This window comes from Lentzea sp. NPDC092896, assembly GCF_044754905.1.
Classification (GTDB): Bacteria; Actinomycetota; Actinomycetes; order Mycobacteriales; family Pseudonocardiaceae; genus Lentzea.
In genome coordinates, this window is record NZ_JBIVPX010000011.1 from 281,995 (window position 1) to 337,419 (window position 55,425).

Here is a 55,425-nt window from a genome sequence, read left to right on the forward strand (position 1 = left end):
CTCCGACAACCCGTGCTCGTCCTGCGTGCCAGGTCGATGTTCCTGCGACGCGTCAAGTACTCGTTCACCGCTAGCCCCCAACGCCGGCGTTGGGGGCAGTCTTCCTCGATCGGGTGAACTGTGACCAGCGTCTACCAGAGTGTGGACACGGAAACACCCACCTGGCCGAGGAGCCTTCGGGTGAGGGGCAGGCTGATCCCGATGACCGACGTGTGGTCGCCGTCGATGCCGTCGATGAACCAGCCGCCGCGTCCGTCGATCGTGAAGCCGCCCGCGACGTGCAACGGCTCGCCCGTCGCGATGTAGGCCTCGAGCTCCTCGTCCGACGGCGTGCCGAACCGCACGGTGGTCGACTCCGCGGCCGAGGCGCGGCCCGTGATCTCTCCCGCGACGACCCGCAGCACGGTGTGCCCGGTGATCAGCACGCCGCTCTTGCCCGCCACCCGCCGCCACCGCTCGAGCGCGACCTCCGGCGTGCCGGGCTTGCCGACGAGTTCGCCCTCGAACAGCAGCATCGAGTCGCAGCCGACGACCACGCAGTCGTCGTCGTGCTCGATCGCCTCGGCCTTGGCCGCCGACAGCACGACGACGGTCTCCTCGGGCGTCGGGTTGTCCAGCGAGGCGATCAGCGCGTCCTCGTCGACACCGGAGACGCGGACGACGGGTTCGATGCCCGCGGACCGCAGGACGCTAAGACGGGCGGGTGACTGGGAGGCCAGGATCAGACGCACGGACCGAGTCTGTCACGCCTGGCGCGGCGACCTGCCGAAAGGCGAACGCGGCCGTGATCCCGATCGCGGTGACCGCCAGCAGCAGGTAGAACGTCGCTCGCACGGCCGTGGTGAAGTCGCCGGTCGCCGCGAGCACGATCTGCAGCACCGCACCCGTCACCGCGCTGCCGAGCACGTTCCCGAACTGCCGCGAGGTGTTGTAGATGCCGGATCCCGCACCCAGCAGCGACCGGTCGAGCGTGCGCGTGGAGATGTTCGTCAGCGGCGAGAACACGAGCCCCATGCCGATGCCCAGCGCGACCATCGACGGCAGCAGCACCCACTGGGAGCCGTCGCCGAGCAGGAACGTCATCGCGAAGATGCCTGCGGCCATCAGCGCGAACCCGGTGATCGGCAGGTACTTGGCGTCCGCCCGGTTCGACAGCCGCCCGGCGAACACGGCCACCACGCCGGACATCAGCGACGCCGGCGCCGTGACCAGGCCGGTCATCAGCGGCGACAGCTTCGGCACGGTCTGCAGGAACAGCGCCAGCGGCACGAACACGCCGGTCACCGTGATGCCGATCATGATGTTCGCGACGTTGCCGAGCGAGAAGTTGCGGTTGCGGAAGATCTTGAGCGGCATCAGCGGCTCCGGGTTGCGCGCCGACGCCTGCCACAGCACGAACGCCACCAGGAACAGCACACCGGCCGCGATGATCTCGGCGACGGTGATCGGTCCCGCCACCCGGCCCCACTGGTAGTGCTCGCCGTTCTGGATCCCGAACACGAGCAGGCCAAGACCGAGGCAGCACAGCACGACCCCGAGCACGTCGAACCTCGGTGCCCGGTTCGGCTGCAGGTCCGGCACCCACAGGAACAGCAGCACCAGCGCGAGCACGCCGATCGGGAGGTTCACGAAGAAGATCCACTCCCAGCCCAGGTGCGTGACCAGCACACCACCGAGCAACGGCCCGGAGACCGTCGCGAGCCCGGCCACCGACCCCCACATGCCGAGCGCCGCGCCGCGCTTGGCGGCCGGGAACAGGTGCGTGATGAACGCCATCGTCTGCGGGGTCATGGCCGCGGCGCCCAGTCCCTGGAAGACGCGCGCGGCGATCAGCGCCTCGGAACTCGTGGCGAGACCGCAGGCCAGCGAGGCCCCGAGGAAGAGGACGAGACCGATCCCGTAGAGCCGCTTGGGCCCGAACCGGTCACCGAGCCGCCCGGTGAGCAGCAACGGCACCGCGAACGCGAGCAGGTAGGCGCTGACGACCCAGATGACGTCGTTCAGGGAGGCGTTCAGGTCGGTGATCATCGACGGCAGCGCGACGTTGACGATGGTCGTGTCCAGCAGCGTCATGAAGAAGCCGATGCACAGCGCGTACACGGTCCGCCAGTTCTCACGGTCCGTCCGAGTAGTACTACTGATGCGCGATCACCTCTTCTATCGGCACTCTCGGCAGAGTGAAGCGCTGGGTGCTTGTCCTCACCGAACGCGGTTCCGATCGCGAAGGCAAGCGCAGACGGATCGCGGCACTGCTCGTCGTGCTCGGCGGCCTCATTGGATCGTGGGGCGTTGGAAGCGTGCTCGCGAGTGACCCGATCGGCTATGGAGTGCCCATCTGGCCGTTCGCCGACACCGCAGACCGCGCCGAGAACGCGCTGCTCAGCCAGATCGTGCCCGCGGTGCGTTCCGGCTCGCCGCTCAACCACGCCGGCGTGCAGGTGCTGCGGCAGACCTCCGCGTACGGCAGCGCGTTCTGGACGCTGAAGATGCAGGTCGACGGCGAGACCCGCTGTCGCGAGGTCGCCGTCGGCCTGAACGTCACCAGTCGTCGGGTGGACTGCTAACCGGGGAAACCGGAGGCGCGCCACGCGCCCGGTCCGTGCTGCGACGGCCGGCGGACCCGGCGAGCCGGGTTCGCCCACTCCGAGCGTTGCTTCGGCTTCTCCTCGGCGGGCGCGGCCGAGGCCAGCCCGGCGACGACCGCGGTCAGCGCGGCCAGTTGGTAGTCGTCCGGCGTGCCCTTGACGACCCTGAGCAGAGGCTTCTCCTCGGGCGCGGTCACAGCGGGATGTTCCCGTGCTTCTTGGGCGGCAGCGTCTCCCGCTTGTCCCGCAGCATCGACAACGCCCGCGCCACGTAACCGCGGGTGTACGACGGCGGGATCACCGAGTCGACGTACCCGCGCTCAGCGGCGACGTACGGGTTGCACAGCGCGTCCTCGTACTCCTGCTGGAGCTTCGCGCGCAGGGCGTCGACGTCCTCGCCGTTGGCGGCCGCCGCCGCGAGAGTCTTGCGGTGCACGATGTTCGCCGCACCCGACGCGCCCATGACGGCGATCTGCGCGGTCGGCCACGCGAGGTTGATGTCGGCGCCGAGGTGCTTGGAGCCCATGACGTCGTACGCGCCGCCGTACGCCTTGCGCGTGATCACGGTGACCAGCGGAACGGTGGCCTCGGCGTAGGCGTAGATCAGCTTGGCGCCGCGCCGGATGATGCCGTTCCACTCCTGGTCGGTGCCGGGCAGGAAGCCGGGCACGTCGACGAACGTCAGCACCGGGATGTTGAACGCGTCGCAGGTGCGCACGAACCGTGCGGCCTTCTCGGAGGCGTCGATGTCGAGACAGCCGGCGAACTGCGTGGGCTGGTTCGCGACGACGCCGACGCTGTGGCCGTCCACGCGGCCGAAGCCGACGAGGATGTTCGGCGCGAACAGCGGCTGCACCTCGAGGAAGTCGCCCTCGTCGAGCACGCGGTTGATGACCTCGTGCATGTCGTACGGCTGGTTCGCCGAGTCCGGGATGAGCGTGTCGAGCTCGCGGTCCTCGTCGGTGATCGAGTCGGTGATCGACCCCTCGGCCAGCGTGCCCTCGAACGCGGGCGAGTCCGAGAGGTTGTTCGACGGCAGGTAGCTCAGGAGCTCCTTGACGTACGCGATCGCGTCTTCCTCGTCGTTGCCGAGGTAGTGCGCGTTGCCCGACTTGGTGTTGTGCGTGCGACCGCCACCAAGCTCCTCCATCGTCACGTCCTCGCCGGTGACGGTCTTGATGACGTCCGGGCCGGTGATGAACATGTGCGAGGTCTGGTCGACCATCACGACGAAGTCGGTCAGCGCGGGGGAGTAGACGTGCCCGCCCGCGTTCGAGCCCATGATCAGCGAGATCTGCGGGATCACGCCGGAGGCCTTGACGTTGCGGGAGAAGATCTCGCCGTAGAGGCCCAGCGAGACGACGCCCTCCTGGATGCGCGCGCCGCCGCCCTCGTTGATGCCGACGATCGGCCGGCCGGTCTTGATCGCCAGATCCATGATCTTGACGATCTTCTCGCCGTACACCTCGCCGAGCGAGCCGCCGAAGACCGTGACGTCCTGGGAGAACACGCACACCGGACGGCCGTCGACGGTGCCGTAGCCCGTCACGACGCCGTCGCCGTACGGGCGGTTCTTCTCCTGGCCGAAGTTCGTCGAGCGGTGCCGTGCCAGCTCGTCCAGTTCGACGAACGAACCGGGGTCGAGCAGGAGGTCGATGCGCTCGCGGGCTGTCTTCTTGCCCTTCGCGTGCTGTTTTTCGACCGCGCGTTCCGAGCCGGCGTGAACCGCCTCGTCGTTGCGCCGGTAGAGGTCAACGAGCTTGCCCGCGGTGGTGTGGACGTCCGGGACGCCTGAAGCGTCGGTGGGGACGTGCCCGATCGGCTCGGTCGCACTGCTCATGAGCTCGCAGCCTAACGAGACCATTGCTGAACTGCCCCGTGCAGTTGTCCAGGTCACGGCAACCTGTTGGCAATCTCTGATCGCACGTACTCTCTTCCGTTCCAATAGCCTGGCGCGATGACCACCGCACTCGACGCCGAAGAGCTGCGCTCGCGGCTTGTCGCACCCAACGGTCCGTACGCAGCTCTCGACGTCGTGGAGACCACGGCGTCCACGAACGCCGATCTGGCCGGTTCCGGTGCCGCCGACCGCACCGTGCTGATCGCGCTGGAGCAGAGCGCGGGGCAGGGCCGTCGCGGCCGCTCCTGGTCGTCGCCCGAGGGCGGGCTCTACGTGAGCGTGCTGTTCCGGCCCGCCGGCGTGCCCGCCGCGAAGCTTCCGTGGCTGAACCTGATCGCCGGGCTGGCGTTGGTCCGGGTCGCCCAGTCGGTCGACGTCGAGGCGACGTTGAAGTGGCCGAACGACCTGCTGCTCGGCCCGGACGGCGGCAAGGGCGCCGGGATCCTGTCCGAGATCACCGCCGACGGCGCGGTCGTCGTCGGCATCGGCCTCAACGTGGCGAAGCTGCCCGCCGACGTCGAGCCCGCGCCGGGCGGCCTCGCGCCGACGTCGCTGGAGGACCTGGGCGCCGCCGAACTGGACCGCGGCGAGCTGGCGTTCCGGCTGCTGGTCGAACTTGCCGGCCTGGAAGGCGTGTGGCGCAAGAACGGCGGCGACGCGGTCGAGTCCGGCGTGCTGGAGGAGTACGAGGAGCACTCGTCGACCGTGGGCGCGCAGGTGCGCGTCGAACTTTCGGACGGTGTTCAGCTTCTCGGGGTGGCGCAGCGCATCGAGACCGACGGCACGCTGGTCGTGCGCGGCGCCGACGGTGCCGACCACGGCGTGTCCGCTGGTGACGTGGTGCATTTGCGCCCGGCGTAGTTAGGGTTGCGCCATGGCCTATCCCGACGACCTGCTGAGCTCCGGCGAGCACGTCGTGATCCACAAGCACCCCCACTGGAAGATGCTGATCTTCCCGGTGTTCTGGCTGCTGGTGGTGGTCGCGCTCGGCACCTACCTGGCCGGGCTGGTCGGCGACCAGTCGTGGGCCGCCATCGCGTGGATCGCGCTCGCCGTCGTCGGCGTCGTGCTGATCCTGTGGCTGACGCTGGCGCCGGTCGCGCGCTGGCGGACGACGCACTTCATCATCACGTCGGACCGCGTGATGTACCGCGAGGGCGTGTTCAAGCGCACAGGCCTGGACATCCCTTTGGCTCGTGTGAACAGCGTCCGCTTCGAGCACAGTCTGTTGGACAGGGTGCTCGGCTGCGGCACGCTGATCATCGAGTCGGCCTCGGACGAGCCGCTCGAGTTCGACGACATCCCGTCCGTGGAGAAGGTGCACACCATGCTGTACCGCGAGGTCAACGACAACCCGGACGACGACTTCCACCCTGGAGTGGTCGATGGGCGCGCGTGAGGTCGGTCTGCCCGACGTCGTCGGCTCCGGGTCGCTGCCTTCCGCGGTGACCATCTGGGAGGTCGGGGCTCGGGACGGGCTGCAGAACGAGTCCGTCGTCGTGCCGGTCTCGGTGAAGCTGGAGTTCCTGTCGCGGCTGGCCGACGCAGGACTGTCCGTTTTGGAGGCCACGTCCTTCGTGCACCCCAAGTGGGTGCCGCAGCTGGCCGACGCCGCCGAGTTGCTGGCCGGGCTGGATCAACGCCCCGGTGTCGTCTACCCCGTGCTGGTGCCGAACGAGCGCGGGCTGGACCGCGCCCTGGAGGCCGGTGTCACGCACATCGCGATCTTCGCGTCGGCCACGGAGACGTTCGCGTCCAAGAATCTGAACCGGACGCTGGACTCGCAGTTCGAGATGTTCGAGCCGACGGTTTCCCGTGCGCTGGCAGCGGGTCTGGACGTGCGCGGGTACGTGTCGATGTGCTTCGGCGACCCGTGGGAAGGGGCCGTGGCGCGCTCCCAGGTCGTGGCCGTGGGCGAGCGGCTGCTGGAGATGGGGTGCTCGCAGCTGTCGCTGGGGGACACCATCGGCGTGGCGACCCCCGGTCAGGTCGAGTCGTTGCTGGAGGGCTTCCGCGACGTTTCCCGGCTGGCCGTGCACTTCCACGACACCTACGGGCAGGCGCTGTCCAACACTCTGGCCGCTTTGCGTTGCGGCGTGACGACTGTGGACTCGTCCGCCGGTGGGCTGGGCGGATGTCCGTACGCGGAGTCGGCGACCGGCAACCTCGCCACCGAGGACCTGGTGTGGATGCTCGACGGGCTGGGCGTCGAGACCGGGGTCGACCTGGACAAGCTGGTCGAGACCTCGGCGTGGATGGCGGAACAGCTGGGCCGGCCGTCCCCGTCCCGCGTGGTGCGCGCGCTGACGAAGTAGCGGTCAGCCGCGCGCGGTGAACATGCCCGTCGCGACGAGCCGGAAGGCCACCTCGTCGCCGCGCCTCGCCGTTCCCTCGAACTCCACCAGGCCGAGTTCCGGGCGCTTCTTCGACAGCCGCGCGCTCAGCACCTCTGCGGCGAACGTCAGCGTGTCGCCGGGGTAGACCGGGGTCAGCCACGAGAGTTCGCGGCCTCCCGGCGAGCCCTGGGAGGTGGAGTCGCCGAGGACCGCGTCCACCCAGGCGCGCATCCAGAGTGAGGCCGTGTACCACCCGGAGGCGGACAAACCGCCGAAAATCGAGTTCTTGCCCGCTTGCTCGTCCAGGTGGAACGGTTGCGGGTCGAACTTCTTCGCGAAATCCAGCATGTCGTCCCGGTCGACGGTTACCTCGCCAAGCGGGATGATGCGGCCTGCGGGCAGATCCTCGAAGGCGATCACGTCGTTGACTCTAGTAACTGAATCCGCTGGGAACCGATCTATGGGCGACGGCGTCCTAGAGCCCGAGCCCAGGGCTATGCGTGTGAGGGGGACTCGGTGGACGACCACCGTGCGCAGGTCGAGGAGCTGCTGGCCGACTACCGGCGCAGCCGCGAGCAGCTGACTTCGGTTCAGCGCGAGCTCGCTGCCGTGTCCGCGACGGCTTCCAGTCCTGACGGGACGGTCGAGGCGACCGTGGGTCCCGGAGGCAAGCTCGTCGGGCTTGAGCTCTCTGAACTCGCCTATCGCAGGCATCGGCCCGAGCAGCTGGCCGAGTTGATCGTGCGGACCGTCGCCGCGGCCGCGGCCAGTGCGGCCGAGGACACCTATCAGGCGCTGAGCACGGTGCTGCCCGCTGCCGCGGATCCTGCCGCGGTGGTCGCCGGTACCGCTGATCTGCGGCCTTCGGAGTACGCGTCCGACGAGTACGAGACCGTCGATCTGGGGCGGCAACCCGTTCGCCGTCGCGCTGACGACGACGAGGACAACGAGCAACGGGAGAGCTGGCTCGACTCCGAGCTCATCAACAGGAGGGTCCGATGACCGGGTACTCGGCCGACCTCGAGCGCTTGGACGCCGGGGCACGCGATCTGAAGGGGTTCGCCGGGCAGGCGACCGAGATCGCGGGGACGCTCGACAAGGCGCTGGCCGCGTTCGGCGCCTGCTGGGGCGACGACGCGGTCGGGCGCAGTTTCGCCGCCTCGCACGAGAAGCCTTCCGGGGACGCCAGCGGTGCGTTGTCCGGCCTTGCGACCGTGCTGGGGGACGTGGGCGACAAGCTCGCCGCGACGGCCGAGACGTACCGGCACGCCGAGCAGAGCAACGCGTCCGCGATGAGAAGGTTGGAGGGCTGACATGGGCATCGAGCTTCCCGCCGAACTCACCGCCATCGCCGCCAAGGCCGGTGTCTCCTGGCCCAAGGCCGACGAGGACGCCATGCGTTCCAGCGCCACCGCGTGGCGCGAGGCGGGCGACAAGATCAAGAACCTCGGAACGTCCTCCGACGGTGCCGCAGGCCGTGCCCTGGGCGGCATGTCCGGCGGAACCGCTGACGCCGCGCGGGGCCGTTGGGCGAAGGTCGTGGCACCGGACGGCGACTTCCACCGCGCGGCCCGAGGGTGTCACGCCGCCGCCGACCGTCTCGACCACGCCGCCCAGCAGGTCGGTGCCGCGAAGGTCGAGATCGTCCGCGAGCTCGTGACGCTCGCCAAGAACAACGATGCCGCGACGGCCTCGGCCAACGCCGGCAACCCCAACGCGCTGCTCGGCCTCGACACGCTGACCAAGGGCGCCGCGGCCAACGTCGCGAACCTCCAGAACACGCTGAGCTCCGCCATCCGGCTGGACAGCGGCATCGACATGAGCCAGGGCTCGCAGCCCGTCAACACCGCACCCGGCGCCCACGGGCCCGGCGGTGGCGGTGGTGGTGGCCTGCTGTCGCCCGTCACGAACATCGTCGGTGGCGTGGTGGCCCCGGTGGCGGGCGTCGTCGCTCCCATCGTCGAGCCCGTCGCCGCCGTGGTCGCTCCGGTGACCGAAGCCGTGGCCCCGGCCGTCGGCGCGGTGACCGCTCCGGTCGCGCCCGTCGTCGGTGCGGTGACGGCACCTCTCGCACCTGTCGTCGGTGCGGTGACCGACGCGGCCGGGCCGATCCTCGACGCCGCCGGTCCCGTCACCGCGCCCGCCGCCGCAGTCGTGCACCCGGTGCTCGACGCGGTACCCGGTGGCCGTGACGCCGCCGGTCCGGTGTTCGACAACGGCGCCGGTGAGGGCCCGCGCGGCGAGACCCCCGGCCGCGGTGAGGGCAAGGGGCTGCTGCCCGGCATCGTGGCCGACGCGGGACAGGCGGCCGGCCCGGCCGTGGCGCCCGTCGCGCACGCGGTGGCGGACGTGATCCCGAGCGTGCACGGCAGCCTCGGCCCGATCGCCGAAGGCACGACCCAGGCCTCCGGTGCCGTGCTCGACCCGACTTTGGTCCGCGGCTCCGACGCGCACGGCCCGGTTTCCTCCGCGCCCCAGGCAGCGGCACCCGCTGCCCAGGCCGCTCCCGCTGCCCCGGCGATGGGCGCGGCCCCGGCCGGTGGCCCGATCGGTGGCGCCGTGGGTGCTGTCGGCGGTGCTGTGAGTGGTGCTGTCGGTGGTGCTCCGGCGGCGGCCTCGCAGGTCGGTGCCGTCGTGGGCCAGCAGAGCGGCGCGCAGGTCCCAGCGCAGCAGGGACAGGCGGGTCAGCAGAGCCAGGCCGCCCAGCAGGCCGCCAAGGCCACCGACGCCAAGGCAGCGGACGCGAAGGCCGCCGAGCTCAAGTCCGGTGAAGCCAAGGCCGGCGAGGCCAAGACGGGCGCGCCGCAGGGCGTGGCCAAGACCGGTGCGCCGGGCGGAGCTCAGGCGCTGAGCGGCCAGGTCGGCAACCAGCCCGGCCAGGCGCAGAGCCAGATCGCCACTCAGCAGGGGCCTCAGTCCGGCAACCAGGGACCTGGCCAGAGCCAGTCCAACCAGCCGAGCCAGGCCTCCGCGATCACCAAGGACGCGCTGGCCAAGGACCAGGCGGCCAAGGACGCGCTGCACCACGACTCGGAGTCCGTCGACTTCGATCCCGAGACGGGATTCGGCCCGCAGAAGGTCGGCGACACCATCGCCACCCCGGCCGCTCCTGGCGCGGACGTCGACCTCGGGGCCACCGGCGCCGGAACCGACACCCGCGAGATCACCACCTCGGGACCGCTGGCGACCGTCGACCCCGGCGGCCACCCGGCGTCGCACGCGCTGAGCGACCGCCTCGAGAACCGGGAGAACCAGGCGCTGGTCACCGGCGTCGCCGGCGAGATCATCGGCCACACCTACACCGCCGCGGCCGCCGGCAGCTGGTTCATGGCCATCTTCCTGAGCGCGGGCCGAGCTCCGCGCCTGGCCCGCAAGCCGGCCCGCCAGCTCCCGCCGCCCCCGCAGGCCGACGAGCAGGTCGTCCCGAGGTTCGCCCCGGACGACCACCCGCAGCGGGTCGACACGTCCGCCCCGCGGCCGTCCACGCAGTCCGGCGGTCTCGGCAAAGATCACCCGATCGTGCAGGAGCTCCTGGAGGGCCACGACCCGCTCGCGGGCATGCACGAACGCGACTGGGAAAGCCTGTTCCAGCACGAGGACGGCACCCCGCGCTGGCCGCTCGAACGTGAGGGTGGCTACGAGGACAGCCAGGCCGAGATCCTGAAGGAGGGCGCCGAACTGGACAGGTTCGGCACTCCGGAAGGCCGCGTCCTGAGCGCGGCGGGCACCCCGTTCGCCCAGCGCTCCCTGCCGCCCCTGGCAGCGGAGGAGGGCTACCGGAAGTACCGCGTCACCAAGGACCTGCCCGTGCACCGCACGATCAGCGCGCCCTGGTTCGGCCAGCCCGGCGGGGCGAGCCGGTACCGCACCACCTACCCCGTCGCGGACCTCGTCGCGCTCGGCTACCTCACGGAGATCACCGCATGAACGTCGAGTCGCTGCCCGAGTGGCTGACCAGGATCGGCGTTCCGGACGACGTCGTCAGCATCGGTGAGGAGACGGACCAGCGCTGGTGCCTCCTCAGCGACGAGACCGGTCACGAGGTGTTCTGGCAGGAGCAGGGCAACCGCTACGACTGGGCCCGGTTCGACGACGAGAGCGTGGCGTGCCACTACCTCTTCGGCCGTCTCGCCTGGGCCCAGGTCGCGCGCGGAGGTCTTACCGTTCCAACAGCTTGAGCGCCGCCTCGTGCAGGTGGCCGTTCGACGTCAGCACACTGCCGCCGTCGTAGCGCTCCTCACCGTCCAGTGAGGTGAAACGGCCACCCGCCTCGGTCACCAGGACCTGGAACGGCGCGATGTCCCACGGGTTCGCGACGCACTCGGGCGCGAGGTCGATCGCGCCCTCGGCCACCAGGCAGTGCTGGTAGAAGTCGCCGAACGCACGGCTCTCCCAGGTCGCGTCGACCAAACGCAGGTACGCCTCGCGAGAGTGGTACTCGACCCACGACTTGATGTCCGTCGTGGAGACGTAGGCGTCCTCGAGAGAACGCACGCCGGACACGGAGATCGCGCGCTCACCGGACGCCTCCGAAGCGAACGCGCCCCCACCGGCGGCGGCCCACCAGCGGCGGCTCATGGCGGGCGCGGACACGACGCCGACGACCGGGACGCCGTCCTCGACCAGGGCGATCAGCGTCGCCCAGATCGGCACGCCGCGCAGGAAGTTCTTGGTGCCGTCGATCGGGTCGAGCACCCAGACGCGCTTCGCGTCCAGCGTGCCGCCGCGTTCCTCGCCCATGACGACGTCGTCGGGACGCTCGGAGGCCAGCACGGCACGGACCGCGTCCTCCACCGCGACGTCGGCATCGGTGACGGGCGTGCGGTCCGGCTTGCGCTCCACGGCGAGGTCGTGAGCGCGGAATCGGGTCGCGGTGATCGCGTCGGCGGCGTCGGCGAGGCGGAGGGCCAGTTCGAGATCAGCATCGTGGCGTGACACGCGGCGATCGTTCCACGAATACGCTGGGCCCCGTGAGCGTGGTGTTGCTGGCCGAGGACGATCCGGCCATCGCGGAACCTCTCTCCCGCGCGTTGACGCGGGAGGGCTATTCGGTGCAGGTCGTGGGCGACGGGCCAAAGGCCTTCGAAGCCGCCATCGCCGGGGGTATCGACCTCCTGGTGCTGGACCTCGGCCTGCCGGGCATGGACGGGTTGGAGGTGTGCCGCAGGCTGCGCCAGAGCGGCAGAGGCGTACCCGTGCTGATGCTCACCGCCCGAGCCGACGAGGTCGACTTCGTCGTCGGCCTCGACGCCGGCGCGGACGACTACGTCGCCAAGCCGTTCCGCCTGGCCGAGCTGATGGCCCGCATCCGGGCCCTGCTGCGCCGTCGCGCGCCGGGAACGCTGGAGGTCAACGGCGTCCGCGTCGACCTGGCCGCCCGCCGAGTCACGGTCGACGGCGGCGAGATCCAGCTGGCGAACAAGGAGTTCGAGCTGCTCAAGGTGCTGATCCAGCGCGCGGGGCAGGTCGTGAGCCGCGACGAGATCCTGTCCGAGGTCTGGAACGACCCCGACCTCAAGGGCAGCAAGACGCTCGACATGCACATGTCGTGGCTGCGCAGGAAGCTCAGCGACGGCACCCCGAACTCCGCCGAGAAGCGCATCGCGACCGTGCGGGGCCGTGGCTTCCGCTTCAACGCCGACTAGTGCGCCGCCGGATCCTGCGGGCGATCCTGCTCGCCGTCGCCGTCACGGGCTTCGTGCTCGGCCTGCCGCTCGGCTACACCGCGCTGCAACTCGTCGAGGACACCGCCCGCGGCAGCCTCACCGAGCGAGCCCAGCAGATCGCGACGACGCTCGACGACCAGCTCGCCAAGCAGCAGAGCATCGACATCGAGGCCGTACGGGTCGCGATACCGACCGACGGCCGCCTCACGGTGATCTCGGCGGGCACCACCAAGGTCACGGGACCCTCGCCGGGCGACGACCCGCTGGCCGTCGAACTGACGATCGCCCAGCAGGGCACCGTCCGGCTGGAGATCCCCTCCGGACCGATGCACACGCAGCAGGCCCAGGTCGCGGGCCTGGTGCTGCTCCTGCTGGCGCTCTCGGTGGGCACCGGCACCGTCGTGGCCCTGGTGACGGCGCAAACGCTTGCCCGCCCGTTGGGGCACGTGGCCGCCCGCGCGTCCCGGCTGGGTGCGGGCGACTTCCGCGCCGACGACCAGCGCTACAACATCGAGGAACTCGACGCGGTCTCCGAAGCCCTCGACACCTCCGCCACCGCCCTCGCTCGCCTGGTCCAGCGCGAACGCGAGCTGGTCGGCGACGTCTCCCACCAGCTCCGCAGCCGTCTCACGGCCCTGCAACTGCGCCTGGAGGCGCTGGCGGAGCACCCGGAACCTGACACGGCCGCCGAGGCCCGTGCCGCCCTCGAACAGGCCGAACGCCTCGCCGCCGTGCTGGACGAACTCCTCGCCGCCGCCCGTGCGGCCCGGGCCGTCGGCGCCGAACCGCTGGAGCTGCGGCCCGCGCTGAACCTGATCGCCGAGGAGTGGCGCGAGCAGGTCAGGGGCCAGGGCAGGGCGTTGCGCGTCCGCGTCCCGGACGGCCTGCTCGCCCGCGCCACCCCCGCCCGCCTGCGCGAGGCCATCGGAGTGCTGCTGGACAACGCCCTGCGCCACGGCGAGGGGTCCGTCGTCATCACCGCGCGCAGCGAGGAGGGCACGGTCGTGGTCGAGGTCAGCGACGGCGGCTCAGGTGTGCCGGACGACCTGGCTGCGCACATCTTCGAGCGCGGCGTCTCCGGCGGCGGCTCGACCGGGGTGGGGCTGGCGCTCGCACGGGCGCTGGTCGACGCGGACGGCGGCCGGTTGGAGCTGTCCACGGCGCGGCCGGCGACGTTCGCCGTGTTCCTGCCGGTGCCGAAGGCTCAGGACGTGGTGGGCATCTCCTGGAAGACGCCGGGCACACCCCGTTAGGAGTGGCCGAGTTCCTTCTCGTCCTCGATCGACCGGCTCCTGCGGGCGTTCTCCTCGGGGAAGACCCAGTTCTTGTAGCCGTACCAGCGGAAGGCCATCGCGATGAGCGTGCCGATGATCTGCGCGCTCAGGAAGTCCGAGATCTCCTCCGTGAGTCGCGACACGTGCGGCTCCTGCAGGTGGAACGCGTACCGCGCGATGTACAGCGGCGCCGAGTTCAGCACGATGCCGATGCCGTTGACCAGGAAGAACAGCAGCGCCTCGTGGTGACGCTCGCGGCCGCCGCGGGTGCGGAACGACCACTCCCTGTTCAGGATGTACGACACGATCGTGGCGACCAGGGTCGCGATGATCTTCGCGGTCACCGGGTTGTTCGGCAGGACGACCGTCTTGATCCCGAAGAACAGGACGGTGTCGATCACGAAGCAGGTGCCCCCGACCAGGGCGAACTTGACTAGTTCACGATGCTTCAGCGCGATCGACCGGATCGGCTCCGGAAACCGCGAGATCACTGTTTCGCCTAGGGACACGCGACGAGTCTACGGAGATCGGGTGAACGCGCCGGTCCGGCCGCGCGTCGGCGTCCGGGAACACCCAGCGCCGCATCGCCCAGAACTTGAAGCCGGTGGCGAGCAGCATGCCGATGATCGAGCCGGAGACGAAGTCCGCGATCTCCTCGGTGAACACCGAGACGAACGGTGCCTGGAGGCCGAACAGGTGCCGCGACAGCCACAGAGGCAGGATGTTGATCCCCACGCCCAGGCCGCTGACCAGGAAGAACAGTGCGGCTTCGTGGTGACGCTCGCGGCCACCGCGGGTGTGGAACGACCACTCGCGGGACAGCACGTACGAGGCGATGATCGCCACCAGCACGCCGATGACCTTCGCCGTGACGACCTTGTCGGTCAGCACGGTGAGCTTGAGCGCGTACCAGACACCGTTGTCGATCAGGAACGTCGTGCCGCCGACCAGGGCGAACCTGATCATCTCGCGGTGCTTGTGCAGCAGGAACTGGAGTGGTTCTGGCAACCGGCTCATGGCACGGCGAACGACTGGCAGCACCTGCCCAGCTTACGGATCAAGGTAACGGCCACTGCCTCCGGGTGTTACTTTCCGCCACCCAGAGGCACGTGAGCTGCACGTTCAGTGACGACCAAAGATCAACTTTTGATCAACTTCGCGGCGCGGGACACGGCCTGCCGAACAGGTCCGGGATCAGCGACGGCAGCAGTCCCGGCCACGGGTCGCACGGCTCCGAGGTCGGCGGTGGTGTGGTCGACGACGGTGGCGGCGTCGTCTCGGACGGCTCCGGCAGCGTCGGCACGGTCACCGTCGGCGAGGTCACCGTCGGCTCGGTCGGCTTGGTGGGGACCGTGGGCTCCGTCGGCTTGGTCACCGTCGGTTCGGTCGGCCGCGTCGGCTCGGTCGGCTTCGTGGGTTGCGTCGTCGTGGTCGTCGGAGGAGTCGTCGTCGTGGACGTCGGCGGGTTCGGCGGTTCCTCGCCAGGAGGCTCCGGCCAGGCCTTGATCGGCACGGTCACGGACTTCGTCGCGTTGCCCAGCGTGGCGGTGACGGTGATGTTGCCGCCGCGGTGCCCGAACGCCCAGAGGGACATCCGGTACCGGCCGCCCTTGTCCAGGTCGGTGACGCAGCGCAGCGTCGTCTTGCCGGACGACGTGCACTCGCGGTACGGCGTGTAGAGCACGAGGTTCTCCGACGTCGACACGTCCAGCTTCAACGTGCCCGCGCGTGGGCCCGTGTTGCGCACCTCGACGTCCGCGCGCGGGTCCCAGAACACCTCGTCCTGCCACGTCTTCACGAAGAGTTCGAGGTCGTCGTTCACCGGCGGCACGTTGACCGCGACGCTGACGTTGACGGAGATGGCCGCACCCGCGCTGATGACGCCGGTGATGGTGCCGGGCACCGCGGTGTCGGTCGCGCGCAGCAGGAAGTGGAACGTCGCCTGCCCGCCGGGTGCGATGCCCTGCGGCGTCACGCACGTGATCGTGCCGGTGCCGGCGGGGCAGTTCACCGTCTGGTCGGCCGAGCCGTCCGGTTGCAGCAGGCGCGCGGCGCCGAACGACGCGGGCCCGCCGGTCGAGACGACGCCGGGCGGCAGGTTCAGCACCATGCTCGCGGGCGGCGCCGTGGTGCCACCGGTGTTGCGGATGGAGATCGGGAAGTCCTTGGGCTCCTCGCCGGGCGTCAGCGTGAACCCGCTCGGCGTGGTCGGCGTGAGCGACGGCGGCGCGGGAGCGGGAGGTTCGGGGGCAGGGGGCTCAGGCGCTGGTGGTGCCGGCGGCGCGGGCGGAGTCACCACGGGCGGCGGTTCCGTCGTGGGCTGCGGAGGCTGGGGCGTGGGAGCGGGCGGAACGGGTGCCGGCGGCACCGGTCGCGGCGGCTGGACCTGCGTCTGCGCAGGAGGCGGTTCGACGGCCTGGACCACAGGCGCCTGCTGCTCGCCACCGGCCGCGGCCAGCGCGATCGCCACGGCCGCGGCCACGGCGGCAGCGGAACCACCGACCGTGACGAGCTGACGGGGGATCGCGGCACCGACGGCGCCCGCACCACCCGCGGCCGCGCCGGCACCGACGACGGCCGTCGTGGTTCCGGCGGCGATCAGGTACGTCGTGGCACCGATGCCCAGCACCAGCGGGGCGACGAAGATCCGCAGCGCGCCGTTGACGTCCGCGAGTTCGGCGGCCAGCGCGCGGCACCGGCCGCACTCGTCGAGGTGCGCCTCGACCTGGGTCGCCTCGCGCTTGGACAGGCCGGCGCGGGTCCAGGCACCGAGCCGGTCGACGGTCGCCCGGCAGCGCTCCGCCTCCGTGTCGGTCAGGTGCATCTGCAGGTACTGCTGCTTGAGGCCCTCACGGGCGCGGTAGGCGAGCGCGGACACGCCGTTGGCCGTCAGCCCGAGCAGCGGGGCGACCTCGGCGGGCGACTGGCCCTCGATCTCGGTGTGCCAGAGCACCATCTGCCAGCGCTCGGGCAGCGCGGCGAACGCGCGGGCGGCCATCGACTTCTCGAGGCCGGCCACCGCGGTGTCGCTGAACTGCACGGCGGGCGCGACGTCGGTCATGTCCTCGGTGAGGTCGACCTTCTTGTCGCGGCGCGTCTTGTCGTACGCGGTGTGCCGCAGCGCCGTGAGCAGGTACGCGCGGAACGCCGAGTCGGGTCCGCGCCCAGCACGGAGCGTGTCCAGCACCTTCGCGAACGCCTCGGAGACGAGGTCGTCGGCCTCGGCCTGAGAACGGGCCAACTGGCGGGCGAGGTTGTAGGCCGCCGAGACGTGGCGTTCGTACAACTGGCCGTAGGCGTCGATGGTCCCACCACGCACTGATTCGATCAGTTCGGCGTCGCTGGGTCCCTGGACGTCTGCAGGAACGATTGCCACAGTCTTCGTTTCCCTCCCTCGCGGCGCTCAGTGTGACTTACGGCGCCTGACAGAGTCATCTCAATCCCCCGCGCGGGTTGCGTCACGAATCAGCGACGGCTGCGTCTCCCACCTGGAATCGGGTGAACTGGAGGGAGACCGGGTGGGTGTCGCACAAGCGGAACGCCTCCTGAAGTCGAGGTGGCGGACCGCCACCATGGCCGCAGGCTGGGCGTTCCCCGCAGACTGGCCGCTCGCCGAGGTCGACGACGTGTGCGCGGCGATGCTGGAGAACACCGACCCCGGCGACGCGCTGGTCCGGCTGGGCCGGGCTCGTGCCGAGGCGGGAGCGGGCCTGAGCGAGACGCTGATGGACCTGGCCGCGTTGCACGCCGTGCTGACCGCCGTGTCGCACGTCGTGTCGCCGGACGTCGACTCGCTCCCCGCGCGGATGTTGCGCATGACAGCGCTGGGATGGGCGGACGTGGTGACGAAGCAGGCCGGCGAGTGCGCGGCCGAGGACCCTCTGACCGGGCTGGCGACCGCCGCCTACCTGCGCACGAGGCTCGGCGAGGTGTACCGGGAGACACCCGTCGCGACTCTCGACTACGCGCTGGTGATGCTGCGCCTCGACGTGCACCGGGCCACCGGCTGGTCCCGCGTGGTCGCGATGACGCTCGCGTCCGACGCGTTGCGCACTGTCTTCGACGGTGGCGAGACGTTGGCGACCCTCGGGCCGTGCGTGGCCGCCGTGCTGGTTCGCCGGGACGAACTGCTGGCACGAAGAGTGTCGAACCTCAGAGTCCTGGCGGCCGACCGGCTCGCCGACGACCCGAACGTCCGTCCGGTCGGACCCGCCAAGGTCTGGGTCGAGCAGTTGCCGGACACGCACGCCGAGGCGCGTGCGCTCCTCACCTCGCTTGGGCGCTGAACCCCCTGTCCCGCGCCCACGGGTGCTCCCCGTGTCCCCACCGGGGGTGTCTTCCCAACGCTCCGAGAAGTGTTCTATTGTGCTAGTTCACTAGAACAATCTGGGGAGCGTGCGTGGTCGAGTTCCACGTTGACCGCGGCAGTGGTCTTCCCGCCTACCTGCAACTCGGCAGGCAGGTCAGGGAGGCCCTGAGGCTCGGCTGGTTGCAGCCGGGTGATCGGCTGCCGACGGTCCGCGACGTCGTCGCCACGAGCGGCGTGAACGCGAACACCGTGCTCAAGGCCTACCGCGAGCTCGAACTCGCCGGCCTCGTCGAAGCCCGTCAGGGCTCCGGCACCTTCGTCAAGGCCTCCTTGGGGTCCGCCGCCCCCGAGGACCTGGACCCGTTGCGCGCCAAGCTCGCCACATGGGTCGCGGAGGCACGCTCCGCCGGGTTGGAGGACGAGGACATCTACGCGCTGCTGCGCGAAGTGCTGAGTGGGGGAGCGCAATGAGCGTGGTTGCGGCCGAAGTGTCGAAGTGGGCTTTACGGGACGTCTCGTTCGAACTACCGCCGGGCAGCGTCACGGCGATGGTGGGAGCCAACGGCTCCGGCAAGACGACGCTGCTCAACGTGCTGGCCGGGCACCTGATGCCGGAATCGGGCCACACGTCGATCGCGGGCCGGGTCGCGTACGTGCCCCAGCACAAGCCCATGTACAAGTCGTTCAGGGTCGCGGACGTGCTGGAGTTCGGCCGCCGCATGAACACCGTCTGGGACCACGACCGGGCCGAGCAGTGGCTCAACCGGTTCCGGATCCCGCGCAAGCTCCAGATCGAGGACCTGTCCGGTGGTGAGCGCACGCACGTGGTGCTCGCGCTGGCGCTGGGGTCCCGCCCGGACGTCCTGATGCTGGACGAACCGCTGGCCGAACTGGATCCGCTGGCGCGCAGGAAGGTCATGCGGGAGTTGCTGACCGAGGTCAACGACAAGGGCATGACGCTGATCTTCTCCACGCACGCCGTGGGGGAGATCGCGGGAGTGGCCGACCGGTTGCTGGTGCTGTCGCGCGGCCGGCTGCTGGTGGACGGCGATGCCGACGAACTGCTGGAAGACCACGTCCTCTACACCGGTCCGCACGCCTCGAAGTCGCCCGTGGAGGGGCACGTGGTGCTGGCGAAGCACGGCAGGGCCCAGTCGTCGTACCTGGTGAGATCGGGCGGCCAGCGGATCGACGAACCCTGGACAGCCCGGTACGTGACGCTGGAGGAACTGGTCGTGGCGCACCTGGAGCGTGACCTGTGAACCTGAAATCACTCATCTGGCTGACCTGGCGCCAGCACCGCTGGGCCATCTCCGGCGTCGGGACCGTCGCGCTGATCGCCATCTGGAACCTGTGGTCGATCGAGGCGCTCCCGTTCCTCGAGTCCTCGATGCCGATCGGCGGCTTCTACGCCTTGATCGTGCAGACCGCGTTCGGTGCGTTGGTCGGCGCGTTCTGGGGCGCTCCGCTGATCGCCCGCGAACTGGAGGAACGCACCTATTTCGTGGCGTGGGGCCAGGACGCCACGCCCGTGCAGTGGTTGCGCGGCAAGCTCATCGTGCTCGGTGGCCTGGCCGTGCTGCTGGCGGTGCTCATCGGCAACGGCGACGGCTACTTCGGCTTCGTGCGGACGTGGAACAGCTTCGAGGCCAACTCGCTCGTGCAGATCGGTTACGCCGCCCTCGGGCTCGCGATCGGCGTGCTCATCGGTCTGTTGAGCAGGAACGTCGTGACGGCGATCGCGGTGACGATCGTGCTCTTCGTGGTCGTGCGCATCGTCCTGGCCGTGTTGGTGCGTCCCTTCTACTGGCCACCGGCACGCGTGATCGCCCGTTGGGAGGACACGGCGGTAGTGCCCGATCGAGGCTTGGAACTCGGCCACGGCTACGCCGGGTCCGACCTGCAAGCGGTGCCTGCCCGCAGCGACTGCATGACGGCCATCAACGAGACCAGTTGCATGCGCCGTGTGAACGCCGCCATCGGCACGTACGTCGACTACCAGCCGATCGAGCGCATCGTGTGGTTCCAGATCGCCGAGTTCCTGGTGTGCGCGCTGATCGCGGCGGGCTTGCTGGCCGTGGTCTTCCGGCTGATGCGCAACGGTGGTGGGTGGAAGCCCTCCCGTGCGCACCGCCGCCTCGGTCCGCCCGTGCCCGAGCCCACGCCCGTCGCGGAGAAGTCCTCCGAGCCCGATTCCGAGCCCGAGCTCGATTCCGATTCCGAGCCCGATTCCGATTCCGTGGCGGAGCCCGAGCCTGAGCCCGATTCCGTGGCGGAGTCCGAGCCCGAGCCGAGTGATCAGAGCGCGCCGGACACCGCCGCTGCCAAGGCCGAGGGGTAGCGCGGGCGGAAGCCGAGCACCCGCTGGGCGTGGTTCGTCGACACGATCCCGTGCCACGGGTCGAAGTCCTGCTGAACGGCTTCACCGGGGGTGAGGCCGTTCAACTGGTGCAGTTCGACGGCCGTGATCGGGCTGTCGTCGGCGATGTTGAAGATCCCGCCCCCACCTGCGTCGAGGGCTTTGACGACCCCCTGTGCCACGTCTTCGTGGTGCACCAGGTGCAGCCGCTGATGCCCTGGCCACGTCGCCGCCCAGCGCAGCGACTCTTCGAGGTGCGGATCGCCGTCGCCGTAGACGAAGGCGAGACGGAGGATCGTGGCCTCCCTCGTGTCGAGGACGGCCTGTTCGCCGAGAGCCTTGGTGCGGGGGTAGTCGCCGAACTCCTCGGCGGGGTTGGCGGGGTCGGTCTCGGTCGCGGGCCGGCCCAGTCCCTTGGGGTACACGAGGTTCGTGCTGATGTGGACGAACAGCGGCACCTTCTCGCTCAGCTCGGCGAGCTTCCGCGTGCCGTGGACGTTCACGCCTTCGAAGTCGGTGCTCGTGCGGAGAGCGGCCGCCACGTGCACCACGGCGTCCACGCCGTCCACCAGTTCCTCCACCGCCTTGGTGTCTTCGAGCCTCCCGGCCAGGGTGCGCACGTCGTGGTCCTGCTCCCGCAGCCGTGGGAGGAGCCTGCTGCCGACCCGTCCGGTCGAGCCCGTCATCGCGATCTTCATGTGGTCCAGCGTCTGCTGACGTCGTGAGTGCAGCCAGGGACAGTCCGGTCCTGGCTACCGTGGAGGGCATGCGAGAAATGGCGGACTTCCTGCGCAGCCGTCGTGAGCGGATGACGCCGGTGGGCAATGGTCGGCGACGCACGCCGGGACGTCGTCGTGAAGAGGTCGCGGCCGCCGCGGGCGTGTCCGTCGACTACTACTCGCGCCTCGAACAGGCTCGTGGGCCGCATCCGTCCGTGTCGGTCCTGAACGGCATCGCCCGCGCGTTGGAACTCGACGCCGACGAGCGCGCGCACCTGTTCCGGCTGGCGGGCGAGGCCGTGCCCGAGGAACCCGCGTCGACGTCGGTCCGTCCGGCCGTCCGGCTGCTGCTCGACCGGCTGCGTGACGACCTCGCGGTGGTGATCTCCGATCGCGGCGACGTGCTCGCCGCGACCCCGCGTGCCGAGCTGGTGTTCGGGGACGTCGTCGGCCGCAACCTGCTCAGGGCGTTCTTCCTGGGCGACGAGAGCTGGGTGCCCGCGGAGGACCGCGAGGTGGTCGCCCGTTCCCACGTCGCGGATCTGCGCGCGACCCTGGCCCGGCGACCGGCCGTGCGGCCGTTGGTCGACGAGCTGATGGCGAGCCCGCAGTTCGCGCGGCTGTGGGCGGAGCACGACGTGGCGGTGCGCCGTTCGGCACGCAAACGGCTGCGGCACCCGGTACTCGGCCTGCTGGAGTTCGACTGCGAGGTGCTCAGCGCGCCCGAGCACGACCAGCGGCTCGTGATCCACGTCGCACCCGAGGGCAGCGTCACCGCGCAGAGGCTGGATCTGCTGGTGAGCGCCGGAGAAGCCGCAGGTAGAATGCCTGAACCGTGGACTCTCGTACCCGTCTCCCCGTCGTCGGAATGATCGGCGGCGGGCAGCTCGCCCGCATGACGCACCAGGCCGCGATCCCGCTGGGACAGTCGCTGCGCGTGCTCGCAGTCTCCGAGAACGACCCCGCCGCCCTCGTCGCGCGGGACGTGGTTCTCGGCACCCACACCGACCTCGACGCGTTGCGCGCGTTCGCGAAGGGCTGCGAGGTCGTCACGTTCGACCACGAGCACGTACCGCAGGAGCACCTGCGCGCGCTGGTCGCCGAGGGCGTGAAGGTGCACCCCGGTCCGGACGCGCTGCAGTACGCGCAGGACAAGCTCAAGATGCGGGTGCGGCTGGCCGAGCTGGGGCTGCCGGTGCCGCCGTTCGCCGAGGTGCACGAGGTTCGCGACGTGCAGAAGTTCGGCGCGGCGCACGGCTGGCCGTGCGTGCTGAAGGCGATCCGCGGCGGCTACGACGGGCGCGGCGTGTGGATGCTGAACACCCCGCAGAGCGCCGAGCGGGTCGTCCCCGAGCTGCTGGAGGCCGGGACGCCGTTGATGGTCGAGCAGTGCGTGCCGATGCGCCGCGAACTGGCCGCTGTCGTGGCGCGCTCGCCGTTCGGTCAGGGCGCGGCGTGGCCCGTCGTCGAGACCGTGCAGTCCGACGGCATCTGCGTCGAGGTTCTCGCGCCGGCTCCGGCCCTGGACGGCGCCGAGGCTCAGGAGCTGGCCCTGAAGGTCGCCGAAGCGCTGGGCGTCGTGGGCGTGCTGGCCGTCGAGCTGTTCGAGACCGCGGGCGGCGTGGTCGTGAACGAGCTGGCGATGCGCCCCCACAACTCCGGCCACTGGTCGATCGAGGGCGCGCGCACGTCGCAGTTCGAACAGCACCTGCGCGCCGTCCTGGACTACCCGCTCGGCCGCACCGACCTGATGGCGCCGGCCGTCGTGATGGCGAACGTCCTCGGCGCTTCCGACGTGCCCGCGATGGGGCCGGACGAGCGCGTGCACCACCTGTTCGCGCGGTTCCCGGACGCGCACGTGCACCTGTACGGCAAGGAGGAACGGCCGGGCCGAAAGGTCGGGCACGTGACGTTCCTCGGCAACGACATGACCGAGGTCCGCCAGCGCGCGCAGCTTGCCGCTCACTGGCTGTCCACGGGCATCTGGTCAGACGGATACGACATTCACGGCGAGAAGCGGAGTGCGGAGTGACTCAGGTTGGCGTGATCATGGGCAGCGACTCGGACTGGCCGGTGATGAAGGCGGCCACCGAGGCCCTCGCCGAGTTCGACGTGCCGTTCGAGGTGAGCGTCGTCTCCGCCCACCGCACCCCGCAGCGCATGCTCGACTACGCCGGTTCGGCTGCCTCGCGTGGTCTGCGCGTGATCATCGCGGGTGCCGGCGGCGCCGCCCACCTGCCCGGCATGGTCGCCTCGGCCACGGTGCTCCCGGTCATCGGCGTGCCGGTGCCTCTCAAGTACCTCGACGGCATGGACTCGCTGCTCTCGATCGTGCAGATGCCCGCGGGCGTCCCGGTCGCCACGGTCTCAGTCGGTGGTGCGCGCAACGCGGGCCTGCTGGCCGTCCGCGTGCTGGCGGCCTCGGACGTCGCACTGCAGGAACGCATGGCCCGCTTCCAGGCAGAACTCGAGCAGCTCGTACTAGACAAGGACGCGGCGCTGCAGAAGTCCCTCTGAGTGCTCAACAGCACAGCAGCGCCCGACGTGAACGGGCGCTAACATCGTGCCGAGTACTCGCTACTGGGAGGTAACAAGGTGAACCCGAGCTTCGGCACCTATCAGCTCGCCGAGGAGCACGAGGCGCTGCGAGAGGCCGTCCGCTCGCTCGCCGAGAAGGAGATCAAGCCGCACGCGGCCGAGGTCGACGAGAACGAGCGCTTCCCGGTAGAGGCCCACAACGCCCTGGTCAAGGCGGGCTTCGCGGCCGTCCACGTGCCAGAGGACTACGACGGCCAGGGCGCGGACTCCGTCGCCACCTGCATCGTCATCGAGGAAGTGGCCCGCGTCTGCGCGTCCTCCTCGCTGATCCCGGCCGTGAACAAGCTCGGCACGATGCCGATCCTCCTCTCGGCGTCCGAGGAACTGAAGCAGCTCGTCATGCCGTCCATCGCCTCCGGCGAGGCCATGGCCTCCTACGCGCTGTCCGAGCGCGAGGCGGGCTCCGACACCGCGTCGATGCGCACGCGCGCCGTCCTGGACGGCTCGGACTGGGTGCTCAACGGCACCAAGTGCTGGATCACCAACGCCGGCGAGTCCACCTGGTACACCGTCATGGCCGTGACGGACCCCAACGCCGCGAAGAAGTCCGCCGGTATCTCGGCGTTCGTCGTGCACAAGGACGACCCCGGCTTCTCGGTGGGCCCGAAGGAGCGCAAGCTCGGCATCAAGGGCTCGCCGACCCGCGAGATCTACTTCGAGAACTGCACCATCCCGGCCAACCGCATCATCGGCGAGCCGGGCACGGGCCTCAAGACGGCTTTGAAGACGTTGGACCACACCCGCCCGACGATCGGCGCCCAGGCCGTGGGCATCGCGCAGGGTGCCCTCGAAGCCGCGGTCGCGTACGTCAAGGACCGCAAGCAGTTCGGAAAGTCCATTTCGGACTTCCAGGGCGTCCAGTTCATGCTCGCCGACATGGCGATGAAGATCGAGGCGGCCCGCCACATGGTCTACGTCGCCGCCGCCAAGGCGGAACGCGGCGAGCCGAACATCGGCTTCATCACCGCCGCCGCCAAGTGCTTCGCCTCCGACGTGGCCATGGAGGTCACCACGGACGCGGTGCAGCTCTTCGGCGGCGCCGGCTACACGCGCGACTTCCCGGTCGAGCGGATGATGCGGGACGCGAAGATCACGCAGATCTACGAGGGCACGAACCAGATCCAGCGCGTCGTGATGTCGCGCGCCGTGCTCAACGGCTAGGTCGACGACCCTGTGATCGGCCTGGAGGCTCGTCCTCCAGGCCGATCATTGCTCAGTCAGGCAGCCACGCAAGTGCCGATCGCCTCGCCGACAGCCCCCTTCGCCCCCAGCACGCAAGGCGACGAAGCCGTCAAGGACTTGTCAGCGAGCTGCTGCGCGAACGCGATGGCGACGTTCATCATCCGCGTAGGACTCCCGCTGTCCACCGCCGCCTTCACCGCAGCGGACCGGGCTTCCTCTGTCGTGCACGACAAATCCGTGCCGAACTTGTCGACGCGTGGCAGCCACAGGGCCTTCGAGCCGGACGCGCACGGCACAACGTCCCAGCGCGAGCCCGGAGCGGCGTGTGCGAGCGGAGCGGACAGCACGGCGAAGCCGAGCGTGATGGCCAGAGTCACGAGAAAACGTCCCATGCGCCCGAACGTAACCGCGCACATGAACCCTGACCGGGGGAACCGTTGTCACCAAAGGTGATTACGGTCCGCCAACCTCAAGCCAGGTAGAGGGCGGTCGGCAGAACGACCACTGTGGACTCTTCCCGGCGCACCGCACGTCCGAAGCAGATGGCGGTGATGGTCGAGCCGTCCACGAACACAGCCGAGGCGGAGGCCGGCACCCGTGAGAGCGGCACGGTGAAGGCGATACCGGGACCGGAAACGGCGATGTCGTTGTCTCGCAACGCGATCCGGTACGACGCCTTGACCTTCACGTAGCCCTGCGGGGAACCCGAGACGACGCCCCCAGCGGTCAGGTCCAGCTGCACCAGCTCGTCGCGGGCGACCAGGTGACGCAGCACCACGTCGAGCGCGCGGGCGGCGTTCGTCTCCGCTTCGAACGTCTCCCGCACGGTCTCGCTGCCGGAACGCCTGCCGCCCGCCTCGACGAGCGAACCAAGGCCCAGCGACGCCTCGCGTGACGTGCCGCGCTCTACCTCGCGGAGGCGTGCCTCGGCGGCGGCCTGCGGGGTTTGGCCGTACATGCTCATGATCGAGCTCTCGTCGAGCATCAGGAACGTGCGGATGCGTCCCTGTTCCAGGTCGGCTGGGCGCTCGTACGTGGTCGCCGTGACCATCGCCAGCTTGGCGGCCTCGACAGCGGTCGCGCTCTTGTGTTCGGCGCGGCGGGCGGTTCTCGAGGCGTTTCGCCAGCCGTACACGCCGATGGCGGCCAGCACGAGGATCGCCGGTAGCAACAGCAGTATCGAGTTCATGGCAACCCTCCGCGTGACCGGTCACGCGGAGCATCGCCCAGATCGCCGCCCGCACCACTCCGCCGAACGGGTCACAGCGTGGCCAGGACCTCGCCCAGCCGCTCGTAGCTGCGCCCCGCGCCGTCTGACATGCCGGTCGCGAGCACCGCGTCCCGAGCCTCCTGCGACACCAGCGTCATCGTGGTGGTCATCGTCGTCTGACCGTCCACCTCCACGAACTCGACAGTCGTGATGGACGGCGGGTTGTCCTCGAAGATCTCCGTGTTGACGATCCGCGAGAACGGCGTGACCTCGGTGTACTCCCCGTACATCTCGAACGCGGCCGAACCGTCCGGCTGCGCCCAGCCGTAGCGCCACTTGCCGCCCACGCGCAGGTCGACCTCGCAGATCGGCATCTCCCAGCCGTCGGGGCCGAGCAGCCAGCGCCGGAGCAGTTCTGGCGTCGTGAAGGCCTTCCACACCAACGATGCGGGCGCGTCGAACGTGCGCGACATCGCGATCTCGGTGTCGGAGGGGAGGGTGACGGTCGTGCCGAACTTCACCGTGGTCATCGGTCGTTCTCCTTCATCTCGGTCAAGAGTGCGTCCAGGCGCGTGTAGCTCGCATCCCAGAAGCGGCGGTAGTTCTCAGCCCACACGGCGACCTCCTTCAGCGGTGTCGCATCGAGCTGGCAGGGGCGCCACTGGGCTTCCCTGCCGCGGGTGATCAGGCCTGCCTTCTCCAGCACGCGCAGGTGTTTGGAGATCGCCGGGCCGCTGATGTCGAACGGCTCGGAGAGCTCCTTCACCGTCGCCGGGCCCTCCGTGAGCCGCGCGAGGATCGCCCGGCGGGTCGGGTCCGCCAGCGCGGCGAAGGTGGAGCTCAGCTGGTCCATCTCGTACCTAACCACTTGGTTATCTAACCTCTGGGTTAAGTACAGCGACGAGTGTCCGATCTGTCAACCCCCAGGCTCAAGATCGACTGACGGATAGCGCTTTCCAATCCGGCACATCGGCCGAAGAAATGGCCCGGATGGACCTTTTTCTGGCAGGCATGGAATGGAAGCGGGGCTGAACAGAGCAACTTCAACAAACAGCTGGACACCAGGTCAGAGGCATCGCTACGTTCTCAAAGCCGCAAGTTAACCTCGTTTAGTGAGGTATTTCGAATGAGAGCGAAAAGAACTGTTTCATTAGCGTTCGGATTTTTGCTGGCTGCTTCCGTGCTCGTGCCGACCGCGCAGGCGGCACCGAACGGCAGCGCTGCCAGCCTGGCCAGAACCTCCGACAACAAGATCCAGTCGGCCGCCGCGGCCGAGGCGTACTGGACTCCGGAGCGCATGGCCGCCGCGATCCCGGCACAGGCACCCGCCACGGTTCAGGCCGCTTCCCCACACCAGCCCTCGGGTCGTGCGGGCAGCATCGAAGGGGTCGCACCCTCGGTGAAGGTCAAGACCGAGCAGGCGCAGGGCATCGGGACGATGCTCAACGAGTCGGCGACGGTCGGAAAGGTGTTCTTCACCAACCCGGCCAACGGCCTGAACTACGTCTGCTCCGGCGCGACCGTGAGCAGCGCCAAGAGGAAGCTGGTCCAGACGGCGGGGCACTGCGTGCACGGCGGTGCCGGCGGCCAGTGGATGAGCAACTGGGTGTTCGTGCCTCGCTACCGCAACGGCGCGCGCCCCTTCGGCACGTGGAGTGCCTACCAGCTCACGTCTCGCACCGCCTGGATCAACTCCAGCAACAGTGACGAGGACATGGGCATCGTCATCATGCAGACCCTCGGCGGCAGTTCGATCGCGAACGTCGTGGGCGGCAACGGGTTGCGCTGGAACTGGGGCTACTCGGTGTTCGTCACGATCCTCGGCTACCCCGCGGGTGCGCCGTTCACCGGTGAGCTGCAGTACTTCTGCCAGGGCACGACCTGGAACGGCCACAGCCAGCAGGTGCGGGCCTGGTGCAACATGACCGGCGGATCGTCGGGCGGACCGTGGCTGCAGGAGTACAACGACCAGAACGGGCTGGGCTACATCAACAGCGTGGTCAGCCACCGGCACGCCGACGCGAGTCAGATGGACGGGCCGTACTTCGACAACGACATCAAGAGTCTCTACGACTTCGCTGAGTCGCTGTCCCCGTGACATCGAATTTTCCGTTGGCCGGGCGCGGAAATCCCGCACCCGGCCTTCGGGCAACCACAGGGCCACGCCGTTCCGTCCTACTCGCATGAGTACCCGAATCGCCCTCGCCGTCCTGTTGCTGGCCGCCACCGCCTGCACGAGCACCTCCACGGGCCAGGGGGCGAACCTGCGGGGCAAGGTGTACGTCTCGTCCTCCGTCACCGACCAGGGCAAGCCGCGCGCCCTGGTCGAGGGCACGACGGTGGAACTGAGATTCACCGACGACGACAGGCTGATCGCGAGCGCCGGCTGCAACCAGATGCAGAGCCCGGTCAAGCTCGACGACGGCAAGCTCTCCGTCGCCGACCTCGCCATGACCGCGATGGGCTGTCCCAAGCCCGAACTGCACCAGCAGGACGAGTGGCTGTCGAAGCTGCTCCGCGCGACACCGTCCTGGAAGCTCGACGGCACCAACCTCGTGCTCACCGGGGCGGACGCGGAGATCGTGCTCGCGACGGAACAGCCCGCCACCCTGGAGGGCACCTGGACCGTCGACGGGCTCGTCACGCGCGACGCCGTCTCGTCCCTGCCCGCTGGAGTGAAGGTCACGGTCGCCTTCCGCAACGGCAACATGGCCGTGGACAGCGGCTGCAATCTCAGGGGCGGCGACCAGCCGTACGAACTGGCCGGCCAGACGATCAAGGTCGAGCTGGGGTCCATCACCGACATGGGGTGTGGTGAGCAGGTCAACGCCGTGGAAGAGGCCGTCGTGCAGGCGTTGGGCAAGGGCGAGTTCACCTACAAGATCAACCGCTCCTCGCTGATCCTGACCAACGCGGAGGGCGCCGGTCTGACCCTCAAGAAGTAGCGCGACCAGCGAACCTGTGGACTCGCTGTTGGCTTCCTGTCGAAATCATGAGGTTGTTCAAACCTGCACTAGTTTTGGTTCGAGGCTGAACGACCTACAGCTGAACGACAGGATCGGGGAGCAGGAAACATGGTCAAGGACATCGCCGCACTCATCGGGCGCATCGCCGTCGGCGTCGTGTTCGTCGCGCACGGCTGGCAGAAGTTCACCGAGTTCGGCATGGCGGGCACCGCGGGCTCGTTCGGCAAGATGGGCGTGCCGCTGCCGACGCTGTCCGCGTGGTTCGCCGCGTCCGTCGAACTCGCCGGTGGCCTCGCGCTGATCGCCGGTGTGGCGCTGCCGGTCGTCGGCGTGCTGCTCGCCGCAGACATGCTCGGCGCGTGGGTCCTCGTGCACCTGCCGAACGGCCTGCTCGGCGAGGGTGGTGCCGAACTGGTCGTCGTGCTCGGCGCGGCCGCCCTCGCCCTCGGCTTCAACGGTGGTGCCTACTCGCTGGACCGCGTGCTGTTCAAGAACAACAAGGTGCTCAACCCAGCAGCTGTGTGATCTCCTGGGTGACCTTCTCGCTCTCCCGGCGCGCGGCCAGCTGGCCCGCGTCGGGATTGCTCACCTGCACCAGTGAGCCACCGGCCGCGAGCACGGCCAGAAAGCCTTCCAGCACAGCGGAAGGCGAGTCCCACTCCACAGTGGACAGCACACGCGGTTCGGAGCCGAGCTTCGCGCCGAGCTCTCGCGCCTGCGCGACCACCTCGTCCACAGTGGACTCGCCCAGCGCGAGCGTCGAACCAGGGACCGGTTCCCACGGCATGAAGTCGTCGCCGTGCACGCGCACGTCGTCGGCGTAGTCGACCGGGGCGCCGGAGCCCAAACCCATGGGGTGCAACGAGGCCACGGCGACGACGTCCGCGTCGGCCGTGCCGCCGGGCGGGACCACGGCCACCTTGGCGTCGGAGCCGGCGCCGACCACGCGGGCACCGCACCACCAGGCGCCGAGCAGCAGACCCACGGTCTGCCAGTGCGCGGGCAGCAGCACCGCCACCGAGTCGCCTGGTTCGACGTCGTGCTCGTCCCGCAGCCAGTTCGCCGTCTTCGCGGCCCAGTTCTTCACGGTCGCGCGCGACAGCTCGATCCGCGTGCCCGCCGCGTCGTCGTAGTGCGTGATCAGCGGACGACCGGGATCGGCCTTCAGCAACGGCGTGAAGAGGATCTCGGTCACGCTCACGCGGTTCTCCCTAGTCGACGCACGGCACATCCTGGCGTGCTGCGACAGCCTGCGCGCCGTCCAGCGAGAGCAGCTTTTCAGGGCCGAACCGCGCGGGCGTACTCGGGGTCGTCGGCGACGGAACGGGCTTCGGGGTCTCGCCGATCTGCTGCGCCACCCAAGCCTTCACCGCCTCGCGGTCGACCGTCACGATGCTCTGCCCGCGTTCGTTGCGGCCGTCGATGCTCGTCACCGGGATCGTGGCGAACTCCACGTTGCCCGACGCGAGGCCCTGCGCCTGCGTCGCCAGCGTCGTGAGGTCGAGGTTCTGGTCCACGACAACGGACTTCGACACCGTGTCGAGCAGACCGCTCAGCTTCCCGGGATCGGTGAACGTGCCCGCGGACAGCAACTGCTTCATCGCCTGCGACATGAACACCTGCTGCCGCGCGATGCGACCCAGGTCGCCGCCGGGCATGTTCCGCTGCCGCACGAACGACAACGCGTCACCGCCCGAGATCGTCTGCGGGCCGGCGCGGAAGTTCGCGCCGGAGTTCGGGTCCGACGTGCCGGCCTTCAGGCAGACCTGCACACCGCCGATCACCTCGGTCAGCAGGTAGAACCCGTAGAGGTTGATCTCCGCGTAGTGGTCGACGCGCATGCCCGTGAGGTCCTGCACCGCCTGCACGAGCGCCTTGCGCCCGGCCTCGTCCGACCTGCGTTCGCGCTCCTGCTGGTCGCTCACGCCCTCGGCCTGCAACCGTTCCGCGGTCAGGTACTTCACCGCGCCGTACGCGGAATTGATCTTGTCGTCGCGGTAGCCGGCGATCGGGACGTACGTGTCGCGTGGAATCGAGATGGCGCTCGCCTTGCCGCCGTTGCGGGGCACGCGCATCACGATGATCGTGTCCGTGTTCACGGTGTCCGTGCCTTCGGTGCGCAACTTGCGCAACACGTCCGCGGGAAGTGGCCGCCCCTGCGCGTCCGTCCGGCTGTCGCTGCCCACCAGCAGGATGTCGATCGCGCCGTCCTCGACGGGTGGCGAGTTCGGGATGTCCTCCAGCACCTGGAGGATCTGCGTGGTGTTGGTGTTCTGCTTCACCAGCCGCAGCGCGGTCCAGAAGTAGCCGGAGAACGCCAACGTTGTCACGGCGACAAGCGCGATCACCGTACGGCCGATGACCCGTGCGGTTTTCTTCGCGCGTGCGGCAGTGCTCAAGGGTTGGCCCTTCGTGTGCTGGTTCTGCGTGCTCAGCGTAACTATCGCAAGCCCGTTACGCCGGGGGTTTCAGTTCACGCAGACCAGTCCACCCGCCGTGATGGGCGGGGTGCTGCTCGAGCTGGCGGGCGCCGACGTGCCGGGAACGCCCTGCGGGTCGATGTCCTCCGAGTCGTCGCCCTGCGCCTGGTAGTCGCTGCCGACGAAGACGTGGATCTGTCCCTTTCGGACGGTCGCGTCCTCCTCGACCCCGACGTTGGGGCCGAGTTCCGCCGCGACCTTGCGCGCGGAGCCCTCTTCACCGGTCGCGTACCGCACGACGGTGGTGTCGCTGTTCTGCGGCGCCGACGCCACGGGACCGCGCTGGAAACCCTTGGCCGCCAGCGTGTTCATCACCTGGGTCGCGAGTCCCTGGATGCCCGCGGCGTTGAAGACCTGCACGGTGATCGAGGAGTTCGGCGGCGCGGGCAACGTGGTGGTCGTCACCGGGGCCTTGCTCGACGTGTCCTTGTCCGCGGCCAGGTCGGTGAGGAACTTGCGCACCTGCGCGGGGTTCACCGGCAGCACGTTGCCGTCGCTGTAGGTGTCCGTCGGGTCGCCCACCGGGATCGTCTTGAACTGGAAGTTGCCGCCCACGAGCCCCTGCATCTGCTCGGCGAACGTGGTGATGTCCCAGCCGGAGCTGAGGATCACCGACTTCTGCACGGCCTCGACCAGGCTGTTGAGCCTGCCGGGGTCCGTCAGCGTGCCGGTCGACAGCACCTTCTTCGCGAGGGCCCCGATGAACACCTGCTGGCGCACGATCCGGTCGAGGTCGCCGCCGGGCAGGTTCTTGCGCTGCCGCACGAACGACAGCGCGGCCGCGCCCTCGATCGTCTGCTGGCCCGCCTGGAAGTTCGCGCCGGAGTCGCGGTCGGAGGTCGGTTCCTTCAGACACACCTCGACGCCGCCGATGGCCTTGGTGACCTCGTAGAAGCTGGCGAGGTTGACCTCGGCGTAGCGGTCGACGCGCACCGACCCGCCGGTCATGTTCTCGATCGTCTTGATCAGCGTCTTGCGGCCGGCGGCCATCGACTCGGTGCGGATCCGCGCCTCGTCCGTCACGCCCTGTGAGCGCAACTGCTGGTCGACGGTGTTGCGCTGGCGCGCGAACGCCGAGTTGAGCTTGTGCTTGCCGAACCCGTCCGCCATCTCGACGTAGGAGTCGCGGGGGAACGAGATGGCGACCGCGCGGGTGCCGTCGACCGGGATGTGCACGAGGATCATGGTGTCGGTGTTCTGCTCGCCGTCGGCGATGCCGCCGTTGAGCATGGCCAGCACCTCCTCCGACAGCGGGTTGCCCTGCGCGTCGGTGCGGCTGTCCATGCCGACCAGCAGGATGTCGACCGCGCCGTCGAGCGGCTTGGGCCCCTGCTTGGCGAGTTCCTCCGAGATGACCTCGGTTTTGACGATGCCGTCGTTCGTCGTGCGCAGCTTGTTCCAGCCGTAGGACGTGACGAGAAGCACAGCCGTTGAGACGAGTGCTATGAAGATCTTCCCCGTCACCAGGAAAGCGCGAAAGGCCGCAGACGGTCGGGTGCCCACCACCCTGACCGGCAGAGTTCTGCCTTCCACAGCCGTTTCCTCCCCCACAACCGCGAGTTTAGTTCTTTATAAGTCAGACGGCGTGACGTTGCTGTGGGTTGCAGCGATTAGGTACGTGACAGACTGCGAGCGGGGAACACCACGGGAGGAAATGGCATGCGCGTACTGGTGACAGGTGGGGCCGGGTTCATCGGCTCGCACTACGTGCGGGAGTTGGTGAGCGGGTCCTACCCGGCGTTCGCCGGTGCCGAAGTGGTGGTGCTCGACAAGCTCACCTACGCGGGCAGCGAGACCAACCTCGCGCCGGTCGCGGGCAAGTTCGAGTTCGTGCGGGGCGACATCTGCGACGCCGGCGTGGTCGCCGAGCAGATGCGCGGTATCGACGTCGTCGTGCACTTCGCGGCCGAATCGCACGTGGACCGGTCCATCACCGGATCGGCCGACTTCGTGCTCACGAACGTCCTGGGCACGCAGACGCTGCTGCAGGGCGCCCTGAACGCGGGCGTGGGCCGGTTCGTGCACGTCTCGACGGACGAGGTCTACGGCTCGATCGAGGACGGCTCCTGGACCGAGACGCACATCCTCGAACCGAACTCGCCCTACTCGGCCTCCAAGGCTTCTTCGGACCTGTTGGCGCGTGCGTTCCACCGCACTCACGGCCTGCCCGTGAGCATCACTCGGTGTTCGAACAATTACGGGCCGTATCAGTTCCCCGAAAAGGTGATTCCGCTCTTCGTCACCAATTTGATCGATGGCGGGAAGGTGCCTCTCTACGGCGACGGCCTGAACGTGCGCGACTGGCTGCACGTGGCCGACCACTGCCGCGGCATCCAGCTCGTCGCCGAGGGCGGCCGGCCGGGGGAGATCTACAACATCGGCGGCGGCACCGAGCTCACCAACCGCGAGCTGACCGAGAAGCTGCTGGAGGCGACGGGCCGCGACTGGACGGCCGTCGAGCCCGTGCAGGACCGCAAGGGCCACGACCGCCGCTACTCGGTCGACATCTCCAAGATCGCCTCCGAACTGGGCTACGCGCCGCAGGTCGACTTCACCGTCGGTCTCTCCGACACGGTCGAGTGGTACCGCGAGAACCGCGCCTGGTGGGAGCCGCTCAAGGAGCGCGCGGCGCTGGCGAAGGGCTGAGAAAGGTGATCCTCGTTCCCGGTGGTCGCGGCCAGCTCGGCCACGACCTCGCCGCCCTGTCCACCGACGTCCGCGCGGTGTCCTCCGCCGAGCTGGACGTGACGAAGGTCGCGGCCGCGGACCTGGCCGGTGCCTCCGCGGTGATCAACTGCGCCGCGTACACCGCCGTCGACGCCGCCGAGACCGACGAGGACCGTGCGTTCGCGGTCAACGCCGTCGGCCCCGGTCTGCTGGCGCAGGCGTGTGCTTCCGTTGGCATTCCGATGATCCACGTCTCGACGGACTACGTGTTCGCCGGCGACGGCACGCGGCCGTACGAGACTTCTGACGAGGTCGGTCCGAAGTCCGCTTACGGTCGCACAAAACTCGAAGGCGAACGCCGCGTGCTGGCGGCGGGCGGTTACGTCGTGCGCACCTCGTGGGTGTACGGCGCGCAAGGCTCGAACTTCGTGAAGACCATGGCGGCACTGGAATCCTCGCGGCCTTCACTGTCCGTTGTGGATGATCAGGCCGGTGCGCCGACGTGGTCGCGCGACCTCGCGGCCGGACTTCTCGAGCTCGCCTCGGTTCTGCCGGAGACGCGTCTGCTGCACGCGACCGGTGGCGGCGAGACCACGTGGTTCCGGTTCGCACAGGCCATTTTCGAGGAACTCGGCGCCGATCCCGCACGCGTTCAGCCCTGCACCACGGCGGACTTCCCGCGCCCGGCACCGCGACCCGCCTACTCGGTGCTGTCGGGTGCCGCGTGGGCAGCCGCGGGACTGCGCCCGTTGCCGCACTGGCGAAGCGCCCTTTCGGAGGCAGTGCGCGCCGGGGTGGTAGCTCCCCGTGCCGGTGCTGCGCCATTGGGGTGACCGGTCTGGCACGGTAGTCCCAAGTGCGGGAGCCTGTTCGGCATGTTCGATTCCGGGCGCACACCTCAGCGTCCCGCGACAGCGGATTCCGATCGGCAGCGCTTCCTGAAGTGCGTTGCTGTTGTCACGGGCTCGCGACAGGTGTCGATGAGTCAGCTGGACAAGCACGCACCGAGGCCGCACTCTCGGTGAAGTCGTTGGGGCGTCAGGGTTTCCTGACGCCCTCCGACGTGCACCTCAGGCCCTGCTCCGCCGGTACGCCTCGACGGTCTTCTCCGCGCACCGCCGCCAGGTGAACCCGGACGCGTGCGCACGCCGTTCGGACTGCGCCTCCGGTGTGGTCGGCGCGGCGACTGCCTGCGCCATTCCATCCGCCAGGGCCTCGACGTCCCCGACCGGCACGTGCAGCGCGTGCCCACCGGCGACCTCGCGCAGCGCGGGCACGTCCGAGCACACCACAGGAACGTTGCAGGCCAATGCTTCCAGCACCGGAAGCCCGAAGCCCTCGTCCCGCGACGGCAGCACCAGCGCCGTCGCCCCGGCCACCACCGAACGCAGGTGCACGTCCGGCAGGTACCCGGTCCGCAGCACCCGGCCGTCCACACCGGACCGGCCGGGCCCGACGATCACCAGCGGCGGCAGCGACGGGTCGGAGGCGTGCGCCTTGATCAGGTACTCGAGGCCCTTGCGCGGCCCGTCCGCACCCACGAACAGCAGGTACTCCGAGCCCAGGCCCAGCCGGCCGCGCAACGTCGGCGACGGCGGCCGCGAGGCGAACCAGGCGGGGTCGACGCCCAGCGGCGTCACCATGATCTTCTCCAGCGGCACCGAGAACCGGTCCGCGACGACCGACGCGACGGCCGCGGTCGGCGTGCAGATCACGTCCGCGCGCTGGGCCGACAGCCGGACCAGTTCCGGCAACCGGCGATCCGACGGCGGGAGGTCACCGGGTGCGTCCAGGAACGCCAGGTCGTGGATCGTGACGACCTTGCCGGCCCGGATCGTCGGCGGCAGCACGAAGTTCGTGGCGTGCATGACGTCGGTGAACCCGGCCAGCATCTCGACCGGCGGGAACTTGGCGCGCAGCCACAGCTGGCGCAGCGCCCGCGCCGAGACGGGCAGGCCGCGCGCTGTCACGTCGTGCGGGAGGACGGTGCGCAACGCACGCCAGCCGCGCAGCGTGAACGCCACCGCCCGTACGTCGACGTCGTCCGACATCGACGCCAGTTCTTCGGCCAGAGCCGCTGTGTAGCGGCCGATTCCGGTGCGATGTCCTAGCAGAGGGGTGCCGTCGAGCAGCACCCTGAGGGGTTTCGGGGATCTCGCCATTTACCTGCCACCACGCGCGATTTTCCGCAGACGCCCCGTCGCCCGCTTGGCCAACTCGGTCGGGCCACCCGCATCCAGGTACTCGCGCACCAGTTGCAGGTCCCGCTTCACCTTGTCCGTCGTGCTGAGCCCCGGTGTGCGCACCATGTGGGCAGAGCCGGGCAGACGGTCCGCGGCGGGCCTGGGGTTGCGGCAGAACTCGGCCAGCGGCGCGAGTGCCGTCTCCCAGGTGAACCGTTCGCGGACGACGGCGATGCGCTCACGGCACGCGGCCGCGAACTCCTCGTCGTAGAGCACCTTCTCCAGCGCGTCGGCCAGTGCCTCCGGGTCCTCCGGCGGCACGACGACGCCCAAACCTTCGCGCTCCACCAGGTCCGCGAACGAGTCGCCGGACGTGGTGACGATCGGCAGGCCCGCCCACAGGTAGTCGAGCACCCGCGTGCGGAACGCGAACGTGGTCTCTACGTGCTCGTAGTGCGTGGTGACACCGCAGTTCGCGTCGAGCAGCCAGTTCTGCCGGTCGTTGTACGGCACCCAGCCGTCGTTGAAGAACACGTGCTCGCCGGTCAGCCCCAACTGTGCGGACAGCGCCCGCGTCTGGCCGGCGATGTCCATGTCCGGGACCTCGGGGTTCGGGTGCTTCATGCCGAGGAAGTACAGCTTCGCGGACGGCTGCCGCCTGCGCAGGTGGTCCATCGCCTCGATCAGCGACAGCGGGTCGAACCAGCTGTAGACGCCACCGGCCCAGATCACGACCTTGTCGGCGTCCGTGACGCCGGGCACGACGCCCTTGATCGCCGGTCCGGTGCGCTGCGGCGGCTTGCCCGACAGTCCGAAGGGGACGATCCCGAGCAGTGACTGCGTCGTCGGGTCGTTGTCGTACAACGCCGGCGTCAACCGGCCCAGCGCGGCCAGGTGGCCGAGCCAGAAGTGCCGCTGCCGTTCCGACGCGCACAGGAAGAAGTCGCCGCGCTCGAGCTGCGTGTTCAGCACCTTGGTGACGGCGGCGAGGTCGAGGGCGCGCTTGTCGTCGGCCTTGTCCTTGCCCTGTTCCAGCAGTTCCAGGTGCATCGGGTCGTACATGTCGCAGACCACGATCTTGGTCGACGACTCCTTCTTCAGCTCGCCGACCATCTCCAGCGCGTGACCCTGCAGCACGACCACGTCCGCCCACGCGACGTGCGGCGGAAGTTCCTTCGGCCGGGCACGTTCGACGCCGAACGGGGCGTCGGGCGGCGCGCAGAGCGGGTTCGTCGTGACCAGCCGCACCTGGTGCTCGCCGGACAGCACGTCGGCCATGTGCCAGGCCCGGATCGCGGGACCGGCCATCCGGTCGGAGATCGCGTCGCCGGTGATCACCAGGATCTTGCGCGGCCTGCCGAACACGTCGTCGAGGCCCAGGACGTCCACGAGGATGTCGTGCGCGGCGAGGTAGCGCGGCAGGGGATAGGCCGGTTCGAGAGCCTTGCGCATCAACGGAACCAGGTCGGTGTCCGACATCCGGCGCGCGGCCTGCTCGATCCCCCGCGACTTGGCCAGCGACGGCATCTGCTCGACGAACTGGTCGATCGCGAGGAACCCGGCGAGCGCCTGGCGGGACATCCCGACCGGCTCGCGGTCCTGCGCGGGGTCGGCGGGGCGGCGGGTGATCTCCAGCTGCGTGGGATCGATCTCACCGCGCGCCGTGGCCCTTCTGACGCACAGCGCCAGCGCGGCCGGCAGCACCTTCGCCAGCGTTTCGTCGGAGAAGTTCTTGTACAACGACATGAGCGCGTTGCGCTCCAGCAGGTACAGCTCGCGGCTCTCGTGGATCGAGCTCATCGACGCGTGGTGGCGGTGGAACGTGAGCGACGCCGGTTCGTAGCGGACCCGCCAGCCGCGCAGGTTCAGCCGCCAGCCGAGGTCGACGTCCTCGTAGAACATGAAGAACCGCTCGTCGAACCCGCCGAGCGTCTTGTAGAGGTCAGTGCGCACGAACATCGCCGAACCGGTGCCGAACAGCACGTCCTTCGGGCCGTCGTGGCTGCCGTCGTCGTCCTGACCGGCGTGCCGCTTGTAGCCCATGCCGAACCAGGTCAGCCCGCCGTCGACGAAGTCGATCTTCTCGCCGTCCCAGTCGAGGACCTTGCTCGCGACCGCGCCGACCGCCGGTTCGGAGTGGAACACCCTGATCGCGGCCTTGATCCAGTTCCGGTCCGCGCGCGCGTCGTTGTTGAGGAACGCGAGCACCCCGCCCGTGGCGTGGTCGACGCCGAGGTTGCAGCCGCCCGCGAAGCCGAGGTTGGTCGGCGAGGTGATGATCTCGACGCCCGGCAGTTCCGCCTTGAGCCGTGCGGTGTCGTGCGCCTCGTTGTCGACGACGATCACCTGGAGCAGCTCGGCCGGGTAGTCCACCTCGGCCAGCCCGCGCACGCAGGTCACGGTGTCTTCCGCGCCGCGATAGTTGACGACCACGACGGACACGACGGGCAGTGAGGCTCGATCCACGCGCTAAGCCTGCCTCATCACTCTGCGCGCCCGCAGTGTGGTTGCACAGATCAGCAGCAACAAGACGGCCAGAGGTACCCCGAAGACCCACTCGGCGGACCAGTCGTTGCGCTCGGCGAGCAACGGCCGCATCAGCGGATGCCGCAGAACCGTGGCCGGACCCGGCCGCATCTTCTTGTCCTGCTCGCCCCGCACGACTATCCGCAGCTCGGCGCCGTCCGGACAGGTGACGCGATGCGCGTAGGCGGGGTTGTCCGGCCCCGGCACGTCCTCGACGCTGGTGATCACGCACGTCTGAGGCGTGGCGAGGACGTCCATCAACGCGCGGTGACCGTCGCCGACCAGCACCGCTGTGCCGGGAATCACGACCATGAACGCGGGCAGCACGAGCCACGCCGGCCCGAGCTTGCCGACGCCCCACGCGAACGCGATCGACAGCAGGCAGCACGGCACCAGCACCGCGAGCTCGTAGTGCTCGGGCACGACGGCACCCAGCACGACCGCGACGGCGACCGCGGCGAGCCCGATCACGATGAGTGGCGCCGGCCGCCTCACGACTGCTTCCTGAGCAGCCAGGCGACAGGAACGAGAAGAATCATCGCTCCGGGGACGCTTGTGACCGGTAGGAGGTTCCATCGAGAACTGTCCGCCCAGTCCGGCCGCAGCGGCGGCCCCAGGAGAACGTCGGCTTCGTTCGTCCTGAGCCGGTCGTTCCAGTCGCGGTCCAGCTCGACCTCACCACTGGGGCAGGCCAGCACGTAGTCGACCGACGGGTACTTGGCGAACGGGTGCTCCTCTTTCGCGGCGACCGTGCAGTGCTCGACGTGTCCGCTTCGCTGCATCAACACGCTGTGGACGCCGAACGTCAGCACGAACGGCGCCACGAGCCCGAGGGCGAACGCGGGCAGTGCGATCCACTTGCGTTGGGAGAGGCCGCTGACGCCCAACGCGTAGGCGAGGCCTCCGAGCAGGCCGATGAACACCAGCCCGTAGGTCAGCGTGATGCTCACGCCGACGCCGAGCACCAGAGCGGCCAGGCCGCCGGCGATCATCAGCCAGGCAGCCTTCAACGGCCTGCCCAGTCCCGCCAGACGCTCTTGCGCGGGACCTCGGCCTTGATCCTGAGACGCTGGAAGAGCGTCGCGGGGAGCCTCAGCAGCACCTCCGCCAGGACCTGCACGCGGAGCCCGAGCCGGAAGTTGGCGGCGTCCGGGACGTTCCTGCGGAACGGCAGCATCGCGGTGATCGCGAAGAACCGGGCGAGCTGGGTGAGCGCGACTCCCGCCGGGGCGCACCGGAGCAGCATCAGCAGCCGGTTGCGCTCGTTCCAGCGGTGGAAGAGCGTCGAGCCGGGACGCGTGCTGGCGCCGTGCTTGTGCCGGACCCGCGCCGGTCCGACCGAGATCACCCGGTGCCCGGCCAGCCGCAGCCGCCAGGCCGTGTCGGTGTCCTCGTAGTAGCAGAAGAAGCTCGCCGGGACGCCGCCCGCGGCCCTGAGCTCGTCGGTCCTGAGCAGCGCCGCGCCGCCGCAGAACCCGAACACCTCGCGTCCGGCGAGCACGACGTCCCTGCCGTGGCCGTCCGCGGTCAGCGCCACGCCGACGGACTGCGTCGAGCCGTCCGTGAGCAAGATCGACGAGGTGGCGGCCGCCGCTCCGGGCTCGCCGTTGAGAGCGCTCTCCAGCTCGGCGAGCCACGACGGCTCCGGTGCCGCGTCGTCGTTGAGCCACGCGACGAACTGGGTGTCCACCATGTCCAGAACGGCGGCGAGCCCGCCCGCGTAACCGCGGTTGCGCGGCAGCCGCACAACCTCATGTCCGCTGATCAGCTCGGCTGTGCCGTCGTCGGACGCGTTGTCCACGATGATCGTCCTGTGTGGACTCTTCTGGGCCGCGAGGGCGTCCAGGCACGCCGTGATGTGGTCACGGCCTCGCCACGTCACGACCACCACGGTGCTGACTGCCGACACGGCGTGAGACGGTACGCGACGTGCCCGAGCTAGTAGTGCTGACCGAGCAACTCAACGCCCCGGTCCCCGGCGGAACCGGCCGCTACACGGCGGAGCTGCTCAAGGCGTTGGGGGAGAGCGTTCCTGACGGCTGGTCCGTGGTGACCGCGGCGACGGCCCGCGCCGACCGCGTGATCAGGGTGCCGCGCCGGGCGCTGGTGGCGTTGTGGGAGCGCGGTCTTCCGCCGAAGCTCGGCCCGCACGTGCACGCCCCGACGCCGCTCGCCCCGTTGCCTGGCGCCGTCGTCACCGTGCACGACGTGGTGCCGTGGACGCATCCGGAGACTTTGACTCCGCGCGGGGTCGCCTGGCACCGCAAGGTGATCGCGCGGGCTGCTCGCGAGGCGCGCGCTCTCGTCGTGCCGACGCACGCCGTTGCGTCTCAGTTGGCTGCGTGCGTTCGGGTTGAGGTTCCTGTGCACGTGGTGCCCAACGGCGTGACGCGACTCGTTGCCCCGCCTGCCGATGACCTGCCGTCGTCGTACGTGCTCGCTATCGGCACCGTGGAGCCGCGCAAGGGTTTCGGGTTGTTGGTGCGCGCGACCGAACGGCTGCGGGTGCCGTTGGTCGTGATCGGACAGCAGGGCTGGGGCGACGTCGACCTGCGCGCGCCGCACGTGACGTTGCTGGGCAAGGTTTCCGACCAGCGGCTCGCCTCGGTGCTGGCCGGCGCCACCGTGCTCGCCGCGCCCAGCCTGGCCGAGGGGTTCGGCCTGCCGGTGCTGGAGGCGATGGCCGCCGGCGTACCCGTCGTGCACTCCGACGACCCGGCTCTGGTGGAGGTCGCGGGAGGCGCCGGAACCGTCGTGCGGCGCGGCGATCTGGCCTCGTTGACGGAAGGGCTGCGGGCCGTGCTGGCTGATCCTCGTCACACCGTCGAGGCCGGAATCACCCGCGCGAGTGAGTTCACCTGGGAAAAGACGGCACAGGGTGTCTGGGACACACACGCTTAACGACCGGATTAGTGCATTCCCGTTAAACGCATAAGCAAATGACATTACGCTAGCTGATCGTGCCCACCGTCGAACCCAGCGTGTTGATCGACGCCACCGCGATCCCCGCAGACCGGGGCGGCGTCGGCCGTTACGTGGATTCGCTCGTCGCGGCACTGGACGCGGACGGGGCCAGACTCTCCGTCGTGTGCCAGCCACGCGACGAGGACCTGTTCACCAAGATCGCGCCGAACGCCAGGGTCATCAGGGCCGCTGACGCCGTCGCCACCAGGACGGCCCGCCTGGCCTGGGAACAGACGACGCTGCCCCGCCTGATCCGAACCCTCGGCGTCGACGTGGTGCACTCACCGCACTACACACTCCCGTTGGCGGGCAAGGCCGCCTCGGTCGTGACGCTGCACGACGCCACCTTCTTCACCGACCCGGTGCTGCACTCCTCGGTGAAGGCCCGCTTCTTCCGGACCTGGACCCGAGCGTCTCTAAGACGCGCGGACCTGTGCGTGGTCCCGTCCCAGGCAACGGCGGACGAACTGGTCCGCGTGGCCGGCGCCGACCGCCGAGTCCTGCACATCGCGCAACACGGCGTGGACACCGAACGCTTCCACCCACCGTCACCGGACGAGGTCCTGGCAGTCCGCAAGGCCCTGTCGCTGGGCGACACCCCGTACGTGGCGTTCCTGGGGGCCTTGGAGCCGCGCAAGAACGTCCCGGCCCTGATCCGCGGCTTCGCCCAGGCGATGGTGGGCCGAGCCGACCCGCCGGCCCTGGTGCTGGCGGGCCAGCCCGGCTGGGACAGCCAGGTCGAGCGCGCCCTGGACTCCGTGCCGCACCGCATCCGCGTGATCCGCGCCGGCTACCTGCCGTTCGAACAGCTCGCGGGCTTCCTGGGCGGCGCGCAGCTGGTGGCTTATCCGTCTTTGGGCGAGGGCTTCGGCCTGCCGGTGCTGGAGGCCATGGCCTGCGGTGCGTGTGTTCTGACGACGCGCCGGCTGTCGCTGCCCGAAGTGGGCGGCGAGGCCGTTGCCTACTGCGGTGTCGGCGCGGGCGACATCGCAGCCGCAGTTGCCGACCTGCTCGACGATCCTGCCCGCCGGGCTTCTTTGGCGGCCTCCGGTCAGCAGCGGGCCAAGGACTTCTCGTGGGCGGTCAGCGCCGACCGTCACCGGCTGGCTTACGAGCGCGCGGCGTTGGTGCGACGCCGGCGTTGACGCCCGGTCTGAGGCTTGGTCTGGCGTCGGCGGCTGACCGGGCGGCGCTAGGGTGGCGCGCGTGAACTACGGCGACGGACTTGGTGTCGTGACGGTCACGTACTCGCCGGGCGAGACGCTGGCTCCCTTTGTGGACACCCTTTCGAAGGCAACTTCCCGTCCGGTGCAGGTGATCCTGGCCGACAACGGGTCCACCGACGGGGTTCCCGAGGAGGTTGCCGCTACTCGGGATCATGTGACGTTCCTGTCCACCGGGGGGAACCTCGGATACGGCGGCGGGGCCAATCGCGGGGTTGCCGCGCTGGGGCCCGATGTCGGGTGGGTGTTGATTTCCAATCCTGACATCGAGTTCGCGCCTGGCAGTGTGGACGCGTTGATCGCTGCCGGTGAGCGGTGGCCTCGGGGTGGGATGTTCGGGCCGTTGATCCGGGAGCCCTCCGGGGAGGTTTACCCGTCCGCACGGTTGTTGCCCTCGTTCGGGCGTGGGGTTGGGCATGCTCTTTTTGGGGCTGTTTGGAAGTCCAATCCCTGGACTCGGGCCTATCGGCAGGAGAAGTCGCCCGTTGAGCGGACTGCCGGGTGGTTGTCGGGGTCCTGCTTTTTGATGCGGCGTGAGGCTTTTGACTCCGTTGGCGGGTTCGATGAGCGGTACTTCATGTACTTCGAGGACGTTGACCTCGGGGAACGTGTTGGTGCGGCTGGGTGGGTCAACGTTTATGTGCCTGAGGCTGAGGTTGTGCACATCGGGGGGCACTCGACTGCTCGGTCTTCGGATCGGATGTTGAGGGAGCATCATCGGAGTGCTTATCGGTATCTGGCTGATCGGCATGCCGGGGTGGTTTGGGCGCCGTTTCGTGGGGTGTTGAAGGCTGGGTTGGGGTTGCGGGCTTGGGTTCTTACTCGGAAGAGTTGACGCCTTCGGCGTGCGCGTCGGTTTTGTGGGTCGTCTCCCTGGTGCGTTGGCGGGTGCCTGTTTCGTGTCCGTAGGTGGTCGCCTTGCGAGGGGGACGTGGCGGCTGATTCCTGGGGCGCTGCCCCAGACCCCGCCAATCTGATCAAAAGCCGGGGTCCACGCCATGCGTAGGTAGATGGCACGCCTGTTGCTTTGGGCGGAGTTGCGTTGCTTTGAGGGGCGCGTTGGTGGGGTGGCTTCGTCACGAGTCGAGCCAAGAGCGGGCCACATCAGAGGAGGGGTGTCAAACGGACGAAAAGCGTGTCCGTTTGACACCCCTCCTCTGATGCAGCAAGAGCTGTGGCACGACTCGTGACGAAGCCACCCCACCCGGACCGCACGGTAAGGACGGCTCGCCTTCGGCATCGCGGGTGATCAGGTGCTTGCCGTTCCCGCGCGCTCTGGCTGCTCGCCTTCGGCTTTGCGGGCGCACGCATAGTCCGGCCAGCTTTGACTTCTCGGGACTGTCAGACCTGCTCGCTAGGTTTGGTCGCGGGGGACTTCAAAACCAAGGGGACCCCTGCGCGAGCTTGCCCTCCGTGTCCTGACTGCCCGCTTCGGCCTCGCGGGACTGTCAGACCCCGTCGCTGAGTTGGGTCGCGGGGGATCCCACTTCCCAGGGGACCCTGCGTCAGCCTGCCCGGCGGCACCCGCCGGGCACGGCTACATGTCGCCGCTCAGCCGTTGGCTCAGCGAGTTGCGGGCCTGCTGGTGGTTCGAGACGGTCGGGATCAGGCCCGGCTGCACTACCTGAGTGATCTCCGCGTCATCTGCTGGCTGCTGCGGTGCCGGGAGCGGCTGGCCCTGCTTCGAGTGGGCGTGCATCGGTTGCGTGGGCATCGGCTGGCCCGGCGCGTGGTGTTGCGGCCGCTGTTGTTGCTGGCCCATCTGGCCCATCTGCGCGGGCTGCAGGATCATCGTCGAGTCCGGGTCTCGGCGCGGGTCCATGGCGTTGACCAGCGAGCGAGGGATTTGTTGCGTGTCCGAGGAGTCCATCGGGGACGTCATGTTGTCCGGCGTCACGATGTTCCGCCCACGTGCGCGGGCGCGGGCGAGCATGGCGTCGGCCCGGTCGCGGGGGTCCATGTCGGATTTAGCTCCTTGCCGGGACCAGATCCCATATGACGATCTGCTTCGTGTCAGAGTATTCCGTCGAACGGCTCGCTGTAACGCGGAGGAGGAAAAAGGTGCACGGCGTCGAAGCTGTGGTGCTGGTCGGGGGCAAGGGCACCCGTCTTCGCCCGCTGACCCTGTCCGCTCCCAAGCCCATGTTGCCGACCGCAGGGGTGCCATTTTTGACACACCTCCTGTCTCGGATCAAGGAGGTCGGCATCACGCACGTGGTGTTGGGGACCTCCTACAAGGCCGAGGTGTTCGAGGAGTACTTCGGGGACGGATCGAGGCTCGGGCTGGAGCTCGAGTACGTGGTGGAAGAGGTGCCGCTGGACACGGCGGGGGCGATTCGCAACGTCGCGGACAAGCTGCGTGAGCCCGACGTGATGGTCTTCAACGGCGACATCCTGTCGGGGGTCGACCTGTCGGGGATCGTCGACACGCACCGCAAGCACGAGGCGGATGTGACGCTGCACCTGGTGAAGGTGGCGGACCCGCGGGCGTTCGGGTGTGTGCCGACGGACGACGAGGGGCGCGTTCAGGCGTTCCTGGAGAAGACCGAGAACCCGCCGACGGACCAGATCAACGCTGGTTGTTACGTGTTCCGGCGTGAGGTGATCGACGCGATTCCCGCCGGGCGGCCGGTGTCGGTGGAGCGCGAGACGTTCCCCGGGCTGCTCGAGGCGGGGCGGAGGTTGCAGGGGCACGTGGACGCCACGTACTGGCTGGACCTCGGCAAGCCCGAGGCGTTCGTGCAGGGGTCCGCGGACCTCGTGCGCGGTGTTGCGCCGTCGGCGGCCGTTGCACAGCCTGGCGACTACCTGGTGCTCGAGGGCACGAGCGTGCACGAAGGCGCGACGCTCAGGGGTGGGACCGCGGTCGGTGCGAACTGCACGGTTGCGGACGGTGCTGTGCTCGATGGCGCGATTTTGTTCGACGGTGCTGTTGTCGGTGAGAACGCCGTGGTCGAGCGTTCGATCGTGGGTGCCGGTGCGCTCGTGCAGGCCGGTGCGGTCCTCAAGGACGCCGTGATCGGCGACTCCGCGGTGATCGGCGCGCGGTGTGAGCTGATCGGCGGAGCGCGGGTGTGGCCGGGTGTGGTGCTGCCCGAGGCCGGCGTGCGCTTCTCGACGGATGCCTAGCAGAGCCTGGACTCCACCGTTCCCACTCGATCTGGGCGCGGTGCTCGGCAGGCTGCGCCGCGGGCCCGGCGATCCGTCCTTCAGCGCGGAGGGCGGTGTCTGGTTCGCGGCGAACACGCCGTGCGGTGCCGGCACGTTGCACGTCACGAGGACGAGCGGCGAGGTGCTGGCGGAAGCGTGGGGTGAGGGCGGGCAGTGGCTGCTGGACGGGCTGCCCGCCCTGCTCGGCGCCGACGACACGGTGGACGAGTTCGTCGCGCACCACCCGATCATCGCCGAAGCCAGAAGACAACGACCTGGCCTGCGCCTCGGGGCCACGAACCGGGTCTGGGACCTGTTGTTCGCATCGATCCTGGAGCAGAAGGTCACCGGTATGGAGGCCTTCCGCACGTGGCGTGAGCTGGGACGGCGGTTCGGTGAGAGCGCTCCCGGACCGAAGCCGCTGAAGGTTCCGCCGACGCCGCGACGGTTGCTGGGCCTGCAGGACTGGGAGTGGCACCAGTGCGGCCTCGACGGGGCCCGCAGAAGGACGCTGATCAACGCCGCGCAGGTCGCGCACCGGCTGGAGAAGGCCGCGGAGATGCGCAGCCGCGAACTGCTCGAGAAGGTGCCCGGCATCGGCGTCTGGACGTCGGCCGAGGTCGCGCAACGGTCCTGGGGCGACCCGGACGCCGTGAGCGTCGGCGACTACCACGTCGCCAAGAACGTCACGTGGGCGTTGACCGGTACGCCGGGCGACGACGACGGCATGATGGAGCTGCTGGAGCCCTACAAGCCGCAACGCCACCGCGCGGTCATGTACCTGGAGGCGGCGGGTCTGCGGCGGCCGCGGCGAGCACCGAGGTTCTCGCCGCGCGACTACCGCAAGTTCTAACGGAGACGGGCGAGAGCGCTCTCGATCAACGGGTGCAGGTCGTCCACGTTGTCCGGCAACGAGTCCAGCGGCCACCACTGCAGATCGACGGACTCAGCGCTGCGCACCGGCTGCGCGCCGACCGGAGCGCGCACCAGGAAGCGGACGTCGAAGTGCCGCGTCGGCTTGCCGAGCGAGCACGTGATCGGGTGCACGTCGAGGTGGATCGGCGTCGGCTCGATGCGCAGGAGGCGCATGCCCGACTCCTCGGTGGCCTCGCGCAGAGCGGCACCGGCCAGCGACACGTCTTCCGGCTCGCAGTGGCCGCCCAGCTGAAGCCACCGGCCCACGCGAGGGTGCAGCGTCAGCAACGCGTGCTCCGCAGTGGCGTCCAGGACCAACGCAGAGGCCGTGATGTGCCCAGGTTCGCAAGATCGCATGCAGGCGTCCTCGCGGGCCGCCAGGAAGCCCAGGTAGGCCTCGCGCAGGGCGTCCTGGCCCGCGAACCGGCTCAGCGTCGAGACGGCGTCGGCGTGCAGCGTCACAGCTCGATCAGTCCTTCCAGGGGCTCGCGCGGCGTCAGCGGCTCGGTCGGATGCCCGATCGCGACGGCGCCCAGCGGCTCCCAGTCGTCAGGAACACCCAGCACCGACCGCACGAGGTCCGCGCAGAAGATCGTCGACGACACCCAGCACGAGCCGAGGCCCTCGGCGGCCAGCGCCACCAGCAGGCCCTGCACGGCGGCGCCGCCGGCGACCGTGAACATCGTCTTCTCGGCGTCGGCGCGACGGGCGTCGGGATAGGTGTGCGACCCGTCGCGCACGAGGAACGGCACGACGATCTCCGGCGCCTCCACCAGCAGGTCGCCACGCCGCACCCGGCGCGCGATCTGTTCCGGAGTGAACCCGTCCGAGAGCAGGTCGGATTCCCACTGCGAGCGCATCGCTTGGAGCAGTTCCAAGCGCTTCTCCCGCACCAGCACGAACCGCAGCGGCTTCGTGTGGTGCGGCGCGGGCGCGGTCAGTGCCGCACCGACAGCCCTGCGCACCACGGCGAGATCAACGGGCTCGTCCGAGTAGAACCGCACGGACCTGCGCATCAGCACGGCCTGAGCGCGGCCCTGGGCCAGCGCCTCCTCCGTGCCGAGACTGAACAGGTCCTCCTCGACCGGCCGGTTCAGGTCGCGGGCCGTGGAGCCGTCGTCCACCACCTCGAACCCGCGCAGCACCGCCACCGGCACCGAGCCGAGCTTGCCCTTCACCAGGTCGGCGGCCGCGGCGATCTCGTCGGCGATCGCGACCATCGTCACCGCGAGCTCGTTGCCGTGCTCGTCCACCGCGCCCGCGTAGTCGTGCAGCACGCGGATGCCGGACGCGCCGATCGCGGCGTCGGTCTGGCCCATCCGCCACGCGCGGCCCATGGTGTCGGTGATCACCACGGCGACCTCGACACCCAGCAGGTCCTTGAGAGCGCCGCGCAGCGAGGCCGCGGAGCCGTCCGGGTCGACCGGGAGCAGCGCGATCTCGTCGCCGGCCACGTTCGAGGCGTCGACTCCGGACGCGGCCTGCACGATGCCGAGCTTGTTCTCGGTGATCAGCGTGCGCATCTTGCGGGCGAGCACCCGCACCGACTCCGCGTCGACGTGCTCGCGCCGGATCCGGTCCCGTTCCTCGGGATCGGCCGGTACCCGAACGAGTCGTCCCTCTACTTTGGACAGGATCTTGGACGTGACGATCAGCACGTCACCGTCGCGCAGCCAGGGCGCGGCCGTCGCGATCGCGCCGGCCAGGTCGTCGCCGGGGCGAAATTCCGGCAGGCCCGGAACAGGCAGCAGCTCCAGTGCGGCCGCGGCGTGATCAGTCAACTTCGACTCCGGCCAAGTCCAGCGCGGCGCGGGCCATCTGCGCCGTCGCGTCCACATCGGACATCAGCAGCGGGACCGCGCGCACCGCGACACCGGGCACGTCGGCTCGGTCGCCGGTGTGCACCAGCCACGCGTCGAGGATGCCGTCGGAGCACTTGCGGGAGCCGTAGTGCCGCCCGACCGCTTCGGCGGAGGTCTCCACACCGATCGCGTCCAAACAAGCGTCGGCCATGCCCCGCAACGGTTTCCCGCCGATGATCGGCGACAGGCCCACGACCCCGGCCTCGGTCTTGCGCAACGCGTCGCGCACACCGGGCACGTTGAGGATCGTGCCGATGCTCACCACGGGGTTGGACGGGGCCAGGATCACCGCGTCGGCCTCGTTGATCGCGTCCAGCACGCCGGGCCCGGCGGTGGCGGTCTCGGCGCCGACGAACGCGAACGACTTCGCGGGCACGGCGGCCCGGTGCTTGACCCACCACTCCTGGAAGTGGATGGCCTTCGTCTCGCCGTCGAGCTCCACGACGACGTGCGTCTCCACGCGGTCGTCCGACATCGGCAGCAGCTTCACGCCCGGCTTCCACCGGTCGCACAGCGCCTCCGCCACGGCGGACAGCGGATAGCCGGCGCGGAGCATGCGGGTGCGAACGAGGTGCGTCGCGATGTCCCGGTCGCCCAGGCCGAACCACGTCGGCTCGGCGCCGTAGGCCGCGAGCTCCTCCTTGACGGTCCACGACTCGTCCGCACGGCCCCAGCCGCGTTCGGTGTCGATCCCGCCGCCCAGCGTGTACATGCAGGTGTCGAGGTCAGGAGTGATGCGCAGCCCGTGCATCCACACGTCATCGCCGGTGTTCACCACCGCGGTGACGTCCGCCCCTAGAGCTTTGAGTCCCTGCAGGAACCTCGCGCCGCCGACCCCGCCGACCAGTGCTACGACCTTCACGCCCGCCCATGCTTCCACAGAGCGGTGAGTGGCCTACAGGTAGCGCCAGAACATGAACGTGGACGCGCCTGCACCCGCGTAACCGGGCTCACCGCCGAACACCTGGAACAGGGCGGCCGACACCTCGAAGAACAGCTGGCTGACCTCGGAGAAGCCGATCAGGACCGCGAACAGGACCAGCGGTGCCCACGGACGGGCCTTCGCGCCGAACTGCTGCGCCTTGTAGGGCAGGAACGGTTCCAGCGCACCCCAGCCGTCCAGGCCGGGCACCGGCAGGATGTTGAGCACGAACGCGAACACCTGCAACAAAGCAAGGTACGAAATCGCGGAGGCCAGAGCGGCGGGCGGGGAGAAGATCGCGACGACGAGCGCGAGCAGAAAACCGATCACGAGGTTCGAAACCGGGCCCGCGAGTGAGACCAACGACTCGATCTTCTTCGAGCGAAGGGCGTGGTGGTTGATCCACACGGCGCCACCCGGAAGAGGGATCCCGCCCATGACCAGCAGCACCAGCGGCAGCACGATGCTGAGCACCGGGTCGGTGTAACGGCGGATGTCGAGCGTCAGATAACCCTTGTCACGTACGGAAAAGTCGCCGCCCTTGTACGCGACGGCGGCGTGCCCGAACTCGTGCAGGCACAGCGTCACCGCCCACCCGGCGAGCACGAACAGGATGGTGCCCGAGATGATGGCGACGTCACCTTCGAGCAGGGTGAGGACGGCTCCGGCGGCGGTCGCCGCGAGCAGGCCTAGGAACAGTGGACTGGGGCGAACCGCTGATCGCTTCACCCCTCCAGTGTGGCGTGTCGGCTGGTGTCGTGGGCCGTTCGGGGACACGTTGCAACACCTGAATCACTGTCTGTGCTGCCAGTCAAGGTTTTTGCGGCCATCCGCGCGAATATCCCCCGACGTGTGGACTCCGCTTGACCGCCCGCTGTGACGCAGGTGTAATCACATCGGTGTCATTCGTCGTTGTGGGAACGGCGTCTGGCGTCCGCCAACCGGGGAGAGCGGAAGGCGAGGAGGCGGACGAAATGCAGGAATTCGAAGAGCTCGAAGAAGATCACGTCACGCAGCCGGTCGTGCAGGGCGAGCTGTCGTACCTGTTCGACCCTGCCGACGAGCAGGACTGGCAGGAGCGCGCGCTCTGCGCACAGACCGATCCTGAGGCGTTCTTCCCCGAAAAGGGAGGGTCGACTCGGGAGGCCAAGCGCATCTGCCTGGGCTGCGAGGTGCGTTCGGAGTGCCTTGAGTACGCACTCCAGCACGACGAACGCTTCGGCATCTGGGGCGGTCTCAGTGAACGAGAACGCCGCAAGCTGAAGAAGCGAGCCGTCTAGAAGCGTGATCTTCGTGCCCTAACTTGGGGGCGTGACAAGTCCTCAGCCGAGGCTCCGGACAGCGCCGGTGCTGTGCGTCCTGGTCTGCCACGACGGAGACCAGTGGCTCAGCACGGCGCTGTCCGCGTTGCGGCGTCAGCGAATTCGCCCTCGGCACGTGATCGCTGTCGACACCGGATCAACCGACCGGACAGCGAAGGTGCTGGCGGAGGCGGGGGATCTGCTGGACGGCGTGCTGACCGCGCCGCGTGGCACGGGCTACGGCACCGCCGTGCGGCTCGCGGTCGAACACGCCGTCGAACGGTGGGGTGACCCCGGCAAATGGCTGTGGTTGCTGCACGACGACAGCGCGCCCGAACCCGACTGCCTGGCCTCGCTGCTGACCGCGGCCGAGGTGTCGCCGTCGGCTGCCGTGCTGGGTCCGCTGTGCCTCGATTGGGTGGATTCTCGTCTGGTCGTCGAGGCGGGTTTGTCGACGGATTCTTCAGGACATCGACAGACTGGACTGTCCTCTGCGGAGCATTCCGCATCGTTTCAGCAGAGCACCGAGGTTCTCGCCGTCTCGTCCGCGGGATCGTTGATCAGACGCGAGGTCTGGCACGCGCTCGGCGGTTACGACGAAGCGATGCCGCTGCTGCGCGACGATCTCGACTTCGGCTGGCGCGCTAATCGCGCGGGTCATTTGGTCCTGTGCGTACCGGTCGCACGCATGCGACATGCACGCGCCGCAACTAAAGGCTCACGTCGTTTGGACGCGGCCATGGCGCGGCCGGGCCCGTCATTTCGTGGCGTCGACCGCGCGCACGGCATGCGTACATTTTTGGTCAATTGTTCAAGTTTCTCGTTTCTCGTCGGAGTTCCGCGACTGCTGTTCCTGTCGCTGCTGCGCGCCCTGGGCTTCCTGTTCCTCCGGCGTTTCGCGGACGCACACGCCGAAGTCGGCGCGGCCCGCTACCTCCTGACCAGAGGCCGTCTGCTCGAAGGCCGCCGCGCCCGCCGCGGTTCCGCCGTCGTGCGCGGCCTCTTCACCAGCAGACTCACCCGGCTGCGCAACGCGATCCGCGCCGGCGCCACCTTCCTGATCCGCCGCCGCGTCGAAGCGGACGCCGCGCTGGGTCGTTTGCCCGCAACCGATGCGGGTTCGACGTGGCTCGAACCATCCGAAGTGGACTCTCGCCCGGTCGGCCCGTCGGCGTTGCCCGCCGGTGCCTCCCGAGGCCGCCCGCGCGTCGCGGGCCTGCGCCGCCCACCGGTCGTCGTCCCCGTGGACGCCGCCCTGCCCGGCACGCTGCGCCCGGCGCCGCGCCCCCGTCCGTCGCCCGGCCCGCGCGGCGCTCCCGGCATGGTCTTCGTCGAGGTCGACCAGTCGCGGATGCTGCGCTCGCTGCTGCTCGCGCCCCCGGTTCTGTTGTTGTTCGGACTCTCGGCCGTCGCCGTGATCGCGAACTGGTCTCGGCTCGGCCTGAACCTCGCGGGCGGCCGGCTGCTCCCGGTCGGCTCGGCGGGTTCGGTCTGGTCGACCTACCTGTCGTCGTGGCACCCGGTCCTCGGCGGCACCGCGGCCCCCGCTCCCGCGGCGCTGGCCGTCCTGGGCCTGATCCCCGGCGGACCTTCCTTCGCCGTCGCACTGCTGTTGCTCGGCGACATCCCCCTCGCCGCGTTGTCCGCCTACATCGCGTCACGCGGCATGCGCGTACGCCGTTCCGTGCGCGCGGTGGTGGCCGCCTTCTACGGCCTGCTGCCAGTCGCCACGACCGCCGTCGCCGAAGGCCGCCTGGACGTCATCGTCGTGCACGTCGTGACGCCCGTGGTCTTCGCCGGCGTGTATGCGGTGTTGCGCGCGTCGTCCACACACGCGTGGCTGCCCATGGCTTCCGGCACCGCCATCGGTGTTGCTGTTTTGGGTGCCTTCTCGCCGCTGACCCACGTCGTGATCATCGTGGGCGCCCTGGCCGGGTTCATCGCGGTCACTGGCGGTGCTCGGCGGATCGCGGCGTTGTTCATGATCGTGCTGCTGCCGATGGGGCTGCTTCTGCCGTGGCCCGCCGTCTTGTTGCAGCACCCGGAGATGGTGCTCAACGGGCTTGGCGCCGCGTTCTCGTCGCCGCCACCGAACCTGGTCGTGTGTTCGGTCTTCGTGGCGGCCGCGTTCGCTGCCGCGGTGCTGCGGCCCAACGCGTCGATGTTGCCCGGGCTGTTGGTGATCGTGCTGGCGATCGGTGCGCTTGCTGCCGTGGCTGCTGTTGGGGCCTGGCCTGGGACGCCGTTGGTCCTGCTGGCCTGGGGACTCGTTTGTGTGGTGCTCGCCGGGTGTCAGCGCGGGGTGGCGCCCGGGGTTGCGGGGCAGGCTCGGGTGCGGCGGGCCGTGTACGTCGTTGGTGTGGTGACGTTGGTCAGTCTCGGAGTGGCCGGGTTGTTGGATCTGCGCTCTGGGCCGTTGAAGGCTGACGGTGGGGTTGCTCTGGGGCCGTCCTTGACCGCTGAGTTGGAGCGGACCGGGCGGTCGGTGCTGATCCTGGGGTCGCCGGTTCGTCAGGTTGCCGGGCGGATGCCGGCTTTTGGGGATGACGATCTGGTGCCCACTGTGTCGTCGCCTGCTCGGTTGCGGCGGTGGAACTCGTCTCTTGTGGACGGGGCCGCGCCTGCGGTGAAGACCGCGCTGGCTCAGGCCGCGGCTTCTGGGGTGGCCTTTGTGGTGTTGCCGTCCGAGGAGGTGGCTGCTCGGGTTCGGGCTGCCGCTGGCGAGTTGGTGTCGGTGGCGCCTGGTGCCTCTGATGGGCGGCCGGTGTTGCGGTTGCGGTTCGCTGCCGACACCGGGGTGTTGCTGGCACCCGATCTGGCTCGGCGGGCTCGGACCGGTGGGGAGCCGCCTGAGGAGCTCGCGGCTTCCGGGGTGGTGCCGGTGAACCTGTCGTTGCCGGAGGTCGCGGTTCGGGTTTCGCCTGGCGGGGAGGGGCGGGTGCTCGTTCTGGCCGCCGAGGACGAGCCTGGGTGGCGGGTTTTTGTGGATGGGGCCGAGGTGCCCGTGGTTCGGGCTTGGGGGCATTTGGTCGGGGTGCCGTTGCCGGCTTCCGCCGCTGAGGTTCGGGTGGAGATGTCGTCCACCTTGCGGGACTTCCTGTTGTTGGGGCAGGCGGCGGCCGCGTTGTTCACGTTGCTGACTGCCATACCGACTCGTCGGAGGGCCGCCTGACGGCGGGCGCGTCGGGTTTGTGGGGCGTCTCCCTGGTGGGTTGGCGGGTGCCGGTTTGTTGTCCGTAGGTGGTCGCCGTGCGAGGGGATGTGGCGGCTGATTCCTGGGGCTCCGCCCCAGACCCCGCCAATCTGATCAAAAGCCGGGGTCTACGCCATGCGTGGGTTGATGGCACGCCTGTTGCTTTGGGCGGAGGCGCGTTGCGTAGGTGGTTGCGTTGGTGGGGTGGCTTCGTCACGAGTCGAGCCAAGAGCGGGCCACATCGCTGAAGGGGTGTCAACTCGACGAAAAGCGTGTCGAGTTGACACCCCTTCAGCGATGCAGCAAGAGCTGTGGCACGACTCGTGACGAAGCCACCCCACCCGGACCGCACGGTAAGGACGGCTCGCCTTCGGCATCGCGGGCGATCAGGCCCTTGCCATGACCGCACGGTAAGGACGGCTTGCCTTCGGCATCGCGGACGATCAGGCGCTTGCCTTGATCGCGCGCTCAGACTGCTCGCCTTCGGCTTCGCGGGTGGGTGCTTGTTGTTTCCGCGCGCTCAGACGGCTTGCCTTCGGCTGCGCTGGAGTGTCAGACCCCGTCGCTAAGTTGGGTCGCGGGGGATCCCGAACTCAAGGGGACCCCTGCGTCAGCGCGCCGTGAGTGCGTGGAGGGGGCCGGGCTGTGTGAGCGGCGTGTGTGAGAGGGGTCTCAGCCCTCGTCCACCACGTCCGGGTCCAGGCCCAGGTAGTTCGCCACTTGCTCCACCAGCACGTCGTGCACCAGGTCGGACAGGTCGGCGCCGTCCTTCGCCCGTGCCTCCAGAGGTCGGCGGTAGAGAACGATCCGGGCACGGTTGTCCGAGCCTGGCGGGAGCAGGCGTGCCAGGGGGACGTTGCCGTCCTCCACCACGCCGTCTTCGCCTTCTACCTGGACGTCCGGGACGTCGTCGACTGCCACGTCCAGCTGGGTCA

Annotated in this window: 58 protein-coding genes (1 of these 58 only partly in view); 30 read left to right on the top strand and 28 right to left on the bottom strand. The window is 69.3% G+C overall.

What is annotated here, in order from left to right; all coding sequences use genetic code 11:
• Positions 1–131: 131 nt before the first annotated feature.
• The gene (locus ACIQF0_RS40455) at positions 132–731 is read right to left on the bottom strand and encodes a Maf family protein (protein ID WP_401039012.1); all 600 of its coding nucleotides are present in this window, start codon (positions 729–731) and stop codon (positions 132–134) included.
• Positions 691–2,100, bottom strand: a complete 1,410-nt coding sequence (locus ACIQF0_RS40460) for an MFS transporter (protein ID WP_401039015.1) — start codon at positions 2,098–2,100, stop codon at positions 691–693. Before ACIQF0_RS40460 ends, ACIQF0_RS40455 begins: the two co-directional genes overlap by 41 nt.
• 77 nt (positions 2,101–2,177) lie before the next feature.
• Between ACIQF0_RS40460 and ACIQF0_RS40465 the strand changes: the two genes are divergently transcribed.
• Entirely contained in the window at positions 2,178–2,564 is a 387-nt protein-coding gene (locus tag ACIQF0_RS40465; protein ID WP_360044197.1) for a hypothetical protein, read from the top strand.
• Here ACIQF0_RS40465 and ACIQF0_RS40470 read toward each other — a convergent pair.
• The gene (locus ACIQF0_RS40470; protein ID WP_401039018.1) at positions 2,561–2,782 is read right to left on the bottom strand and encodes an acyl-CoA carboxylase subunit epsilon; all 222 of its coding nucleotides are present in this window, start codon (positions 2,780–2,782) and stop codon (positions 2,561–2,563) included. The genes ACIQF0_RS40465 and ACIQF0_RS40470 overlap by 4 nt on opposite strands.
• A complete protein-coding gene (locus ACIQF0_RS40475) occupies positions 2,779–4,425 on the bottom strand; it encodes an acyl-CoA carboxylase subunit beta (protein ID WP_401039021.1) in 1,647 nt (548 codons plus the stop codon). Before ACIQF0_RS40475 ends, ACIQF0_RS40470 begins: the two co-directional genes overlap by 4 nt.
• A gap of 117 nt (positions 4,426–4,542) precedes the next feature.
• Here ACIQF0_RS40475 and ACIQF0_RS40480 point away from each other — a divergent pair, with 117 nt between their 5' ends.
• From ACIQF0_RS40480 to ACIQF0_RS40490, 3 genes are read left to right on the top strand one after another with little or no spacing between them, the layout of a single operon-like run.
• The gene (locus tag ACIQF0_RS40480) at positions 4,543–5,346 is read left to right on the top strand and encodes a biotin--[acetyl-CoA-carboxylase] ligase (RefSeq protein WP_360044188.1); all 804 of its coding nucleotides are present in this window, start codon (positions 4,543–4,545) and stop codon (positions 5,344–5,346) included.
• Between the two features lie 13 nt (positions 5,347–5,359).
• Positions 5,360–5,884 carry a PH domain-containing protein gene (locus tag ACIQF0_RS40485; RefSeq protein WP_401039024.1) on the top strand — a complete coding sequence of 175 codons (525 nt, stop codon included), beginning with the start codon at positions 5,360–5,362 and terminating at the stop codon, positions 5,882–5,884.
• Complete coding sequence (locus ACIQF0_RS40490) at positions 5,871–6,800, top strand: hydroxymethylglutaryl-CoA lyase (RefSeq protein ID WP_401039027.1); 930 nt, start codon at positions 5,871–5,873, stop codon at positions 6,798–6,800. The genes ACIQF0_RS40485 and ACIQF0_RS40490 overlap by 14 nt, the downstream gene beginning before the upstream one ends.
• 3 nt (positions 6,801–6,803) lie before the next feature.
• On the opposite strand, the gene ACIQF0_RS40495 is transcribed toward ACIQF0_RS40490, so the two are convergent.
• The gene (locus tag ACIQF0_RS40495) at positions 6,804–7,241 is read right to left on the bottom strand and encodes a MaoC family dehydratase (RefSeq protein WP_401039030.1); all 438 of its coding nucleotides are present in this window, start codon (positions 7,239–7,241) and stop codon (positions 6,804–6,806) included.
• 96 nt (positions 7,242–7,337) lie between these two features.
• On the opposite strand from ACIQF0_RS40495, the gene ACIQF0_RS40500 reads away from it, so the two are divergent.
• The 4 genes from ACIQF0_RS40500 to ACIQF0_RS40515 are packed head-to-tail and all read left to right on the top strand — an operon-like array spanning position 7,338 to position 10,999.
• Positions 7,338–7,823: a YbaB/EbfC family nucleoid-associated protein gene (locus ACIQF0_RS40500; protein ID WP_360044176.1), complete on the top strand. Its 486-nt coding sequence runs from the start codon at positions 7,338–7,340 to the stop codon at positions 7,821–7,823.
• Positions 7,820–8,134: a WXG100 family type VII secretion target gene (locus ACIQF0_RS40505; protein WP_401039032.1), complete on the top strand. Its 315-nt coding sequence runs from the start codon at positions 7,820–7,822 to the stop codon at positions 8,132–8,134. The genes ACIQF0_RS40500 and ACIQF0_RS40505 overlap by 4 nt, the downstream gene beginning before the upstream one ends.
• Position 8,135: 1 nt before the next feature.
• On the top strand, positions 8,136–10,748 hold the full coding sequence (locus ACIQF0_RS40510; protein ID WP_401039035.1) for a glycohydrolase toxin TNT-related protein: 2,613 nt from the start codon (positions 8,136–8,138) through the stop codon (positions 10,746–10,748).
• Positions 10,745–10,999, top strand: coding sequence for a hypothetical protein (locus tag ACIQF0_RS40515; RefSeq protein WP_360044167.1), 255 nt, complete (start codon positions 10,745–10,747; stop codon positions 10,997–10,999). Before ACIQF0_RS40510 ends, ACIQF0_RS40515 begins: the two co-directional genes overlap by 4 nt.
• Here ACIQF0_RS40515 and hisN read toward each other — a convergent pair.
• Complete coding sequence (gene hisN, locus ACIQF0_RS40520) at positions 10,980–11,759, bottom strand: histidinol-phosphatase (RefSeq protein ID WP_360044164.1); 780 nt, start codon at positions 11,757–11,759, stop codon at positions 10,980–10,982. The genes ACIQF0_RS40515 and hisN overlap by 20 nt on opposite strands.
• A 32-nt stretch (positions 11,760–11,791) precedes the next feature.
• Between hisN and ACIQF0_RS40525 the strand changes: the two genes are divergently transcribed.
• Both ACIQF0_RS40525 and ACIQF0_RS40530 read left to right on the top strand, forming a co-directional pair.
• Positions 11,792–12,466, top strand: a complete 675-nt coding sequence (locus tag ACIQF0_RS40525; RefSeq protein ID WP_330272542.1) for a response regulator transcription factor — start codon at positions 11,792–11,794, stop codon at positions 12,464–12,466.
• A complete protein-coding gene (locus tag ACIQF0_RS40530; protein ID WP_360044160.1) occupies positions 12,466–13,740 on the top strand; it encodes an ATP-binding protein in 1,275 nt (424 codons plus the stop codon). The genes ACIQF0_RS40525 and ACIQF0_RS40530 overlap by 1 nt, the downstream gene beginning before the upstream one ends.
• Here the strand turns inward: ACIQF0_RS40530 and ACIQF0_RS40535 are convergent.
• The 3 genes from ACIQF0_RS40535 to ACIQF0_RS40545 all read right to left on the bottom strand — a co-directional run bounded on the left by ACIQF0_RS40535 (position 13,737) and on the right by ACIQF0_RS40545 (position 17,137).
• A complete protein-coding gene (locus ACIQF0_RS40535; protein ID WP_401039040.1) occupies positions 13,737–14,270 on the bottom strand; it encodes a GtrA family protein in 534 nt (177 codons plus the stop codon). The genes ACIQF0_RS40530 and ACIQF0_RS40535 overlap by 4 nt on opposite strands.
• Positions 14,200–14,799, bottom strand: a complete 600-nt coding sequence (locus ACIQF0_RS40540; protein WP_396425391.1) for a GtrA family protein — start codon at positions 14,797–14,799, stop codon at positions 14,200–14,202. Before ACIQF0_RS40540 ends, ACIQF0_RS40535 begins: the two co-directional genes overlap by 71 nt.
• A 112-nt stretch (positions 14,800–14,911) precedes the next feature.
• Positions 14,912–17,137: a sigma-70 family RNA polymerase sigma factor gene (locus tag ACIQF0_RS40545; RefSeq protein WP_401039042.1), complete on the bottom strand. Its 2,226-nt coding sequence runs from the start codon at positions 17,135–17,137 to the stop codon at positions 14,912–14,914.
• 142 nt (positions 17,138–17,279) lie between these two features.
• Here ACIQF0_RS40545 and ACIQF0_RS40550 point away from each other — a divergent pair, with 142 nt between their 5' ends.
• From ACIQF0_RS40550 to ACIQF0_RS40565, 4 genes are all read left to right on the top strand, one after another.
• Positions 17,280–18,047: a GGDEF domain-containing protein gene (locus ACIQF0_RS40550; RefSeq protein ID WP_360044154.1), complete on the top strand. Its 768-nt coding sequence runs from the start codon at positions 17,280–17,282 to the stop codon at positions 18,045–18,047.
• Positions 18,048–18,160: 113 nt separating this feature from the next.
• Positions 18,161–18,541, top strand: a complete 381-nt coding sequence (locus ACIQF0_RS40555) for a GntR family transcriptional regulator (protein ID WP_360044151.1) — start codon at positions 18,161–18,163, stop codon at positions 18,539–18,541.
• Positions 18,538–19,332 carry an ABC transporter ATP-binding protein gene (locus ACIQF0_RS40560; RefSeq protein ID WP_401039046.1) on the top strand — a complete coding sequence of 265 codons (795 nt, stop codon included), beginning with the start codon at positions 18,538–18,540 and terminating at the stop codon, positions 19,330–19,332. Before ACIQF0_RS40555 ends, ACIQF0_RS40560 begins: the two co-directional genes overlap by 4 nt.
• Positions 19,329–20,411, top strand: coding sequence for a hypothetical protein (locus ACIQF0_RS40565; RefSeq protein ID WP_401039049.1), 1,083 nt, complete (start codon positions 19,329–19,331; stop codon positions 20,409–20,411). Before ACIQF0_RS40560 ends, ACIQF0_RS40565 begins: the two co-directional genes overlap by 4 nt.
• Here the strand turns inward: ACIQF0_RS40565 and ACIQF0_RS40570 are convergent.
• Positions 20,369–21,127: an NAD-dependent epimerase/dehydratase family protein gene (locus ACIQF0_RS40570; protein ID WP_401039051.1), complete on the bottom strand. Its 759-nt coding sequence runs from the start codon at positions 21,125–21,127 to the stop codon at positions 20,369–20,371. The two genes, ACIQF0_RS40565 and ACIQF0_RS40570, sit on opposite strands and share 43 nt — an antisense overlap.
• A gap of 68 nt (positions 21,128–21,195) precedes the next feature.
• Here ACIQF0_RS40570 and ACIQF0_RS40575 point away from each other — a divergent pair, with 68 nt between their 5' ends.
• From ACIQF0_RS40575 to ACIQF0_RS40590, 4 genes are all read left to right on the top strand, one after another.
• Complete coding sequence (locus tag ACIQF0_RS40575; RefSeq protein ID WP_401039052.1) at positions 21,196–22,020, top strand: helix-turn-helix domain-containing protein; 825 nt, start codon at positions 21,196–21,198, stop codon at positions 22,018–22,020.
• Entirely contained in the window at positions 21,984–23,180 is a 1,197-nt protein-coding gene (locus ACIQF0_RS40580; protein WP_401039054.1) for a 5-(carboxyamino)imidazole ribonucleotide synthase, read from the top strand. Before ACIQF0_RS40575 ends, ACIQF0_RS40580 begins: the two co-directional genes overlap by 37 nt.
• Entirely contained in the window at positions 23,177–23,665 is a 489-nt protein-coding gene (purE, locus tag ACIQF0_RS40585) for a 5-(carboxyamino)imidazole ribonucleotide mutase (protein ID WP_319975146.1), read from the top strand. The genes ACIQF0_RS40580 and purE overlap by 4 nt, the downstream gene beginning before the upstream one ends.
• Before the next feature lie 78 nt (positions 23,666–23,743).
• A complete protein-coding gene (locus tag ACIQF0_RS40590; RefSeq protein ID WP_394615558.1) occupies positions 23,744–24,907 on the top strand; it encodes an acyl-CoA dehydrogenase in 1,164 nt (387 codons plus the stop codon).
• A 56-nt stretch (positions 24,908–24,963) separates the two neighbouring features.
• On the opposite strand, the gene ACIQF0_RS40595 is transcribed toward ACIQF0_RS40590, so the two are convergent.
• From ACIQF0_RS40595 to ACIQF0_RS40610, 4 genes are all read right to left on the bottom strand, one after another.
• Entirely contained in the window at positions 24,964–25,320 is a 357-nt protein-coding gene (locus ACIQF0_RS40595) for a hypothetical protein (protein WP_401039057.1), read from the bottom strand.
• Positions 25,321–25,397: 77 nt separating this feature from the next.
• On the bottom strand, positions 25,398–26,117 hold the full coding sequence (locus ACIQF0_RS40600) for a hypothetical protein (protein ID WP_401039059.1): 720 nt from the start codon (positions 26,115–26,117) through the stop codon (positions 25,398–25,400).
• Between the two features lie 71 nt (positions 26,118–26,188).
• On the bottom strand, positions 26,189–26,668 hold the full coding sequence (locus ACIQF0_RS40605; protein ID WP_401039061.1) for an SRPBCC family protein: 480 nt from the start codon (positions 26,666–26,668) through the stop codon (positions 26,189–26,191).
• Positions 26,665–26,991 carry a metalloregulator ArsR/SmtB family transcription factor gene (locus tag ACIQF0_RS40610; protein WP_360044127.1) on the bottom strand — a complete coding sequence of 109 codons (327 nt, stop codon included), beginning with the start codon at positions 26,989–26,991 and terminating at the stop codon, positions 26,665–26,667. Before ACIQF0_RS40610 ends, ACIQF0_RS40605 begins: the two co-directional genes overlap by 4 nt.
• Before the next feature lie 312 nt (positions 26,992–27,303).
• On the opposite strand from ACIQF0_RS40610, the gene ACIQF0_RS40615 reads away from it, so the two are divergent.
• The 3 genes from ACIQF0_RS40615 to ACIQF0_RS40625 all read left to right on the top strand — a co-directional run bounded on the left by ACIQF0_RS40615 (position 27,304) and on the right by ACIQF0_RS40625 (position 29,629).
• Positions 27,304–28,236: a trypsin-like serine peptidase gene (locus ACIQF0_RS40615; protein WP_401039063.1), complete on the top strand. Its 933-nt coding sequence runs from the start codon at positions 27,304–27,306 to the stop codon at positions 28,234–28,236.
• A gap of 85 nt (positions 28,237–28,321) precedes the next feature.
• Complete coding sequence (locus ACIQF0_RS40620; protein WP_401039065.1) at positions 28,322–29,083, top strand: META domain-containing protein; 762 nt, start codon at positions 28,322–28,324, stop codon at positions 29,081–29,083.
• Positions 29,084–29,212: 129 nt separating this feature from the next.
• The gene (locus ACIQF0_RS40625; RefSeq protein ID WP_401039067.1) at positions 29,213–29,629 is read left to right on the top strand and encodes a DoxX family protein; all 417 of its coding nucleotides are present in this window, start codon (positions 29,213–29,215) and stop codon (positions 29,627–29,629) included.
• On the opposite strand, the gene ACIQF0_RS40630 is transcribed toward ACIQF0_RS40625, so the two are convergent.
• The 3 genes from ACIQF0_RS40630 to ACIQF0_RS40640 form a co-directional block, all read right to left on the bottom strand.
• On the bottom strand, positions 29,610–30,305 hold the full coding sequence (locus tag ACIQF0_RS40630; protein ID WP_401039070.1) for a TIGR03089 family protein: 696 nt from the start codon (positions 30,303–30,305) through the stop codon (positions 29,610–29,612). The two genes, ACIQF0_RS40625 and ACIQF0_RS40630, sit on opposite strands and share 20 nt — an antisense overlap.
• A gap of 10 nt (positions 30,306–30,315) precedes the next feature.
• Positions 30,316–31,503: an LCP family protein gene (locus ACIQF0_RS40635; RefSeq protein ID WP_401039072.1), complete on the bottom strand. Its 1,188-nt coding sequence runs from the start codon at positions 31,501–31,503 to the stop codon at positions 30,316–30,318.
• A 69-nt stretch (positions 31,504–31,572) separates the two neighbouring features.
• Positions 31,573–33,009: an LCP family protein gene (locus ACIQF0_RS40640; RefSeq protein ID WP_401039075.1), complete on the bottom strand. Its 1,437-nt coding sequence runs from the start codon at positions 33,007–33,009 to the stop codon at positions 31,573–31,575.
• 234 nt (positions 33,010–33,243) lie between these two features.
• Between ACIQF0_RS40640 and rfbB the strand changes: the two genes are divergently transcribed.
• Positions 33,244–34,230, top strand: coding sequence for a dTDP-glucose 4,6-dehydratase (gene rfbB / locus ACIQF0_RS40645; protein ID WP_401039077.1), 987 nt, complete (start codon positions 33,244–33,246; stop codon positions 34,228–34,230).
• A complete protein-coding gene (gene rfbD, locus ACIQF0_RS40650) occupies positions 34,227–35,084 on the top strand; it encodes a dTDP-4-dehydrorhamnose reductase (protein ID WP_401039161.1) in 858 nt (285 codons plus the stop codon). The genes rfbB and rfbD overlap by 4 nt, the downstream gene beginning before the upstream one ends.
• Positions 35,085–35,321: 237 nt before the next feature.
• Here the strand turns inward: rfbD and ACIQF0_RS40655 are convergent, their stop codons facing one another.
• Genes ACIQF0_RS40655 through ACIQF0_RS40675 form a run of 5 tightly spaced genes read right to left on the bottom strand, consistent with a single transcriptional unit; the run spans position 35,322 to position 40,869 of the window.
• Entirely contained in the window at positions 35,322–36,413 is a 1,092-nt protein-coding gene (locus ACIQF0_RS40655) for a glycosyltransferase family 1 protein (protein ID WP_360044104.1), read from the bottom strand.
• Positions 36,414–38,900: a glycosyltransferase gene (locus tag ACIQF0_RS40660; protein ID WP_401039081.1), complete on the bottom strand. Its 2,487-nt coding sequence runs from the start codon at positions 38,898–38,900 to the stop codon at positions 36,414–36,416. It abuts the gene before it with no gap.
• 3 nt (positions 38,901–38,903) lie between these two features.
• A complete protein-coding gene (locus ACIQF0_RS40665; RefSeq protein ID WP_401039083.1) occupies positions 38,904–39,455 on the bottom strand; it encodes a hypothetical protein in 552 nt (183 codons plus the stop codon).
• Entirely contained in the window at positions 39,452–39,970 is a 519-nt protein-coding gene (locus ACIQF0_RS40670; protein WP_401039086.1) for a hypothetical protein, read from the bottom strand. Before ACIQF0_RS40670 ends, ACIQF0_RS40665 begins: the two co-directional genes overlap by 4 nt.
• Positions 39,967–40,869, bottom strand: a complete 903-nt coding sequence (locus ACIQF0_RS40675; protein WP_401039089.1) for a glycosyltransferase family 2 protein — start codon at positions 40,867–40,869, stop codon at positions 39,967–39,969. The genes ACIQF0_RS40670 and ACIQF0_RS40675 overlap by 4 nt, the downstream gene beginning before the upstream one ends.
• Before the next feature lie 20 nt (positions 40,870–40,889).
• Here ACIQF0_RS40675 and ACIQF0_RS40680 point away from each other — a divergent pair, with 20 nt between their 5' ends.
• The 3 genes from ACIQF0_RS40680 (at position 40,890) to ACIQF0_RS40690 (ending at position 43,982) form a co-directional block, all read left to right on the top strand.
• On the top strand, positions 40,890–41,861 hold the full coding sequence (locus ACIQF0_RS40680; protein WP_360044093.1) for a glycosyltransferase family 1 protein: 972 nt from the start codon (positions 40,890–40,892) through the stop codon (positions 41,859–41,861).
• A gap of 80 nt (positions 41,862–41,941) precedes the next feature.
• Positions 41,942–43,069, top strand: coding sequence for a glycosyltransferase family 4 protein (locus tag ACIQF0_RS40685; protein WP_401039164.1), 1,128 nt, complete (start codon positions 41,942–41,944; stop codon positions 43,067–43,069).
• Between the two features lie 61 nt (positions 43,070–43,130).
• Positions 43,131–43,982: a glycosyltransferase family 2 protein gene (locus ACIQF0_RS40690; RefSeq protein ID WP_401039092.1), complete on the top strand. Its 852-nt coding sequence runs from the start codon at positions 43,131–43,133 to the stop codon at positions 43,980–43,982.
• A 702-nt stretch (positions 43,983–44,684) separates the two neighbouring features.
• On the opposite strand, the gene ACIQF0_RS40695 is transcribed toward ACIQF0_RS40690, so the two are convergent.
• Entirely contained in the window at positions 44,685–45,107 is a 423-nt protein-coding gene (locus ACIQF0_RS40695; RefSeq protein WP_401039094.1) for a hypothetical protein, read from the bottom strand.
• Between the two features lie 101 nt (positions 45,108–45,208).
• Between ACIQF0_RS40695 and ACIQF0_RS40700 the strand changes: the two genes are divergently transcribed.
• Both ACIQF0_RS40700 and ACIQF0_RS40705 read left to right on the top strand, forming a co-directional pair.
• Complete coding sequence (locus tag ACIQF0_RS40700; RefSeq protein ID WP_401039096.1) at positions 45,209–46,276, top strand: sugar phosphate nucleotidyltransferase; 1,068 nt, start codon at positions 45,209–45,211, stop codon at positions 46,274–46,276.
• The gene (locus tag ACIQF0_RS40705) at positions 46,269–47,150 is read left to right on the top strand and encodes a DNA-3-methyladenine glycosylase family protein (RefSeq protein ID WP_401039098.1); all 882 of its coding nucleotides are present in this window, start codon (positions 46,269–46,271) and stop codon (positions 47,148–47,150) included. Before ACIQF0_RS40700 ends, ACIQF0_RS40705 begins: the two co-directional genes overlap by 8 nt.
• Here ACIQF0_RS40705 and ACIQF0_RS40710 read toward each other — a convergent pair.
• From ACIQF0_RS40710 to ACIQF0_RS40725, 4 genes are read right to left on the bottom strand one after another with little or no spacing between them, the layout of a single operon-like run.
• Positions 47,147–47,674: an NUDIX hydrolase gene (locus tag ACIQF0_RS40710; protein WP_401039100.1), complete on the bottom strand. Its 528-nt coding sequence runs from the start codon at positions 47,672–47,674 to the stop codon at positions 47,147–47,149. The two genes, ACIQF0_RS40705 and ACIQF0_RS40710, sit on opposite strands and share 4 nt — an antisense overlap.
• Positions 47,671–48,993: a coenzyme F420-0:L-glutamate ligase gene (locus tag ACIQF0_RS40715; protein WP_401039103.1), complete on the bottom strand. Its 1,323-nt coding sequence runs from the start codon at positions 48,991–48,993 to the stop codon at positions 47,671–47,673. The genes ACIQF0_RS40710 and ACIQF0_RS40715 overlap by 4 nt, the downstream gene beginning before the upstream one ends.
• Positions 48,986–49,936: a 2-phospho-L-lactate transferase gene (gene cofD / locus ACIQF0_RS40720; RefSeq protein ID WP_360044072.1), complete on the bottom strand. Its 951-nt coding sequence runs from the start codon at positions 49,934–49,936 to the stop codon at positions 48,986–48,988. Before cofD ends, ACIQF0_RS40715 begins: the two co-directional genes overlap by 8 nt.
• A gap of 33 nt (positions 49,937–49,969) precedes the next feature.
• Positions 49,970–50,725 carry a site-2 protease family protein gene (locus tag ACIQF0_RS40725; protein ID WP_401039105.1) on the bottom strand — a complete coding sequence of 252 codons (756 nt, stop codon included), beginning with the start codon at positions 50,723–50,725 and terminating at the stop codon, positions 49,970–49,972.
• 245 nt (positions 50,726–50,970) lie between these two features.
• On the opposite strand from ACIQF0_RS40725, the gene ACIQF0_RS40730 reads away from it, so the two are divergent.
• Together ACIQF0_RS40730 and ACIQF0_RS40735 are read left to right on the top strand one after the other, a co-directional pair.
• Positions 50,971–51,276, top strand: coding sequence for a WhiB family transcriptional regulator (locus tag ACIQF0_RS40730; RefSeq protein ID WP_051784712.1), 306 nt, complete (start codon positions 50,971–50,973; stop codon positions 51,274–51,276).
• A 31-nt stretch (positions 51,277–51,307) separates the two neighbouring features.
• On the top strand, positions 51,308–54,469 hold the full coding sequence (locus tag ACIQF0_RS40735) for a glycosyltransferase (RefSeq protein WP_401039107.1): 3,162 nt from the start codon (positions 51,308–51,310) through the stop codon (positions 54,467–54,469).
• A gap of 693 nt (positions 54,470–55,162) precedes the next feature.
• Here ACIQF0_RS40735 and ACIQF0_RS40740 read toward each other — a convergent pair.
• Positions 55,163–55,425 carry the 3' portion of a metallopeptidase family protein gene (locus tag ACIQF0_RS40740; RefSeq protein ID WP_093593602.1) on the bottom strand. The gene runs 181 nt beyond the window's last position, so the window shows 263 of its 444 coding nt (coding positions 182–444); its start codon lies off the right edge, out of view — the gene reads right to left on this strand; the stop codon is at positions 55,163–55,165.

Coding starts and splice junctions, on each gene's coding strand:
- ACIQF0_RS40475 (WP_401039021.1), bottom strand. CDS start 4,425: ATGAGCAGTGCGACCGAGCCGATCGGGCACGTCCCCACCGACGCTTCA.
- ACIQF0_RS40480 (WP_360044188.1), top strand. CDS start 4,543: ATGACCACCGCACTCGACGCCGAAGAGCTGCGCTCGCGGCTTGTCGCA.
- ACIQF0_RS40485 (WP_401039024.1), top strand. CDS start 5,360: ATGGCCTATCCCGACGACCTGCTGAGCTCCGGCGAGCACGTCGTGATC.
- ACIQF0_RS40490 (WP_401039027.1), top strand. CDS start 5,871: ATGGGCGCGCGTGAGGTCGGTCTGCCCGACGTCGTCGGCTCCGGGTCG.
- ACIQF0_RS40505 (WP_401039032.1), top strand. CDS start 7,820: ATGACCGGGTACTCGGCCGACCTCGAGCGCTTGGACGCCGGGGCACGC.
- ACIQF0_RS40510 (WP_401039035.1), top strand. CDS start 8,136: ATGGGCATCGAGCTTCCCGCCGAACTCACCGCCATCGCCGCCAAGGCC.
- ACIQF0_RS40515 (WP_360044167.1), top strand. CDS start 10,745: ATGAACGTCGAGTCGCTGCCCGAGTGGCTGACCAGGATCGGCGTTCCG.
- ACIQF0_RS40560 (WP_401039046.1), top strand. CDS start 18,538: ATGAGCGTGGTTGCGGCCGAAGTGTCGAAGTGGGCTTTACGGGACGTC.
- ACIQF0_RS40570 (WP_401039051.1), bottom strand. CDS start 21,127: ATGAAGATCGCGATGACGGGCTCGACCGGACGGGTCGGCAGCAGGCTC.
- ACIQF0_RS40575 (WP_401039052.1), top strand. CDS start 21,196: ATGCGAGAAATGGCGGACTTCCTGCGCAGCCGTCGTGAGCGGATGACG.
- ACIQF0_RS40595 (WP_401039057.1), bottom strand. CDS start 25,320: ATGGGACGTTTTCTCGTGACTCTGGCCATCACGCTCGGCTTCGCCGTG.
- ACIQF0_RS40600 (WP_401039059.1), bottom strand. CDS start 26,117: ATGAACTCGATACTGCTGTTGCTACCGGCGATCCTCGTGCTGGCCGCC.
- ACIQF0_RS40605 (WP_401039061.1), bottom strand. CDS start 26,668: ATGACCACGGTGAAGTTCGGCACGACCGTCACCCTCCCCTCCGACACC.
- ACIQF0_RS40610 (WP_360044127.1), bottom strand. CDS start 26,991: ATGGACCAGCTGAGCTCCACCTTCGCCGCGCTGGCGGACCCGACCCGC.
- ACIQF0_RS40620 (WP_401039065.1), top strand. CDS start 28,322: ATGAGTACCCGAATCGCCCTCGCCGTCCTGTTGCTGGCCGCCACCGCC.
- ACIQF0_RS40625 (WP_401039067.1), top strand. CDS start 29,213: ATGGTCAAGGACATCGCCGCACTCATCGGGCGCATCGCCGTCGGCGTC.
- rfbB (WP_401039077.1), top strand. CDS start 33,244: ATGCGCGTACTGGTGACAGGTGGGGCCGGGTTCATCGGCTCGCACTAC.
- ACIQF0_RS40655 (WP_360044104.1), bottom strand. CDS start 36,413: ATGGCGAGATCCCCGAAACCCCTCAGGGTGCTGCTCGACGGCACCCCT.
- ACIQF0_RS40695 (WP_401039094.1), bottom strand. CDS start 45,107: ATGGACCCCCGCGACCGGGCCGACGCCATGCTCGCCCGCGCCCGCGCA.
- ACIQF0_RS40705 (WP_401039098.1), top strand. CDS start 46,269: ATGCCTAGCAGAGCCTGGACTCCACCGTTCCCACTCGATCTGGGCGCG.
- ACIQF0_RS40730 (WP_051784712.1), top strand. CDS start 50,971: ATGCAGGAATTCGAAGAGCTCGAAGAAGATCACGTCACGCAGCCGGTC.